The following is a 56,609-nucleotide window of genomic DNA, read 5'->3' as shown; positions in this document are numbered from 1 at the left end:
CAGCAGGTAAAGATCAGGCGCAGGCGATCATCTTCCACGTCTTCAACGTCCCATTCGGACTTTTCCAGCTCTTCCAGTTGCGCCAGCAACAATGGCCGTGAAGCCTTGAACCGTGCGCGACGACGCAACACGTCGATCGCCTTGAAGCGCCCGGTGGATACCAGCCACGCTCGCGGATTGTCCGGCACGCCGTCGCGTTGCCAACGCTCGACCGCGACGAAGAACGCCTCGTGCAAGGCTTCTTCGGCGAGGTCGAAATCGCCGATCAGACGGATCAGGGTCGCGAGGATCCGCCGCGAATCTTCGCGGTAGACCTGCGCGACCCGGGCCGCGACCTCAGACATTCAACTGCCGCACGGGACGCACTTCGACGCTGCCGACCCGGGCCGCCGGAATGTTGCCGGCGACCTGAATCGCTTCGTTGAGGTCCCGCGCGTCGATCAGGTAGAAACCGGCCAACTGCTCTTTGGTCTCAGCGAACGGGCCGTCGGTGATCGACAACTTGCCGTTGCGCATGCGCACCGTGGTGGCGGTCTGCACCGATTCCAGCGCTTCGGCGGCAACCATCCGGCCGCTGCCCTGGATCGACTCGGCGTAGGCCCAGCACTCGGCGTCTTCCGGACTGTCGGGCGACGAATGCAGCAGGCGCTCATCGCTGTAGACCAAGCATAAATACTTCATGGCGTTCTCCTGAATCGGACGGATCAACTATGGCTGAAGATCAGGGTTTCGCATCGAACAGCGTCGAGCCAGTCATCGGATCGAACGGTGCCGACCAGTGTTCATGGGCAATTTTCCACGCACCGCCGACCAGCCGGTAGCAGGCGGTGGCGCGCATCCAGCAGCTCTGGGTTTCACCCTTGTCATTGGTGCCACCGCAGTTGGCGACCCAGTGGGCGAAGGCGATGTTGTCCCCGGTCTCGATGGCGATTTCGTGGAACTCGAAAATGTGCGGGCCGGGGCACATTTCCATGCAGGCGATCCAGTGGGCACGGTAGGCCTCCTTGCCCTTGAATTGCAGGGCCTTGATCGCATCGAACGAGAGGATGTCGTCGGCGTACAGGGTCATGACCTTGTCCACGTCCTTGGTCATGACGGCCTGACGGTAGGTGTCGATGATGGCTTGAATCTGCGCTTGCGTACTCATGGGTTTTCTCCCTGTTTTTTGTTGTGAAGACACCCTTTGTCGTTCGGCGACTGGCGGGATCGACAGCTGAAACAAAAAAATTCCAGAGAACGCAAAATCGCTAGAATCCGGGACTCATCTTTGTAGGAAAAAGGAAATTCCCGTGTCAGCCCGACTCGTGCCTTACGAAAGCCTGAACGCCACCCAACGCCAGCAGGTCGAGGCCATTGAAATCCACGCCGAGCAGATCAAATATTCCGGCGACATCCACGGCGCCCTGCACACGCTGCTGTCGAAACCCGGCCCCGGCGTGAAAGGCTTTGCCCTGCTCGCCGAGGAAGTACCGGTGGCATTTCTGCTGCTCAAGCGCCCGCCGGTGTTGCCGGAATGGGCCGATGAGCACAGCGCAACCCTGCATGCCTTGCAGGTCGATCACCGTGCCCAAGGCAAGGGCTACGGCAAGGCTTGCCTGCTGGCGCTACCGGACGTTGCGCGCCAGGCCTGGCCGGAGATCAAAGGGCTGGAACTGTCGGTGGACGCCGACAACGACGCCGCGATTGCGCTGTACGCCAAGTACGGTTTCGTCGACAGCGGCGAAGCGTACAAGGGTCGCATCGGTTACGAGCGGCGGATGGGGTTGTTCTTCTAATCGTCGGGGGAGCAACGATGATCGAGCACAAGGCACGGGTGCGCGACATGCTCTACCGACCCACCCATTGATCGTTCCCGCGCTGCGTGAGAACGATCAGGTCAGGGGCTGTGCCTCAGAGGGTCAGGATCATCTCGTGCCACGCCATCCCGCCGTGGTCGGACTCGGACGGTTTGATGTAGGCAAAGCCGAACCCGGCGTACAGCGGGATGTGCCGTTCCTTGCACATCAGGTGAATCGTCGCCTTGCCCTGGGCGCGCATGCGCTCGATGAATTCGCCCAGCAGGCGCTTGGCCAGACCCAGGCCCTGATAGTCCGGGTGCACCACCACCGACATGATCACCACGTTCGGCCCGGCCGGGTCGTGGCCGATCAGTTCCTTGAACGCCTCGTCGGACATCTGCACCTCGAACGCCGCACCGGAGTTGATGAACCCGGCCACTTGCCCGTCGACTTCGGCGACGATGAAACCGTCCGGCCAGGTGGCGATGCGCGTGGCGATCTTCTCGCGGGTCGCGGCTTCGTCACCCTCGTAAGCGAGGGTTTCGATGGCATAGCAGCGGTCCAGGTCGGCGGCGGTGACGTGGCGGATGACAGTGTTCATGGCGGCTCGAAATCAGTGGAAACAAGGTCGCCAAGGATAAAGGAATAAGGTGTTCATATCGATCCGCACAGAGGGCGTAAAGCCTGCGTATAAGCGCTTTTCTTCGGATTCGGGACGGTCTATTTCTGACGTCTGTCTCTGATCACCCGAGGGGGGAACTGTTTATGAGCAGCGTTGAGATCGGTTTGTTGATGGTGTTGGGCATCAGCTTCTTCGGCTTCATTACCCTGGGCATCGACCTGTTGCGGGCACGACGGATCAAGGGCAAGTAAGGCTCGACCGGCAGCGCGAAGCGGGTTCGCGCTGCCGCTCAGCTGTCAGGTTTTCTTTTCCACCGGGACGCAGATTTCCAGCTTGCCGGTATTGTGCTTCGGGTTGAAATCGGCGCTGTAGCGCTCCAGCTCCGGGGCGTTGAGCCCCTTGTAATCAGACGCCGGCAGCCAGGTGTTGTAGATGTAATCAATGGTCTGCGGCAGAAGATCCAGCGAACCCTTGTGTTCGAACACCGCGTACTGGCGCGGCAGGATTTCGATCCACGGATATTTTTCCTGCGGGAACTCGTCGAGCTTGCTGATCTCGACGCCGGCCATGTAGTCAAACCCGCCGTTACCGTCGAAATTGCTGCAAACACCGTAGGTTACTTCGCCCTTCTGCCCCGGAATATTGCCGATGTGCGGGATCAGTTTTTCCCACAGCGCAGGGATGTCCTGGACGGTCTCTTTGGTAAAGCGATCGCGAAAACCTGCAATCAGCAGGAAGTGTCCATGTTCGAAGCGAGGTTCAGCCACTTCGACGCGTTTTTGCTCATCCATGACGCGACTCCTTGAACGAAAAAAGTGGGTTCGGCTGGGAGTATAGAAGCCAAACCCGATTCGCACATTTACAGCGTATGCAGGGCCTCGGCGGCGCCGGAGCCGACGAATTCGTTATAGCCGGATACGATCACGTAGACCGCGAAATAGCAGAAGATCGCTGCAGATGCCATGTAGGAATAGCGCAGCAGCTTGTCGCCCAGCAGTTTGCCGCCGTGGCTCGCGGCGAAGCACAGGCCCGCTGACCACAGCAACCCGGCACACAGAAAACCGCCAAGGAACAGCGCCGAACTCAAAGGGCCACCGCCACCGGAACGGGCGATCAAGGTACCGCCCACTGCCGCGAACCAGAGGATGGCGCTTGGCGACGACATGGCGAGAAAAATCCCGCGGAAGAATTCCTTGCGATGGGAGTTATGGCCGACTTCGGCCGTCGCCGCCAATTGCGCCTCGTGATGGATCGCCGAATAGATCATCTTCGCCGCGAAGTAGATCAGCAGCGCCGAACCGCCGATCCACAGCACCCAGCGCACGGTTTCGTATTGCAGCAGAACGGTCATCCCGGCCAGCGCCAGGACGGCGTAGATCAGGTCGCCGACGCAGGTACCGAGACCCAGCGCGAAGCCCTGAAAATAGCCGCGCTGCATGGCCAACGTGATCATCGCGATGTTGGCCACGCCGATGTCCAGGCACAGCGAAAGGCTCAGCAAGAAGCCGCTGGTGAATTCCATTAACCGTTTTCCTTGGGAAAAAATTGTTGTCGTGCACGCTGGACAGTCTGCCATCGCTGCCCTTATCTTCCGCCACAGGTCACCGCAGTGACCAGCGTCGCTCGGACGGTTCCGGGCGCTTACGTTATCCGAGGCAACAATGGCTGAACAAGGTTCGCCGCGCCGCTTTGCGCGCATTGATCGACTCCCCCCTTACGTTTTCAACATCACCGCCGAGCTGAAGATGGCCGCCCGACGTCGTGGCGAAGACATCATCGACTTGAGCATGGGCAACCCCGACGGCGCCACGCCGCCGCACATCGTTGAAAAACTGGTGCAGGTTGCACAACGCGAAGACACCCACGGCTACTCCACGTCCAAGGGCATTCCGCGCCTGCGTCGGGCGATTTCCAACTGGTACAAGGAACGCTACGAGGTCGATATCGACCCGGAAAGCGAAGCCATCGTCACCATCGGTTCCAAGGAAGGCCTGGCTCACCTGATGCTGGCGACCCTGGATCAGGGCGACACCGTGCTGGTGCCGAACCCGAGTTACCCGATTCACATTTACGGTGCCGTGATTGCCGGCGCCCAGGTGCGGTCGGTGCCGCTGGTGCCAGGTGTGGATTTCTTCGACGAGCTGGAACGGGCGATTCGCGGCTCGATCCCGAAACCGAAGATGATGATTCTGGGCTTCCCGTCCAACCCGACCGCGCAGTGCGTGGAGCTGGATTTCTTCGAACGCGTGATCGCCCTCGCCAAACAGTACGACGTGCTGGTGGTGCACGACCTGGCCTATGCCGACATCGTATACGACGGCTGGAAAGCCCCGTCGATCATGCAGGTGCCGGGCGCCAAGGACATCGCGGTGGAGTTTTTCACCCTGTCCAAGAGCTACAACATGGCGGGCTGGCGGATCGGTTTCATGGTCGGCAACCCGGAACTGGTCAGCGCCCTGGCGCGAATCAAGAGCTACCACGACTACGGCACGTTCACCCCGCTGCAGGTGGCCGCGATTGCTGCGCTGGAAGGCGATCAGCAATGCGTGCGCGACATCGCCGAGCAGTATCGTCAGCGCCGTAACGTGCTGGTCAAAGGCCTGCATGAACTGGGCTGGATGGTCGAAAACCCGAAAGCCTCGATGTACGTCTGGGCGAAGATTCCCGACGCCTACGCGCACCTCGGCTCGCTGGAGTTCGCCAAGAAGCTGCTGGCCGAGGCCAAGGTCTGCGTCTCGCCGGGTGTCGGCTTTGGTGAGTACGGCGACGATCACGTGCGCTTCGCGCTGATCGAGAACCAGGACAGGATTCGTCAGGCGGTACGCGGGATTCGCGGGATGTTCCGGGCGGATGGCCTGGGCACCAAGTAACTCGCGAATTGCACCCACAAAAAAACCGCATCGCTGCGGTTTTTTTGTGCCTGCGATTCGCCGTTAGACGAACAGCGACAGCAACAGAATGAAGCCCAGACCCACCACCGACAGGATGGTTTCCATCGCCGTCCAGGTCTTGAAGGTCTCGGCCACGGTCATGTTGAAGTACTGCTTCACCAGCCAGAAACCGGCGTCGTTGACGTGGGACAGGATCAGCGACCCGGCACCGGTGGCCAGCACCAGCAGCTCACGGTTCACGCCCGGAATCATCCCCACCACCGGCACCACGATGCCCGCGCCAGTAATGGTCGCGACGGTCGCCGAACCGGTGGCGATGCGGATCACCGCCGCCACCAGCCATGCCAACAGGATCGGCGAGATCTGTGCGCTGACCGCCATGTGGCCGATCACGTCGCCCACGCCGCTGGTCACCAGCATCTGCTTGAAGCCGCCGCCGGCACCGATGATCAGGATGATCGCGGCAGTCGGCGCCAGGCTCGCATCCAGCCACTTGAGCATCTGCTGAGAACCGATGCCCTGCTTGGCGCCGAAGGTGTACAGCGACAGCAGCAAGGCCAGCAACAACGCCGAGATCGGGTGACCGATCATGTCCATCCAGGTGCGGAAGAAATGACCGTCCGGAAGCGCCACGTCGGCGAAGGTTTTCAGCAGCATCAGGAACACCGGCAGCAGCACGGTGACCAGGGTGATGCCGAAGCTTGGCAGCTTGGCCGAATCGGTTTCACGGGCCAGTTGATCGACCAGTTCCTGATTCGGATGACCCGGGATGTGCTTGGCGATGAACGTACCGAAGATCGGGCCGGCAATGATGGCGGTCGGCAGCGCAACGATCAGACCGTAGAGAATGGTCTTGCCGATGTCGGCACCGAACACGCCGATGGCCAGCAGCGGGCCCGGGTGCGGTGGCACCAGACCATGCACGGCGGACAGGCCGGCGAGCAGCGGGATACCGATCTTGATGATCGACACGCCAGTGCGGCGAGCAACGATGAACACCAGCGGAATCAGCAGCACGAAGCCGATTTCGAAGAACAGCGGAATGCCCACCAGGAACGCGGCGAACATCATCGCCCACTGCACTTTGTCCTTGCCGAAGGCGCGGATCAGGGTCTGGGCGATCTGATCGGCACCGCCGGATTCGGCCATCATTTTGCCGAGCATGGTGCCCAGCGCGAGGATGATGCCGACGAAACCGAGCACGCCACCGAAGCCGTCCTGGAACGCCTTGATGATGGTGCCGATCGGCATGCCGGACGTCAGGCCGAGGAACGCGGCGGCGATGGTCAGCGCAATAAAGGGATGGATCTTGAACTTGGTGATCAGGACGATAAGCCCGATCACCGTGACTACTGCATCAAGCAGCAGGTAGGCGTCATGGGACATGCCAAACATTGGGGGGTGTCTCCTGGTTTGTTGTTGTTATTAAAGCGGGTTAATCAGAAGCCGAAAGGACAGCGCTATCTTCACAATCACACTCATACCGCCTGTTTCAGGCCATGGGCCTGCCACCAGACATGGGCTTGCGACGCGAGTTCTTCAACGCTGTGGATCGAAGCGTTCAGGGCAAGGGTCAACGGCTCGCCTACCGGCGATTCGAGGGTGGCGAACTGACTTTCGATCAGCGTCGCCGGCATGAAGTGGCCCGGGCGATGGGACACGCGGTCGGCGGCGACTTCAGGCGTCAATTCGAGGAACACAAAGCCCAGACCCGGCAAGGCGCTGCGCAGACGTTCGCGGTAAATGTGCTTGAGGGCCGAGCAGGTCAGCACCGGGCGTTCGCCCAGAGCGTCAACACGACGCAGCTCATCGCACAGGCTGTCGAGCCAGCCGGCACGGTCTTCGTCGTTCAGGGGGATCCCCGCGCTCATCTTTTCGATGTTCGCGGCCGGATGGAAAGTATCGCCTTCAATGGCAGTGGCGCCGCTCAATTGGCACAGAGCCTCGCTGACGCACGTCTTGCCGCAACCGGCAACGCCCATGATGACCAGGGCGGTGATGGGATGATTCATGTAACACCTCAGCGCGCAGACAGCGCTACCTTTGCTAGCTATGACTCTAGTGCACAGGCAGAAGTTGCCGACGCCTTCTTGTCGTTTTTTTGGGTTGCAGCAGGTTTTGTCCCAACGCCAAAAAGCGAGGATCAGGCAGGACCTCGCTCACGCATTTGCAGCTGCATAAGGACAGCGCTACCTTAGTGCCTTGATTTTTGTTTGGCAAGCCGCCCGATGACCACCCCTAAAAACGATAAAAACACCCGCACCACCGGCCGTCCCACCCTCAATGAAGTTGCCCGGCTGGCTGGCGTCAGCCCGATTACCGCTTCTCGCGCCCTGCGCGGGGTCAGCACCGTCGCCACCGAACTGGTGGAAAAAGTCCAGAAAGCCGCGCTGGAACTCAACTACGTGGTCAACCCCGCCGCCCGCGCCCTGGCCTCGGCCCAGAGCCATTCGGTGGTAGTGCTGGTGCCTTCGCTGGCCAACCTGTTGTTCATCGACACCCTGGAAGCCATTCATCGGGTGCTCACGCCCAAAGGCTTCGAAGTGCTGATCGGCAACTTCCACTATTCCCGCGATGAAGAAGAGAACCTGCTGCGCAACTACATGGCCTATCAGCCACGCGGCCTTCTGCTGACCGGCTTCGACCGCACCGAAACCTCGCGGCGGATGATCGAGGCCAGCAATATTCCCTGCGTGTACATGATGGAACTGGACAGCGCCGCCGGGGTGAACTGCGTCGGTTTCTCCCAGCTCAGCGCCGGTGAAACCGCTGCAGAACATTTGCTGTCCCGTGGCCGCAAGCGCCTGGCGTACATCGGCGCGCAGCTTGATCAACGCACCCTGCTGCGCGGTGAAGGCTTTCGCAAGGCGTTGCAGAAGGCCGGCCGCTACGATCCGGATCTGGAAGTGCTGACCCCGCGTTCATCCTCCGTGGGCCTGGGCGGCGAGTTGTTCCTGCAACTGCTGGCGGCGCATCCGGACGTCGATGCGATCTTTTTCGGCAACGACGACCTGGCTCAGGGCGCCCTGCTCGAAGCCCTGCGCAACGACATCAGGATCCCCGAACAAGTGGCGATCCTCGGCTTCAATGACCTGCCGATGTCGGAGCACATGGTGCCGCGCCTGAGCAGCATCAACACCCCGCGCGAGGCCATCGGCCGGCGTGCGGCGGAGCAGATGCTGACGCTGATGGCCGGCAACAGTGTGGCGCGGCCGGTCGAGGACATGGGCTTCGAACTGAAAATCCGCGAGAGCACCTGACTCAACCGCCCAGCAACTCCACAAGAGCCAGCGCACCCTTCTGCAACGGCTGGCTCTTGAGCCACACCGCGTGTACCGGCAGCACCAGGCCGTTTTCGATGTTACGGAAATTCAGCCGTTTCAATCGTCCGCTATCAAGCCAAGGTTGCACCACCGACAGTGGAAAATTGCCCCAGCCCAACCCTGCCTCGACCATCTCCAGCGCCGTCTCCAGATTGTCGGTGCGCCAGTGGGATTCAGCCACCAGCGGCCGGGTTTCGCTGATCGGCAAGTCGCGGCTGCCGACCACAATCTGCCGCACGTGTACCAGATCCTCGAGAAACAGATCCTGCCCCTGCAACAGCGGACTGTCCGCTGCCAGCGTGGCGATCATCCGTTCACTGCCGACAAACTGAAAACGCTCCAGCACGTTCACGCTCAACCCGGCGAACGCCAGGCACACGCTGACCCGACCACTGTGAAGCATCGCCAGCACATCGTCCTGCGGCGCGGTCAACACTTCGATATCGAGCAGCGGATGACGTTCGCTGATCTCCTTGATGGCCGCCAGCAACCGTCGACGATCGATATCCGCCGCCACGCCAATCGACAATTTGCTCTCCAGCCCCAGCGACAACTGCACCGCGTGCACCTGCAATTGCTTGAGCTGATCGGCGATCAATCGCGCATGGGGCACCAGCGAAAGCGCCATGGCCGTGGGTTGCGGTTCGCGATGACTGCGATCAAACAAGGGATAGCCGAGTTCGGCCTCCAGATTGCCGACGGCCATGCTTACTGCCGACGGGACTTTGCCCAACGCCCTGGCAGCGGCGGAAAACGAGCCGCGTTCGATTACGGCGAGAAACAGCTCGATGCTTTCGCTGTTGAAATTCACTTCATGTACCTATCAATAAAAATGAAAGCTTCTGACTTTTTCTGTCATTGCCATTGAAGCTATCTTTCATCGCCTTCGCCAGCCCCGTTGGCCACAAGTCGCAAGAAAGAGGCAAATCCCCATGCAAGGCGTCAAACGCAAACTGGTCTACGTGTCGCTCTATGAAGTGATCGGCATGACCTTCTCGGCCCTCGGCCTGGCCTTGTTGTCCGGCACCTCGCCCGGCAGCACCGGTCCGCTGGCGGTGATCATCACCACTATCGCCGTGACCTGGAACTTCATCTACACCTCGCTGTTCGAGCGCTGGGAAAGTCATCAGGTCTCGCGCACCCGCACGGTCAAACGCCGCATCGCCCACGCCGTCGGCTTTCAACTGACGCTGATCGTATTCCTGATTCCGCTGATCGCCTGGTGGATGAACATCAGCCTGGTGCAGGCATTCCTGCTGGATCTGGCGCTGATCGTCTTCATCCCCTGCTACACCTTCGCCTTCAACTGGCTGTTCGATAAGGTGTTCGGTTTGCCGGCCTCGGCGCAGCCGGATCCGACACTCGCAGCATGAATCGCTGATTGGTAAGCGGATATTGCAAGAAATCGGCAGTTTTCCTGCTTAAGCCGCCGATATAAGCAATCCTTGATTTCCGATAGCAGGCTAAGCTTTTCCATCATAAAAAAATGGATCGGCCCATGACTGCACACGCCCCCGCCGCCGCGCAACGCGACGGCATCGACCCGATACGCGCCGCACAGATTTCCGCCCGCATCGACCGCCTGCCGGCCGTCGCCACGATCTGGCGGCTGGTGGCGCTGCTGTCGATCGGTGGTTTCTTCGAACTCTACGACCTGTTCCAGACCGCCTACATCAGTCCCGGCCTGATCCGCGACGGCATTTTCGCCACCGGCAATCAGGGCGTGTTCGGTTTCTCCGATCAGGCCGCGTTCGCCTCGGCGACGTTCCTCGGCCTGTTTCTCGGTGCCAGCCTGCTCAGCCCCATGGCGGATCGTTTCGGGCGGCGGGCGATTTTCACCTTCGCGCTGGTCTGGTACACCGTGGCCACGGTGCTGATGGGCGTGCAGAGTTCGGCGCTGGGAATCATCTGCATGCGTTTTCTGGTGGGCATTGGCCTCGGCATCGAACTGGTGACCATCGACGCCTACCTCTCGGAACTGGTGCCCAAACGCATGCGCAGTTCAGCATTCGCCTTCGCGTTTTTCGTGCAGTTCCTGTCGGTGCCGGCGGTGGCATTGATGTCGTGGTGGCTGGTGCCGCAGGCGCCGTTCGGAGTGTCCGGCTGGCGCTGGGTGGTGTTGGCGAGTGCAGTGTTTGCGCTGTTCATCTGGTGGTTGCGCAAACGCCTGCCGGAGTCGCCGCGCTGGCTGGCCCAACATGGCCGTTTCGATGAAGCGAACCGGATTCTCGACGGTATCGAGGCACGCTGCGAGAAGGATCATCACCAGCCACTGGACGCGCCGGAAGCAGTGGCGGTGGATGTCGAAGGCAAGGGCCGTTTCGCCGACATCTGGCAACCGCCGTATCGCCGTCGGGCGTTGATGTTGATCGTCTTCCACATCTTCCAGGCCATCGGTTTCTTCGGCTTCGGCAACTGGCTGCCGGCATTGCTTTCCGGCCAGGGCGTCAGTGTCACTCACAGCCTGATGTACGCGTTCATCATCACCCTCGCTTACCCGCTCGGGCCGTTGCTGTTCGTGAAATTCGCCAACCGCTTCGAGAACAAATGGCAGATCGTCGGCTCGGCCTTGGGCGCCATGACTTTCGGCACCTTGTTCGCGTTGCAGACCAGCGCCTTCGGCCTGATCTTCTGCGGCGTGATGATCACCTTCTGCAACGCCTGGCTGAGCTTCAGTTATCACTCCTATCAGAGCGAACTGTTCCCCACCAACATCCGCGCCCGGGCGGTAGGGTTCTGCTATTCGTTCAGCCGGTTGTCGACGGTGTTCAGCAGCCTGTTGATCGGTCTGTTTCTCGATCACTTCGGCACACCAGGCGTGTTGGCGTTCATCGTCGCCAGCATGCTGATCGTGATGCTGACCATCGGTTATTTCGGCCCCCGCACCCGCAACCTTGCGCTGGAAAACATTGCCCATCGCTGACAGACAACGGTCATCCTCTGCCGCCTAACGGCAACGGATGACCGCTTCGCTTGGTTATGTTTGAACCCATGTCACTGAAATCAAAGAACATGTTCGCAAGGCACGGTATTTGCTCCCATCAGACCGACAGCCATTACCCACAGGTCTATCCATCATGTTGGTCAGTGCAAAACAACAGCAAATCATCCATCTGCCCAAGCACCTGAATGATGATGCAACCACCACCGCCGCTGCCGGCCTGCAAGGCGGGTTGCATGGCGCAATGCTGCAAACCCTGCAAGCCCAGACACAGGCGCAAACCGCTGAAGCCACCGCCAAGGTGCAAGAGTCGGCCACCCAACTCGCCACTCAGCAAGTCAGCGAAGCCACGCGCATCAGCGACAACGTCGACGAGGCATTCGCCAAGACCCGCGTCGCCCTGCAAACCTCTGATGCTTCGCCGACCAAGTCCTCAGGTTCATCGGCGCTGGACGAGTTCAAAGACTACATGAGCAAAACGCCGGAACAGCGTCTGCGCGACAGTATCCTGAAAGAAATGGGCCTGACCGAGGACGACATCAAAGCCATGCCGCCGGAGAAACAACTGGCCATCGGCAAAGAGATCGCCGATCGCCTGCAAGACAAGATGAAGCTGGCCGAAGCCGAGAAGCAGAACAAGCAAGACGCCAACTCGGCGAAGATCAGCGACCAGTCGGCCGACAAGTTCCTCGCTTCGCTCTAACGAACGGCGCAATGAAAAAAGGATCCCTGCGGGGATCCTTTTTTTCAGCCGTGAAGCCGTCAGTTCAACTGCAACGTCTCGTTGAACTGACTGATCGCATCCACCACATGCCGCGAGCCCTGCTGAATCTCCCGGATTGCGTCCCCCGCCTCGTTCGCCAGTTCCACCCCAAGCCCGGTGCGGCTCAGGCTCGACTGCATGCTCGACACTGCACTCAATGACAGCTCATGGTTCTTGCGCACCACATCGACAATTTCCAGGGTCGCCTGACTGGTTCGCGCCGCGAGGCTGCGCACTTCGTCCGCCACCACCGCGAAACCGCGCCCGTGTTCACCCGCCCGCGCCGCTTCGATGGCCGCGTTGAGCGCCAGCAGGTTGGTCTGGTCGGCGATCCCGCGAATGGTCTGGACGATGGTGCCGATGATGTCCGATTGCTTGCTCACCGCATCGATGCTCAGCGCCGCTTCGTTGAGGTCGCGGGAAATATCCTGAATGATCTGCACCGTTTGCTGCACGACCTGTGAGCCTTTTTGCGCACAGGCGTCGTTTTGTACCGAGGTGCTGTGGGCCGATTCCGCAGCGGTCTGCAACGTGGTCATCTGATGGGTGATGTCACTGGCAAACTTCACCACTTTGTACAACCGGCCCTTGGCGTCGAACAGCGGATTGTAAGAGGCTTCGAGATAAACGGTCTGTCCGGACTTGTTCTTGCGCTCGAAGCGGTGCGAGTGATATTCGCCGCGATTGAGCGAAGCCCAGAACGCTTTGTACTGCGCGGATTCGGCTTCGGCACGGTGACAGAACAGACTGTGGTGATGGCCGACGATTTCGTTGAGCGAGTACTGCATGGTCTTGAGGAAGTTGTCGTTGGCCGTGATCACATTGCCTTCCGGGGTGAACTCGATCACGGCCATCGAACGACTGATAGCGGCGAGCATGCTTTCCTCTTCTTTTTCCTTGTTCACTCGCGCCGTAATGTCCGAGGCCACTTTGATCACACTGCGGACTTGTTTGTCAGGGCCATACACCGGCATGTAACTGGCTTCCAGCCAGATCTCCCGGCCACTTTTGTTCAAGCGCAGAAAAGTACCGCTAATGGGTTCGCCCCGGGCCAGGTCACGCCACAACTTGGCGTATTCCTCGCTGCGATAGAACTCTTCTTCACAAAAGATCCGGTGATGTTTGCCACGCACCTCTTCGGCGCTGTAGCCCATGGTCTTGCAGAAGTTGTCATTGGCATCCAGAACGATGCCGTCGAGGCTGAACTCGATCATCGCCATCGAACGGCTGATCGCCGCCAACTTCGCATTGGCTTCAGTCAATGCACAGCTGAAACGCTCGATTTCCTGCAGGTCAGCCTTGTGATGTAGGTTGAACATGTCTCTATCACCTTTCGCGCGGTTCTTTGATTTGTTGAAAGTTCAGGTCTTTCAGAATCCACCACTACGTTCCACAGAACAGGCACACGCATTCCTCCACGGGAGGAAGTTGTCAGGTGATAAACGATGATTAATCAAAGAGTCCATGCAGCGACGCTCTAATCAAGACATCCTTCTCTTGATAGCCCGCAGGCGGGCCATTCCTAACGTATAGAAGAACTTCCATTTAAAAACAGCTCCTTGTCGGTCAAGTGTCGGTGCCTTGAATTGCGCACTCTGGCAGCTTTGTTCGTGGCTAACCGGTTGCCGTCGGAGCACATTGAAGGGCATTCGACATAGTTAGTTCTGAATGAGCATAGACAGCACAAGGCCTTGCGCAAGGCCACTAGTCGGCCAGCACTGAGGGAATTCGGACAGGAAACGGACGAGAAACGGTTCAGCGCAAAAAGGTTTTGTCTGGTCGAACGCCATCGCGGGCTTGCCCGCGAGGCGTCGGTGTAGCACTACAGAAATATCGGAAAAGAACTACAGACTCCCGCTCACCTTGTTTGCCACTTCACCCGGCACCCAAGGTTTCCACACTTGCGGTTGATCGCGCAGAAACGCTTCGGCCACCTGACGTGGTTGCTGACGCTTCTCGCTCATCCCGGCCAAGGTCTGGTTCAGCAGATCAATCGGCAAATCGACTTTCTCAAAGAACGTCACCAGTTCCGGGTACTGCGCCTTGAACGGTGCCGACACGCCAATCGCGAGGCTTGCCGGCATCGAGCGGGTGCCTTTCGGGTTGGGGTTGTTGGCATCGGCCAGGGTTTTCCAGGCTTCGGCGTCGAACGGCGGCTCTTCCAGCTTCACCAGTTTGAAACGGCCGAGCAACGGTGTTGGCGACCAGTAGTAGAACAGCACCGGCTTGCCGCGCTTGATCGACGACGCCACCTCGGCATCCAGTGCCGCGCCGGAACCAGTGCGGAAGTTGACGAAGCTGTCGTTCAGCGCATAGGCCTTGAGCTTCTGGCTGTTGACGATTTCCGAGGTCCAGCCGGTCGGGCTGTTGAGGAAGCGACCACGGCTCGGGTCTTCCGGATCCTTGAACACATCCTTGTAGCGCGGCAGGTCGGCCACGGACTTCAGTTCCGGCGCCAGCGGTTTGATCCCGCGCTCCGGGTCGCCCTTGATCACGTATTCCGGCACCCACCAGCCTTCGGTGGCGCCCTTCACGGTGTCACCGAGGCCGAACACCTTGCCCTCGGCGGCAGCCTTGACCCACGCCGGACTGCGCCCGGCCCACTCTTCGCCGATCACTTGAATGTCGTTTTTCGCCAGCGCCGCTTCGAGGCTGACGGTGCTGCCAGGCAGCGTGTCGGTCGGGTAGCCGTAGCCTTTCTCGACGATCAGGCGCAGCACTTCGGTGATGAAACTGCCGCTTTCCCAGGTGATGTCGCCGAAGTGGATCGGCGCTTTTGTTTCCGAGGCGACAACGTGCCCGGCAGTCAAGGTCAGGGCCAGCAGCGAACTGCCGAGCAGGGTTTTGATCGATCTCATGCGGACCTCTTGTTCTGGGAGGAAATCAGGGTTTGGTTGGCGCTGTGGCGATTGCACAGGGCTTGGGAACGGGTCATGTACATGCTTACTGAACGCTGGGAGATGCCCAGTTCGGCAGCGATTTGCGGGTAGGTCAGGCCGTCGATGCGGGCCAGCAGAAAGGTCGAGCGCACCTTGCCCGGCAAGCGCTGGAGAGTCCGGTCCAGTTGCTTGAGGCTCTGCGACAGGTCGGCGAGCTCTTCTGGAGACGGCGCGTGATCGAGGTCGCCTTGTTGCAGTTGTTGCAAATGCCGACGCTCCAGATCGCCCCGTCGCCAGCGCTCGTACAGCAGGCGCTGGGCGATGGTGGTGAGCAAGGCGCGGGGTTCGCGGATGGCGGTCAGGCCCGGGGCTTCGAGCAGTTGCGCGAAGGTTTCGGCGGCGATGTCTTCGGCGCTGGCTGCATCGTTCGATTGCCGACGCAGGCGTGCACACAACCATGGGTAATGGTCGCGAAACAACGTGTTCACATGATTGCGATGGGATGCGTCGGCGCCGGACATGGGGGCTCCTTGGTCAAGGGTCGCTGAATGTCCGGTCGTCCGGTGGCGCGATCCTAGCAAGGTGCCTTATGCGTTAAAAATACTTAAAAAGAATTTTTATATTCCATTAAAGAATTATTCCAGACCGCTAGCGCAAGCGGCCGTAACCCAGTTCTTCGGCCTCACGCTGATAATCCAGCAAGACGAGGTAATCGCTATCGCTGGCAGGCAGGATTTCGGGCAAACCGAGGATACGAGCCACGTCCGGCAAGTCTTGCAGACTGCGGTTCATCGCCCGGCGCAACTGCTCGATCTGCGTGTCCGAAGCGCTGGAGACGGTGATAAAGGGCAAGGTCGGGCTGAATGCACTGCGCGCTACCACCCGCAATCCGCTCACTTCTTCGGCGGCGTGCTGCTTCAGGTAGGCAAACGTCACGCTGTCGATGGCCGCCAGATCGGCGCGATCTTCGCGCAACCAGCGCAGGCTCTCGCGGTGACCGCCACTGAGGCCAACCGAAGCGAAAAAACGCCCGTCCCGCTGCAACGGTGCCAGGCGCTGACGCAACAGGTTCATGCCGCTGTTGGAGTCTTCGCTGTTGATCACCCCGCGACTGTCGAAGAACTCCGCCAGACTGCGGCGCGGATCATCGGCGCGGGCAAGGATCAGGCTGCAATGATTGCCGGCCGTGGCGTCCGGCAATTCGTAGCGCGGACGGCCGACAAGCCTGACCTGGCCACGCAACGCGGTCATCAGCGGATAACCGCAGGTCTGGGTCAGCAACAATTGCGGCGACCGCCAGAGTTCGGGCAGCGACAAGCCTTCGGCCTTGAGTCGCGAGCGGCCCAAGTGATCGAGAATCCGCGCCAGCCACTGCTCGTTCGCCGCGCGGATCGGCTCGGGGGCGATGTACATCAACAGCTCTGCGTAACCTGACGTCATGGTGGCCTCAAATAAACGGATGCTGCGGGCTGTCGATCGGTTTGAAGCCGTTCCGGCGCCACAGTTGCCCATAACCTTGCACCAGAAATCCGCCACTGCGTTCGACCCATTGCTCCCGCCGCATGCGGTAGGCCTTGGGTAAGTCGTACCACGAAAGCTTCGGCAAATCGTGATGCACCAGATGGAAATTCAGGTTCAGGAACAGCCAGCGCCAAGGCCATCCGGCTTCGTTGAGCACCGTGCGCTGTTCCGGTTGTGTGTGCGGCCGGTGTTCATAGTAAGAGCGAACCATCGCAATCGACAGCGCCGGCACGCTGATCAAAAACAAGTAATGCCAGACCGGCAATGCGCTGTAGCGGGCGATGAAAAACAGCATCAGAACGGTCAGAGTTCCGTGGGTCAGCCACATCAGCCAGGCCTGGCGTTCGCCTTTTTTCAGACGTTGCAACTCTTCACCGGCCAGCGCCAGCAACGCCAACGGTGCGCCGAGGATGAATCGGCCGAGCACGGTCTTGTTCATCCAGTGCAGGCTGCGTTCGAACAACGAACTGCCCTGCCAGCGGTCGGCGCTCAGGTAGCGGCTTTCAGGGTCGAGACCGGGAATCGTCAGGTCTTCATCACGATGGTGCTGCAGATGGCTGTCGCGATAGAGCGTGTACGGATACCACACCGCGAATGGCGCATAACCGAGGACTTTGTTGATGAGGTTCCAGCGCGTCGGATGCCCATGAAGCAGTTCGTGCTGCACCGACAGCCACAGCACCAGCAACGGAATCAGCAGCAACGTGCTCCACCAGACGCCCAACCGTTCGCTGCCCAGCACAATCGCGGACCAGCCGCCGTACACGCCGATCAGCAACAGCCAGGTCGGCCAGTCGGTACGGGCGGTGAAGCGCTGGCGCAGGGTTTCGATTTGCTGACGATGCTGATCGTCAAAGTAATGGGCCATGGCGTTGCTCGGAAAAGGAGTCCATTCCTTCTGTGCAACGACAACGGAGATTCTTGCAGTTTATTTTCAAAGAGGCAGCGGGAGCCCGGATCCGGGCTCCCGAACGGCGTGATCAATGGCCAAAAATGTCGACTTTCTTCGCCCTTTTCTCATGGCGTTTCTCGATCGCGGTCTTGGCCGGTTTCTTCTTCGCAGCTTTCTTCGCATCCATACCTTTGGACATGACGCGTACTCCTCTGAAGGGGATGTGAGATCAGGTATACACCTATCCCGGCGAGTACGTTGTTTTATAATCCGCGACTTTTGCACCGGCAGTCCGATTCATGACCGACACCCGTTACAGCCAGCTCGACGACCTGTCCTGGCCTTTGATGAACAAGTTCTACCGCCAGCATCAATCGTCGATGAAAGCGGTGCGCGAGGCGCAATTGTGGGTGGCGCGGCGCGAGGAAATCGTGGCTGCGCTGTGCCTGCGGCCGGTATTCGGCGGGCATTGGCTGACCGGGTTGTTCGTTGATCCGGCCTGTCGCGAACAAGGCATTGCCGCGCAGTTGATCAGCGAAGCGGTGAAGGACGTCGAGGCGCCGGTGTGGCTGTTCTGCCACCCTGACCTGCGCGGGTTCTATGAGCGGTGCGGCTTCACCTTCGACCCCGCCTTGCCCCAGGCGATGGCCGAGCGCCTGAGCCGTTATGCGCGGAGCAAGCCTATGATTGCCATGGAACTGGCGCCGCGCACTGGCTGATCAATCGTCAGCGTTGGGATCGAGATCCGGAAACATCACTTCGGTAAAGCCGAACTTGCTGAAATCGGTGATGCGCGACGGGTACAGCCGCCCGATCAGGTGATCGCATTCATGCTGTACCACCCGCGCGTGGAACCCCGAGGCCACGCGCACAATCGGCTCGCCCTTGGGGTCGACGCCTTCGTAACGGATCTGCTGGTAACGATCCACCGCGCCACGCAGGCCGGGCACCGACAGGCAGCCTTCGAAACCCTCCTCCATCAGCGGACTGAGCGGCGTGATCAGCGGATTGATCAGGATCGTCTGCGGCACGGCTTCGGCGTCCGGGTAACGCTCGCTGTGCTCGAAGCCGAAGATCACCAGTTGCAGGTCGACGCCGATCTGCGGCGCAGCCAGACCGACACCGCCGACGCTTTCCATGGTCTGGAACATGTCGTCGATCAGTTGCCACAACTCCGGGCTGTCGAGCATCTCGGCGGGTACTGGTGGGGCAATGCGCAGCAGGCGCTCGTCGCCCATCTTCAGGATTTCACGGATCATGGTCAGGCTTCGTCAGTGTTCGGCTTGAGCGATTGATCGCGCCCCAGGCCGGAAACGTGTTGTTTGGGATGTTCATCGAGTTCGCCGGGGACTTTCTCGCCCGGGTCCTTGCCCTCGCTGGACATGTGTTCGATCACCGCATTCATCTCCGCGCCCAGCAACAGCACGGCGGCGGAAATGTAGAAATACAGCAACAGCACGATGATCGCACCGATGCTGCCATACATGGCGTTGTAGTTGGCGAACGTCTTGACGTAGAACGCGAACCCCAGGGACGCGACGATCCACACCACCACCGCCAGCACCGAGCCCGGGGTGATGAAACGGAACTCCTGTTTGACGTCGGGCATCACGTAGTAGATCAACGCGACGGCCACCATCATCAGGATCACGATCACCGGCCAGCGGGCGATGGTCCACACCGTGACGATGAAATCTTCCAGCCCGACCTGCGCGGCGATCCAACCCATCACCTGCGGGCCGAGCACCATCAGCGCTGCGGCCACCAGCAACATGCCGGCGATGCCGACGGTGTAGAAAATCGACAGCGGGAAACGCTTCCAGATCGGCCGGCCTTCGACCACGTCGTAGGCGGCGTTCATCGCGCTCATCATCAGGCGCACACCGGCGGACGCGGTGTACAGGGCGATGACGATACCCACGGAAAGCAGGCCGCCCTTGGATTGCTGCAACTGGTCGATCACCGGGTTGACCTGCTCCAGCGCCTGGGGCGGCAACACCAGCTCCGATTGCAGGCGCAGCCAGGAGAAGAAGTCCGGCAGGTGCAGGAAACCGATCAGGGCAATCAGGAACAGAATGAACGGGAACAGCGAGAACAGCATCTGGTAGGCCAGTGCCGAGGCATAGGTCGACATTTCGTCATCCATGAACTCGGTGACGGTGCGCACAATGACCCGGTGCAGGGGCAGGCCTTTCATGTCGGGGAAAATCATTCGCGTCTCCTTTCGCCGCAAAACAGGTTGAAGTCGTGGCGACTCAGGGGCCGTTTTTCTCTCATCAAAGTAGCTCACTTGGCGACTTTGAAACACTGTGATCCATGACCGCATGTGAACGGGATACAAAAACGGCCATCCTTGGATGGCCGCTTCGTTGTTTCGTTCAAGGCTCGATCAAGCCTTGTCGACGCCTTTCTTGACCGCGTCCTTGGCTTTGCCCACCGCTTGCTGGGCCTCGCCTTTCTTCTCTTGCAGTTTGCCTTCGGCCTGCAGCCTGGTGTTGTCGGTGGCTTTACCGACGCCTTGCTTGATGTTGCCGACCGCTTCGTTGGCCATGCCTTTTACTTTATCGCCTGTGCTACTCATGGTGTTTCTCCTTGGTGCATTAACGAGGAAAGTCAGTACGTAAAGATTGACTGGCCCGGTTTGCGCCAAGTTTCATTTATTTTCAGGGCTTCATTTCGTCGCGGCATGCAGGTTGGGCTTTATGTTTGCGAGCGTAGCCCCGAGAATGCCCACCATAAGGGCGCCAGGCGCCACAGAACCGATCCCGCAGGAATGTTATGAAACTCGATAAAAAGCAGGCCATCGCCCGTCGCAACCAGGAACTGGGCGGTGCCGTGCTCGGCACCAACAACTGCCACTTCGCCGAACTGAACCGCAACCGCAACATCTGGTGGTTCGATCTGCCGGTGTCGCGCCTGGCCATCGGTCAGTACGAGTGGATTCACCTGTTGATGCACACCCCGGCCACCGACGAACTGCTGCACCTGAAAGTGCCGACCGTGTTTCTGCGCGAGAAGCTCGAAGGCCTGGTGATCCGCAACGAAGGCAAGCGCAAGGCAGCCCTGAGCCTGGAACTGAGCGCCGACAAGGACTCGTACCTGCAGGACATGCGCCCGGCCGGCACCAACGTTAACTTCGCGCCGTTCCGCCAGTAAGCGATTCCTGCACCAACAAAAAGCCCCGCATCTGCGGGGCTTTTTTTTACGCGGCGTTCTTCGCCTTGATCTTCTTCAGCTCTTCGTCGCGCAACTCGCGGCGCAGGATCTTGCCGACGTTGGTAGTGGGCAGCGCATCACGGAACTCCACCGAGCGCGGCACCTTGTAGCCGGTGACGTTGGCGCGCATGTGCTCCATCACCGTTTCCTTGGTCAACGTAACGCCCGGCTTGGCGACGATGAAGATCTTGATCGCCTCGCCCGACTTCTCGTCCGGAATGCCGATGGCCGCGCACTGCAACACGCCCGGCAGGGTCGCCAGCACGTCTTCCAGTTCGTTCGGATACACGTTGAAACCCGAGACCAGGATCATGTCTTTCTTGCGATCGACGATGCGCATGTAGCCGTCCGGCTGGATCACCGCGATGTCGCCGGTTTTCAGCCAGCCTTCGCTGTCGAGCATCTCGTCGGTCGCTTCCTGACGCTGCCAGTAGCCTTTCATCACTTGCGGGCCCTTGACGCACAGCTCGCCGATTTCGCCCAGCGGCTGCTCGACACCGGCGTCGTCGACGACTTTGCACAGGGTCGACGGCACCGGAATGCCAATGGTGCCGATCTGGATGTTCTGGATCGGATTGACCGTGGCCACCGGACTGGTTTCGGTCATGCCGTAGCCTTCGCAGATCGGGCAACCGGTGACCGCTTTCCAGCGCTCGGCGGCGGCCAGTTGCAACGCCATGCCACCGGACAGGGTGACTTTCAGCGCCGAGAAATCCAGCTTGCGGAAAGCTTCGTTGTTGCACAGGGCCACAAACAGCGTATTGAGGCCGACGAAACCGCTGAACTTCCACTTCGACAGTTCCTTGACCATCGCCGGCAGGTCGCGCGGGTTGCTGATCAGGATATTGTGGTTGCCGATCAGCATCATCGCCATGCAATGAAAGGTGAACGCATAGATGTGGTACAGCGGCAGCGGCGTGATCAGGATCTCGCAGCCTTCATTGAGGTTGGAGCCCATCAGCGCCTTGCACTGCAGCATGTTGGCGACGAGGTTGCGGTGGGTCAGCATCGCGCCCTTGGCCACACCGGTGGTGCCGCCAGTGTACTGCAGCACCGCGACATCGCCGCTGTCCGGGTTGGCTTCGGCCACAGGTTGACCCTGGCCCTTGCTCAGCACGTCGTTGAACTTGACGGCTTTGGGCAGGTGATAGGCCGGAACCATTTTCTTCACGTACTTGATGACGCTGTTGATCAGCAGGCGCTTGAGCGGCGGCAGCAGGTCGGCGACTTCGGTGACGATGACGTGTTTGACGCCGGTTTTCGGCACCACGGCTTCGGCCAGGTGCGCCATGTTCGCCAGGCACACCAGCGCTTTGGCACCGGAGTCATTGAACTGGTGTTCCATTTCCCGCGCGGTGTACAGCGGGTTGGTGTTGACCACGATCAGCCCGGCACGGATGGCACCGAAGACGGCGACCGGGTACTGCAACACGTTGGGCAGTTGCACGGCGATTCGATCACCGGGCTGCAAATCGGTATGCTGTTGCAGATAAGCGGCAAACGCACCGGACAATTCGTACAGTTCACCGTAGGTGATGGTCTTGCCCAGGTTGCTGAACGCCGGTTTGTCGGCGAAGCGTTGGCAGGATTGCTTCAACACTGCCTGAATATTCGGGTACTCGTCTGGATTGATGTCGGCAGCAATTCCAGCGGGGTACTTATCCTTCCAAAAGTCTTCGATCATGGAAGCCCACTCCTCAGCAACGCGAATTCAGCACCGCATTTGATGCGATTATTATTGGTGTTTGTTTATTGGTGAGTCTGGCTTTTTACAAGGCCGAGAAGTCACAAAGCGCGCCGAGAGTAGCAGCTTTGCCAAGGGTCGACTAGAGCCAAAAGCGGCCCCTACAGTCATTTTAATGACTCAAGAACCACTGGCAGTCATTTTAGAGCAAAAATCCTATAACTCTCTGAAAGCCCCGGAATTCAGGGACAAAAAGCAAAAGATCGCCGCCTTCAGCGGCTTCAAGGAAGCCACCAGAGGCTGCGATCTTCAGGCCTCAACGCGAATGCGTCAGGCGCAGTCATTCAGCGATCAGGCGATATCGCGCAACTCACGCCGCAGAATTTTCCCGACAGGCGTCATCGGCAACGACTCACGCAGCACGATGTGTTTCGGCACCTTGTACGCGGTGAAATTCTCTTTGCAATAGGCCTTCAGCTCTTCCAGGCTGACCCCGGTTTCCCGCGCCACCACGAACAGCTTCACCGCTTCCCCGGAGCGTTCGTCCGGTACGCCGATCACTGCGCAGTTGGCGACTTTCGGGTGAGCCATCACCACGTCTTCGATCTCGTTCGGGTACACGTTGAAACCGGAGACGATGATCATGTCTTTCTTGCGGTCGACGATGCGCACGAACCCGTCCGGGTCGATCACCGCGATGTCGCCGGACTTGAACCAGCCCTCCGCGTCCAGCACCTCGGCGGTGGCCTCGGGTTTCTGCCAGTAGCCCTTCATGATTTGCGGGCCCTTGATGCACAGTTCGCCGCGCTCTCCCAAAGGCTGCTCGACGCCGTCGTCATTGATGACTTTCAACCGGGTGCCCGGCACCGGCAGGCCGACCGTGCCGATCCGCGACAGCTCACCGTACGGGTTGGTGCAGGCCACCGGCGAGGTTTCGGTCAGGCCGTAGCCTTCGGTGATGCGGCAACCGGTGAGCTGCTCCCAGCGCTCGGCGGTAGCCTTGACCAGCGCGGTGCCGCCGGAGTTGGTGAGTTTGAGCGTGGAGAAATCCAGGGTCTTGAAGTCCGGATGATCCATCAGAGCGACGAACAGGGTGTTGAGCCCCAGCAGTGCCGAGAACTTCCAGTTCTTCAGCTCCTTGATAAAGCCGCCGATGTCCCGTGGATTGGTGATCAATACGTTGTGATTGCCCGACACCATCATGCACATGCAATTCGCGGTGAAGGCATAGATGTGGTACAGCGGCAACGGCGCGATCATCACTTCCTGACCTTCGCGCAACAACGGCTGACCGTCGCTGCCAAACTGGGCGAGACAGGCGCGAACCTGCTGCATGTTCGCCACCAGATTGCCGTGGGTCAGCATCGCGCCCTTGGCCAGACCGGTGGTGCCGCCGGTGTATTGCAGCACGGCGATGTCGTCCAGGCCGACCTTCAGCGGCTTGATGCCCAGGCCCCGGCCCATGCGCAAGGCGCTCTTGAAGGAAATCGCCTGGGGCAGCGAATACGCCGGGACCATTTTCTTCACTTTGCTGACCACGGTGTTGACCAGCCAGCCCTTGGCGGTGGGCATCAGGTCGCCCATCTTCGCTTCGATCAGATATTGAATGTCGGTGTCCGGCAGCACTTCCTGGACTTTCTGGCCGAACATGTTCAGGTACACCAGCGCCCGGGCGCCGGAGTCCTTGAACTGATGACGCATCTCGCGCGCGGTGTACAGCGGGTTGGTGTTGACCACGATCAGCCCGGCGCGCAACGCGCCGAACACGGCAATCGGATAATGCAGGACGTTGGGCATCTGCACCGCGATGCGATCCCCCGGCACCAGATCGGTGTGGGTTTGCAGATAACCGGCGAACGCGGCGCTCTGGCGCTCGAGTTCGGCGTAGGTCAGGGTCACGCCCATATTGCTGAACGCCGGGCGATCAGCGAATTTCTTGCAGGAACGCTCGAACACCTCGATCACCGATTTGAATTCATTCGCATCGATGTCCAGGGGTACGCCCGCCGGGCGTTTGTCATTCCAGAAATCAGGTTGCATTGTTCTTGTCCTCTTTACCTGAGCCGATCCGGGGCCGCGTCGCTGTCATTTTTCTCTTGTCCTTGAAAAAGCCGAAAGCAAAAAGCGGGGCTTCACGGACACTAGCAGCTATGGTCATTCAGGCAAATATGGGCAACGTCCTCATTGATCGTGTGAATCTTCCTGCCGTGGCGTGAGCTGATCGGACGCGCTATACAATGCAATCTCTGCAATTCCCTGCAACAAAAGCATGCCGCAAAAGGAATCGCCATGATCCACGACACTTTCTGGCTGGACGCGAGTGACCGCAGCCGCCTCTTCGTCAATCAGTGGCTGCCGAACGCGCCGCTGAAGGCGGTGATTCTGCTGGCCCACGGCATGGCCGAGCACAGCGCTCGGTATGCGCGACTGGCCGAATCGTTCTGCGCCGAAGGCTACGGTGTGTACGCGCCCGATCAGCGCGGCCATGGCAAAACCGCCGATCATGGGACGCTCGGGCATTTCGCCGACGACGATGGCTGGTGCAAGGTGGTCGGTGATCTGGCGAGCCTCAACCAGCACATCGGCCAGCGCCATCCCGGCGTGCCGATCGTGCTGCTCGGGCACAGCATGGGCAGCTACATCGCGCAGGCTTATCTGGTGCATCACAGCGCCAGCCTGCACGGCGCGATTCTCAGCGGCTCGAATTTCCAGCCGGTTGCGCTGTACCGCGCGGCGCGGCAGATCGCCCGGATCGAAAAACTGCGCCAGGGCGCCAAGGGTCGCAGCGCGCTGATCGAATGGCTGTCGTTCGGCTCGTTCAACAATAAATTCAAACCGGCGCGCACCGCGTTTGACTGGCTGAGTCGAGATCCGGCCGAAGTCGACAAGTACGCCACCGATCCGCTGTGCGGCTTTCGCTGCACCAACCAGCTATGGATCGACCTGCTCGGCGGGTTGCAGCAAATCAGCAAAGCGTCCAATCTCGCCCAGATCGACCCGGGCCTGCCGCTGCTGGTGATTGGTGGCGAATGTGATCCGGTGAGCGAAGGCAAGCGTCTGACTGATCTGGCCAATGCCTTGCGCTTGGCCGGCAGCCAGAACCTGCAACTCAAAATCTACCCGCAGGCCCGGCACGAATTGTTCAATGAGACCAACCGCGACGAAGTGACTGCCGATGTGCTGGCCTGGATCGACCAGGCGCTGAGCCATCCCCGTCCGCACCGCAGCGAATAATTTTTTGTGGATTCATTTAATCCGTCACAGGAACCGATACCGATGACCCAGGTTACCAACATCCCTTACGAAGCCCTCGAAGTCGGCCAGACCGCCAGCTACAGCAAGACCGTCGAGGAGCGCGACATTCAGCTGTTCGCTGCGATGTCCGGCGATCACAACCCGGTGCACCTGGACGCCGAGTTCGCCGCCGCCAGCATGTTCAAGGAGCGTATTGCCCACGGCATGTTCAGCGGTGCGCTGATCAGTGCGGCCGTGGCGTGCGAGCTGCCTGGGCCGGGCACCATTTATATCGGTCAGCAAATGAGCTTCCAGAAACCGGTGAAGATCGGCGACACCCTGACCGTGCGCCTGGAAATCCTCGAGAAACTGCCGAAATTCCGTGTGCGCATTGCCACTCGCGTATTCAACCAGCGCGATGAATTGGTGGTGGACGGTGAAGCCGAGATTCTGGCTCCACGTAAACAACAGACCGTTACCCTGCCGACCTTGCCGGCCATCAGCATCGGCTGATTGTCCTCGACATAAAAAACGCCAGACTAGCTGGCGTTTTTTATTGGCCTCGAACGCTTACGAGCGTGCGCGAGCCTGGTTACGCAGCGCTTTCACCTGATCATGATTGCGTTGCACGCCGTGGTACTGGCGCTCGACCAGATCACGGATGCCGACCAGGTTGTGCTTGTTGATCTTCTCGATCGCTTCGCGATAGGCCTTCAGGGCGTGGTCTTCACCGCGCTCGGCTTCGTTGAGCACCGCCTCTTCATCCTTGCCGGTGAACATCGCTTTGACGTCGACCCAACGACGGTGCAGGTCACCGCTCACGCTGGTCGAGGTTTCCGGATCGCCACCCATCGAACGCACGGCGGCTTGCAGCTCGGCCGCAGCCGTTGCGCAATCGGCGGAGCGTTTCACGAACAGAGCCTTCAGTTCAGGGTGCTTGATGTCTTCAGCGCAGGTCTTGAACCCTTCCTGACCGTCCTTGCTGGTTTCGATCAGGTCGTTGAGGACGGAGATGGCTTCTTTATTCATGTCAGTCATTTTTCAATTCCTTGCGTGGGTGAAAGATGCAAGGAGTGTTGCAGTGGTCGTGCCAGCTTTTTATTTTGAATTTAGTTGTTTAATTTCAATAAGTTAGAGATACAAAAGAAATCTGTATGCATGTTATTTGCATGATCTGTCATTTGGCCTGCATGCAGAATGCCTGTATTTTCCAGACTGTTACGAACTCAGACGATCCCCGCGATGAACCCCGAAAAACTCGAACTGCTGATCACCCGCGAAATGCCCTTCGGCAAATACAAGGGACGGATCATTGCCGACCTTCCCGGCCCGTACCTGAACTGGTTCGCCCGGGAAGGTTTCCCCCATGGCGAACTCGGCGGCTTGCTGGCGCTGATGCAGGAGATCGATCACAACGGCCTGTCGGAGCTGCTTGAACCGCTGCGCGCCAAACATGGCAAACCCGCCCCGCGCCACTGAGGCGCTTTACTGATCCGAGTCGACCATGCCCGATAACACCCGCCGCGCCCGAGACGAAGCCTTCTGGCAAACCTTCGCCGACCGTTACGACCGCCACCCCGGCCCCGTAAACCTGGAAAACGGCTACTTCGGGCGCATGTCGCGCACCGTGGTCGAGGACTATCAGCGCCACATAGAGCTGATCAACAACAGCAACTCGGTGTACGTGCGCCAACGCTTCGAACAGCACGACAGCCTCGACATCCGCGCGCAACTGGCCGAGATGATCGGTGTGCGCGCGCAAAGCATCGCCTTCACCCAGAACGCCACCGCCGGCCTGCAATCGCTGATCCGCAACTACAACCGTCTCGAGCCTGGCGATCAGGTGCTGATCTGCGATCTGGAATACGACACGGTCAAGGGCGCCATGCGCTGGCTGGGCCGTCATCGCGGGGTCGAGGTCATCGAGATCAAGCACACGCACCCGGCCAGCTTCGACAGCCTGCTGGCGACTTACCGCGAAGCCTTCATTCGCTATCCGAAGCTCAAGCTGATGGCGCTGACCCACATCACCCATCGCACCGGGCTGGTGATGCCGGTGCAAGCGATCGCCTCGCTTGCCAAGGAGCATGGCGTCGATATCATCCTCGATGGCGCCCACGCTCTCGGCCAGATCGAGTTCGATCTGGAAGCGCTGGGCATCGCCTTTGCCGGGTACAACCTGCACAAGTGGATCGGTTCGCCGCTGACCCTGGGCTTTCTGTATATCGCCCCGCAACGCCTGGCCGACATCGACCCGGACATGGGCGAGATGCATTTTCCGCTCAACGACATTCGCTCGCGCACGCCTTACAGCACGCCGAACATTCCGGCGTTGATGACCCTGCCGCTGGTGTTCGAGGAACACCGTGCGCTCGGTGGCGCAGCGGCCAAGGGTGCAAGGGTGAACTACCTGCGCAACCTGTGGGTCAGCGCCGTGCGCAACCTGCCGGGCATCGAGGTCACCACCCCGGACGATCCGCGTCTGTATTGCGGCATCACCTCGATGCGCTTTACCCGGCATGCCGACCAGCAGACGATGGTCGAACGCCTGCTCAACGACTACAACCTGTTCACCGTGGTACGCAACGGCGCAGCCTGCGGGCCGTGCATCCGCATCACGCCGTCGTTGACCACTACGGCAGCGGAGATTCAGTCGCTGGTTCTGGCGCTGAATGAACTGCGTTAAACCGTGTATTTGTCGAAGTCTTCGGGCTTGATCTGCGACGACACCGCGAAGGTGTCGATGCCGATCGTCAGGTGGCCGAAGTAGCCGTCCTCGTGGGATTCACGGCCGATCGGCCAGACCGTCAGCGTCGAGGCCTCCCCGCACATCCGGGTGTAGTAGTGGTCCTGGCAGTTGTTCAGCGGTGAGGACGCCCGCCCACGATAAGCCTTGGCGTTGAGCACACCGCGAGAAACCACTTCCGGAAAGTACAGCTGCCCGACCCAGGCCACATTGCGCTCATCGAGGTATTCGTTGCCGGCGACGATGCGCACCGCCACGTGAATGTGCAGGGCACGCCCGGCATAAAACCCCGGATAGATCGTGGTGAAACGCACCCTGCCCTTGTGATCGCTGAACTGGCCGCCACGCAGGTAGGTGTCGTCGTCGGTTCTCGGGATTGAACCGATGTCTTCAACGTCGACTTCCAGATCCGGGTTGACCCGACTCCAACCGGAATACGCACCGCGCGCATTGCGATGCCAGATATCCACCAGCGCACCGCTGACCGGTTCGGCGGTCATGGCATCGACGATAGTCAGACGCAGCAGCAGCGGCAGGCCCTCGGCGCCTTCGCTGATGTTGCGGCGCAGCAGTTTGGGATTGCGAAAATACGGCCCGGCGACTTGCTCGGGGGCCAGTTGATAAACCGGTGGGGCTGAAGGATGGTTATCCATGAGGCGTTCTCTCTTCCATAAGATGAACGCAGGTTAACGCCACATGCCAAGCCAGGTGCGGTAACTGTGTATCGCGAGATAACCAAGGTTTTGGCGGGCAAAAAAAAACGGTGCACCGACCAAGCGCACCGTTAAAGCCGTAGAACACACAACGAAGTGTCAGGTGAAGCGATCAGTCCAGCAGCGCCAGCGCCTCGGCGGTGCATTCCTGAATGCGCGCCCAGTCGCCGTTCTTGATCCACTCCGGATCAAGCATCCAGCTACCGCCCACGCACATGACGTTTTTCAGCGCCATGTAGCTCTTGATGTTGGCCGGGCCGACGCCGCCGGTCGGGCAGAATTTCACTTCGCCGAACGGGCCGCCGAGAGCCTTGATAGCTGCCACGCCGCCGCTGACTTCAGCCGGGAACAGCTTGAAGCGGCGATAACCCAGGCCATAGCCTTCCATGATGCCGGAGGCGTTGCTGATGCCCGGCAGCAGCGGGATCGGGCTTTCGACGCTGGCTTCCAGCAGGTCACGGGTGATGCCCGGGGTGACGATGAATTGCGAACCGGCCGCTTCGGCCGCAGCCAGCATGTTGCGGTCGAGTACGGTTCCGGCACCGGTCACCAGCTCCGGACGCTGTTCGCGCAGGATCTGAATTGCTTTTAGGCCGAACTGTGAACGCAGGGTCACTTCCAGCGCGGTCAGACCACCGGCGGCCAGGGCGTCGGCCAGCGGCAGCACGTCCTGTTCACGGGCGATGGTGATCACCGGCAGGATCCGCGCCTTGGCGCAGAGGCTGTCGATCAGGGCAACTTTGTCCGCCATGGAAACGGTCGGGGATGGGGTTGTCATAGCGGCTGTTCCTTGGCTCATGGGCACCAGTAAATCTCTAACGTAGGTTGCAGAAACGCGCGAACCGGCATGGCGGCGACGTCGTTGGATGCCAGTGCGGCATTCAGGGTGGTCAGTTTCGACTGACCGGAAATCGACAGAATCTTGTGCTTCGCCGAAGCCAGCAGCGCCCGGCTCATGGTCAGGCGTTGACGCGGTACGCTCGGCGCCAGCATCGGCCAGCACCGACGAGTGCCATCGACTTGCAGGGCTTCAGCCAGGTTCGGACTGTCCGGGAACAACGAGGCGGTGTGGCCGTCATCGCCCATGCCCAGCACCAGCACGTCGATGGGCGGCAACTCGGCGAGCAACCGATCGGCCTGTTCCGCAGCCTGCTCGACGTTGGCCGCCGCGCTGTAAAGGCTGAGGAACTGCGCCTTGGCTGCCGGGCCCTTGAGCAGATACTGCTTGAGCAGACCAGCGTTGCTGTCGGCGTGTTCAACCGGCACCCAGCGTTCGTCGGCCAAGGTCACGACGACCTTCGACCAGTCCAGTTCCTGCTTGGCCAGGTGCTGGAAGAACGCCACCGGGCTACGGCCGCCGGACACCACCAACACAGCGTTGCCGCGCGCCGCCAGTGCATCGCTCAACTGCTGGGCGACATTCAGCGCCAGACCTTCGGCGAGCAACACTGGGCTCTTGAATTCGTGGGCATTTACGCCCGCGGGCAGTTTCACATCAGATATCGCCATACCACGACCTCCCGTCCCGCGTGATCAATGCAATGGAGCTCATCGGCCCCCACGACCCGGCCGCATACGGCTTAGGCGCGTCACCGGATTTTTTCCACCCGGCGATCAACTGGTCACACCATTTCCACGCGGCTTCGATTTCATCTTTACGGACAAACAGGTTCTGATTGCCGTTCATCACTTCCAGCAGCAACCGCTCGTAGGCGTCGGGGATCCGCGCGCTGCGCCAAGTGTCGGAGAAATTCAGCTGCAACGGGCCGCTGCGCAGCTGCATGCCCTTGTCCAGGCCTTGATCCTTGGTCATCACCCGCAGGGAAATCCCTTCGTCCGGTTGCAGGCGGATGATCAGTTTGTTGCTGATCTGCAGGCGCTGCTCCGGGGCGAAGATGTAGTGCGATGGTTCCTTGAAGTGGATGACGATCTGCGACAGCTTCTGCGGCATGCGCTTGCCGGTGCGCAGGTAAAACGGCACGCCAGCCCAGCGCCAGTTACGGATGTCGGCACGCAGGGCGACGAAGGTTTCGGTGTCGCTCTGGGTGTTGGAATTCGGTTCTTCCAGATAGCCCGGTACGGATTTGCCTTCGCTGTGGCCGGCAATATATTGGCCGCGCACCACTTGAGTGGTCAGGCCTTCCGGACTGATCGGCGCCAGGGCCTTGAGCACTTTCACTTTTTCGTCACGGATGCTGTCGGCGGACAGGTCGGCCGGCGGGTCCATGGCGATCAGGCAAAGCAGTTGCAGCAAGTGGTTCTGGATCATGTCGCGCAGCTGGCCGGCCTTGTCGAAATAGCCCCAGCGGCCTTCGATACCGACCTTCTCGGCCACGGTGATTTCCACGTGGGAGATGTAATGCTGGTTCCACTGGGTTTCGAACAGGCTGTTGGCGAAACGCAGGGCGATCAGGTTCTGGACGGTCTCTTTGCCCAAGTAGTGGTCGATGCGGTAGGTGCGGTTCTCCGGAAAGAACTGCGCCACGGCGTCGTTGACCTTGCGCGAGGATTCAAGGTCGGAGCCGATCGGTTTTTCCAGCACCACGCGGGTGTTTTCGGCCAGACCGACGTTCGCCAGATTCTCGCAGATCGCGCCGTACACCGCCGCCGGAGTGGCGAAGTAGGCAATCATGCGTTGTGTGTTGCCGGCCAGTTCGGCCAGCGCCACGTAATCTTCAGCCTTGAGGAAGTCGACGTGCAGGTAGGTCAGGCGCGCCAGAAAGCGCTCGGCCACGGCCTCGTCCAGTTCCTTGCCCACATAGCGGCGCAGTTCGGCGGCAATGAATGCCATGTGCTGCTGCTCGGTGCCTTCTTCACGGGCCAGCGCGATAATACGCGTGTCCTCGTGCAGCAGGCCGGCGCCATCCAGGTGGTATAGGGCAGGAAACAGCTTGCGCAGGGCCAGATCGCCCAGGGCGCCGAACAAGGCGAAGGTGCACGGTTCAACCGTAATCGAAGGCATGATGTTTGTTCTTTTATCAAGTTAAGCTACAAATACCTTTTTTCAAGGCATCACTCAAGGGAAAATGTAGTAATAACCACAACATTTTCGCAAAATACAGATTCCGAGTGGTGGTCGGTCGGAGCCATCAGTAGGATAGGCCACCGTCACGGGCCACATCAAAGGCCCAATTTGCATAGCCGCGCGCTTATCGGCGCCGGTGAATCTAGGAAATCCATATGGACCGCGTGCGAAATTTACTGGAACAGATCCAGAGTCGCCTTGAAGAGCTGAACAAGGCCGAACGCAAAGTCGCCGAAGTGATCCTGCTTAACCCACAGCAGGCCACCCGCTTCAGCATCGCCGCCCTCGCCCAGGCCGCTTCGGTCAGTGAACCGACGGTCAACCGTTTCTGCCGTTCATTCGGCGTCAGCGGCTACCCCGAACTCAAGCTGCAACTAGCCCAGAGCCTGGCCAGCGGCGCAGCGTATGTCAGCCGTGCAGTGGAAGCTGACGACAATCCCGAAGCCTACACACAGAAAATTTTCGGCAGCGCCATCGCCTCCCTGGACAGCGCTTGCCAGGCACTGGACCCGAATCTGATCAGCCGCGCCGTCGACCTGTTGATCCAGGCCCGGCAGATTCACTTCTTCGGCCTCGGCGCCTCGGCCCCGGTGGCTTTGGACGCACAGCACAAGTTCTTCCGTTTCAACCTGGCCGTCACCGCCCACGCCGATGTGCTGATGCAACGAATGATTGCTTCGGTGGCGCACACCGGCGAGTTGTTCGTGATCATTTCCTACACCGGTCGCACCCGCGAGCTGGTGGAAGTGGCGCGCATCGCCCGGGAAAACGGCGCTTCGGTACTCGGCCTGACCGCCGAGAACTCGCCACTGGCCAAGGCCAGCACCCTGAGCTTGAATATTCCGTTGCCGGAAGACACCGACATCTACATGCCAATGACTTCACGGATCATTCAGTTGACGGTGCTGGATGTGTTGGCGACTGGCATGACGCTGCGTCGCGGGGTGGATTTCCAGCCGCATCTGCGCAAGATCAAAGAAAGCTTGAATGCTAGCCGGTATCCGGTGGGTGACGAGTTCAACTAGTTCGTGCTGATCGCTCCCACGCTTGCGCGTGGGAGCGATGACTAAGCAGCAGCCCAAGCCTGCAAACTCAAATGCGCCTTTTCCCCCGGCGCCAGATGCAAGCTGTCGGTCCCCCCCGCCGCTGCTTCAACGCAGACAAATTCCGAGATCTCATCCCAGCTCACGCCCAGCAGCGGCCGCGCCCCCGGATGCCAGACCACCGTGTCCGCACTCTCGCCGGTATCGATGCACAGTTCGCGCTGCCAGGCGTGATCCTTGAGCTGTAATTCACCGTCGTGCTGGAACACGCGCTGACAGCCGCCATCGACCCGCAACTCGCCTTCCTGCTGACAGACTTCACGGTTCAGCTGGTCGTAACCCTGCGCCCCTTCGAGCCCAGACAGCGCTATCTCACTTACATCGCCAATACGCCAGTAAGCGTGCAAAGCCTGGCTCAACTGGCACGGCATGTCGTCCTGATGCTCGGTGCTCAGGCGCAATTCCATGCGTTCACCCAGGTGCGCGTGCAGGTCCACCTGCCAATCGCACAGCTGCAATTGCCAGTGCAGGCGCACGCCGTCATCGGCGGTACTGCTGTCGAGCAGTTTCCAGTCCAGCAATCGCGCCCAGCCATGGGACGGCCATGCGTTTTCACTCGGATGGCGGCCATACCACGGCCAGCAAACCGGTACACCGCCACGGATCGCGCCGACATGCGGCCACTTCGCCGCGCACCACAACCACGGCTTTTGTCCGCGCGGCTGAAAGTGCAGCAATTGCGCACCCTGACGACTGAACACCGCCTGACACAGCGGATGGTCGATCACCAGCACATCGCGCATCTGATAGCGCTCCCAGGCGAACACCGGTCGTTCGCGCAAGGATTTGAAGAAGCGTTGCAGCGGATGCTCATGCATGGGCCACGGTTCCAGATTCAACTTTCATGGGCTGCGACACCCCCTTCCAAAAAAAAGCGGACAGCCTGGGCTGTCCGCAAATATGCGCACATAGAGAGGAGCTTATCGCAGACGCGTTAGAACGTAGACTGAATTTTCAAGCCAGCGACCAATGCGTTGTCCACTTGATCCACGCCACCCGGGTGAGTGATGTATTGCAGGTTCGGACGCACGGTCAGCCAGTTGGTAACGTGGAAGCCGTAGTTGATCTCGTAGTTGTATTCGGTCTCGCGAATCGGCGAAAACACCGGATTGTCGTAGTCCGAAACACCGTTGGAAGCATTCAGCAGCTCGGCGTTTTTCTTCACGTCGTCGTTGACATGGATACGCGCCGCGCCGATACCGACGTCATCCTTCGGACGGGCGTCGAACGGGCCTTTGTAGACAAACATCACCGACTGGTAGTTGTCGATGAAGTTGGTGTCCTTGTCATGGAACGTGGCGTTGGCCGCGATGTTCAGACCACGGGAAGCGTCGCCGTTGTGGCTGGTGAGTTGCTGTTGCGCAACGAACCAGTAGCCGTGCTTGCTGCTGTGGGTGCGGTAGGCATTGCCGGTGGTTGCTGCGTCGTTGCCGTTGATGTCTTCGCGGACGTCTGCGGCATCAGCCGTGCTCTTGTAGTAACCGACGCGGTATTCGCCCGGCAGGCTGTTGACCTTCGGCGACCAGACCAGTTCGACCGGCAGCACAGTACCGGCGGTGCCGCTGCCGCTGAGCTTGAAGCCGTTGCCGTGTTCCAGCTGCGACGGGTTCTGGTTGTACGCGCCGATCTGCGCGTAGAGCTCGTCGTTGATGTTGTACTTCACGCGGATTGCGGCCTGGCTGACGGGCCAGTTGTACCAGATGTTGGTCGCCCAGTTACCGACCTGCGAGCCGCAGAACGCCAGGTTCTGGAAGTCGCACGGGAAGGTGTTGAAGTCTTCGCCCTCACCGAAGTAACCAGCCTTGACGTCGAGCTTGTTGTCAAAGAACTGGTGCTGAATCCACAGCTGGGTCAGACGCACCATGTGGCCACGACCGTAGACTTCCTGCGAGGAAGACAGGGTGCCGGCACGCGGGTCGCCAACGCGGTCGTTGGAGATGTTCTGACCGTTACGGTTGGTCAGCTGGATCTTGGCCTGAGTGTTGTCCCAGCCCCAGAGTTTTTGCAGGTCCAGAGCCACGCCCAGACCGAACTGGTCGCTGTAGCGGCCGGTCTTGTCGTCGTTGTAGCCGCCGTGCAGGTTGGCGCCCATTTCCCCAACGTAGTCAGCCTTGATATCGATGCCTTGCTCGATCAGCTTGGTCCGCTCACCACCCCAGTCGCCCGTCATCCATTTGGAATCGGAGCTGAATGCATCGGCGGCCATGGCATTGCCGGCCAGGACCAATGCGGCCGCGGCTGACACTTGGCAGATCAACCGGGCATTGACGTGTTTCTTTTTCATCCCTACATCCTCGTCTTTATTGTTATTAACTGTTTTTTTCCAACGCGGTTTACATCCCCTGCGCAAATGAGCCTGTTGCAGGCTCACTCCCGCATTGATTTCTTACCGACCCTTGAACTGAGCAACATTGGCGCTGTGCGCTTCGGTCTTCGGCAGACCGGCAACCCCCAGGCGCTCGCCGCTCTTGGCATCGAACAGCAGCACTTTCGACGGATCGAATTGCAGGGTCAGGGTCTCGCCCACCTGCGGCGCCACGTCCGGCGCCAGTCGGCAGCAGACCTTGGTGTCGTTGAGGTTGACGAACACGAGGGTGTCCGGACCGGTCGGCTCGGTGACCTGCACTTCAGCCTTGATACTCGGCAGGCCGTTGCCCTCGCCGTTGGCCAGAGCGATCTGCTCCGGGCGCAGGCCGAGGATCACTTCGCGGTCTTCGAGACCGGCGTCCTGCATCGCCATCGGCAACTCGCAACGGGCCTGGCCGCTGTCCAGCAGCGCCACCAGACGACCGTCCTTGCGTTGCAGACGCAGCGGAATGAAGTTCATCGGCGGCGAACCGATGAAGCTCGCCACGAACAGGTTGGCCGGGTCGTTGTAGATCTCTTTCGGCGTACCGAACTGCTGGATGATGCCGTCCTTCATCACCGCCACTTTGTCGCCCAGAGTCATCGCTTCGATCTGGTCGTGGGTCACGTAGACCGTGGTGGTTTTCAGGCGCTGGTGCATCAGTTTCATTTCGGTGCGCATCTCGACGCGCAGCTTGGCGTCGAGGTTGGACAGCGGTTCGTCGAACAGATAGATCTTTGGTCGACGTGCCAGTGCACGGCCCATCGCCACGCGCTGTTGCTGACCACCGGAGAGCTGGCCCGGCTTGCGGTTGAGCAGGTGCTCGATCTGCAGCAGCTTGGCCACGCGGGCGACTTCTTCGTCGATGGCCGACTGGCTCATCTTGCGGATCTTCAGACCGAACTCGATGTTCTCGCGCACACTCATGGTCGGGTACAGCGCGTAGGACTGGAACACCATGGCGATGTCGCGATCTTTCGGGCTCATGCCGCTGACGTCCTGATCACCGATCATGATCGCGCCGCCGGTGATGGTTTCCAGGCCGGCGATGCAGTTCATCAGTGTCGACTTGCCGCAGCCCGAAGGCCCGACAAGGATCAGGAACTCACCGTCCTTGATCGACAGTTCGATGTTCTTCAGGGTGTCCGGCAGGCCGGCACCGTAGGTCTTGTTTACATTGCGAAGTTCGAGCGTAGCCATGATTACCCCTTGACTGCGCCGGCCGTCAGCCCGCGCACGAAATACTTGCCTGCGACCACATAGACCAGCAGGGTCGGCAGCCCGGCGATCATCGCCGCCGCCATGTCCACGTTGTATTCCTTGGCCCCGGTACTGGTGTTGACCAGGTTGTTCAGCGCCACCGTGATCGGTTGCGAATCACCGCTGGAGAACACCACGCCGAACAGGAAGTCGTTCCAGATCTGGGTGAACTGCCAGATCAGGCAGACCATGATGATCGGGGTGGACATCGGCAGGATGATCTGGCGGAAGATCGTGAAGAACCCCGCGCCATCGAGACGTGCCGCCTTGATCAGCGCATCCGGAATGCTCACGTAGTAGTTACGGAAAAACAGTGTGGTGAACGCCAGACCGTAGACCACGTGAATGAACACAAGGCCGGTGGTGGTGCTCGCCAGGCCCATTTTGCCGAGGGTGAACGACGCCGGCAGCAGCACGGTCTGGAACGGTAGGAAGCAGCCGAACAACAGCAGACCGAAGAACAGCTGCGAACCCCTGAAGCGCCAGAACGACAGCACATAACCGTTCAACGCACCGATGGCGGTGGAGATGATTACGGCCGGAACGGTGATCTTGATCGAGTTCCAGAAGTAGCCGTCAACGGTCGCCCAGGCTTTCACCCAGCCGATGCCGCTGACCACGGTCGGCCAGCTCAGAAGGTTGCCGGTGGAGATGTCTTCCGGGGTCTTGAAACTGGTCAACAGCATGACCACCAGCGGTACCAGATACAGCAGGACCGCGAGGATCAGCACCGCGTAGATCGCGATGCGACTCAGGCTGATAGAAGGTTTGGCAGCGAGACTAGTCATGACGCTTGGTCCTCAGCTCGGAGTACAGGTAAGGCACGATGATCGCGAGGATCGCACCGAGCATAAGAATCGCACTGGCCGAGCCCATGCCCATCTGCCCACGGCTGAACGTGAACGAGTACATGAACATCGCCGGCAGGTCGGAGGAATAACCCGGGCCGCCGGCCGTCATGGCCGCCACCAGGTCGAAACTCTTGATCGCGATGTGCGCCAGGATCATCACTGCACTGAAGAACACCGGACGCAGGCTAGGCAGCACCACTTTCCAGTAGATGCGCGGCATGCTCGCGCCGTCGATCTGGGCGGCACGGATGATCGATTGATCGACGCCACGCAGACCGGCGAGGAACATCGCCATGATGAAGCCCGAAGCTTGCCAGACCGCTGCGATCACCAGGCAATACACCACGCGATCCGGGTCGATCAGCCAGTCGAGACGGAAGCCTTCCCAGCCCCAGTCCCGCAGCAATTTGTCCAGGCCCATGCCCGGGTTGAGCAGCCATTTCCATGCGGTACCGGTGACGATCATCGAGAGCGCCATCGGGTACAGGTAAATGGTGCGGATGAAGCCTTCACGACGGATTTTCTGGTCGAGGAAAATCGCCAGTGTCACGCCGATTACCAGGGTGATGCCGATGAACATGCCGCCGAACACGGCCAGGTTCTTGCTCGCCACCCACCAGCGGTCGTTGTCGAACAGCCGCGCGTATTGCGCCAGGCCTGCCCACTTGTAGTTCGGCAGGAAGGTCGACGTGGTGAACGACAGGACAAACGTCCAGAGGATATAGCCATAGAAGCCCACCAGAACAATGAACATGCTCGGCGCCAGCACCAGTTTCGGTAGCCAGCGCTGCAATGCGTCGAACGGCGAGGCCTTGCTGAACACAGCAACAGAACTCATGGGAAGATCCAGTAAAGAAAATGAAGGACCGCTGCAAGCTCCCAGCCCCAAGCCGATGCGCGACTTGAAGCTGGCAACTGCTCTACGCCGGTGTTACTTGGCAGCCTTGATGGCGGTGCCGAGTTTCTTCGCAGCGTCGGCCGGGTCGGCTTTCGGGTCGTTGATGTAGTTGGTCACGACATCGAAGAACGCACCCTGTACGGCCAGCGTGGTCGCCATGTTGTGCGCCATGCTCGGCTGCAGGCCGCCGGTCTTGGCGTCTGCCAGGAAGTCCTTCGCAGCGGTCTGGGCGCAGGAGTCGAAACCGTACTTGCCCATGTCGGCGAGCATGTCGTTGCGCACCGGGATCGAGCCCTTGTTGATGCTGAAGACTTTCTGGAAGTTTTCACCCAGCACGACTTTGGCGATGTCCTGCTGACCGGCCGCGGTGCCCGCGTCCTTCTGCTTGAACACGGCCAGCGAGTCGATGTTGTAGGTGAACGCCTTGTCGGTGCCCGGGAAGGCTACGCACTCGTAATCCTTGCCGGCAACTTTCTTGGCGGCGGTCCATTCGGACTTGGCCCAGTCACCCATGATCTGCATGCCGGCCTTGCCGTTGATGACCTTGGCCGCTTCGAGGTTCCAGTCCTGGCCTTTACCGTCGACGTCCATGTAGGTCGCGACTTTCTTCAGCTCGGTCAGGGCCTTGACCATTTCCGGACCAGTCAGGGCAGCGTTGTCCAGGTCGACCAGGGCTTTCTTGTAACCATCAACGCCCATCACCGACAGCACGACCGCTTCGAAAACGGTGCTGTCCTGCCAAGGCTGACCGCCGTGGGCCAGCGGGATGAAGCCCGCAGCCTTCAGCTTGTCGCCGGCGGCGTAGAACTCTTCGAGGGTGGTCGGGGCTTTGGCGATACCGGCTTTCTTGAAGACTTCCGGATTGATCCACAGCCAGTTCACCCGGTGAATGTTCACCGGCACGGCCACGTAATCACCTTCGAACTTCACGGTGTCGGAGACTTTCTTGTCGAGCAGGCTGTCCCACTTCTCGGACTTGGAAACGTCCTTCAGGACGTCAGTGTCGAGCAGACCGGTCGACGCCCATTCCTGGATGTCCGGGCCTTTGATCTGGGCCACACCCGGCGGGTTGCCGGCGACGGCGCGGCTTTTCAGCACAGTCATGGCAGTCGCACCGCCACCACCGGCGACAGCGCCGTCTTTCCAGGTGAAACCGTCTTTTTCCACTTGTGCCTTGAGCACATCGACGGCGGCTTTTTCGCCACCGGACGTCCACCAATGCACGACTTCCACCGAACCTTTGGATTCGGCAGCGGAAACACTCAGGGGCAGCACAGCGAGCGGGAACAGGGAGGCGACAGAAATGACAGTAGCGAGGCGAGAAATCGCATTCATCTGAGATGTACCTTTCTTGTTGTTATGCATGCAAGTCTGGTGCTTGCGCTGCACTCGAGTTTAAACAGAGCGTTTCCCCTCGCAGGTAACGAAGGGATGCGCAAATGTCACTGCATGGTTACACAGGAACGGGGCGGGACAACTGTGCCAGCGCAGTCGCCATGCTCGGTGCCTGCGGCAGGCGCGGGATCAGCACCGCCTGCCAGGCGTGATACAGATCCGGTTTGCCCGCCCAGATATCGGCACTTGGACGGTTCTGCGGATCGAGTTCGTGATGCCAGCTGCCGTCGCAGCGATCGATGAAATTCGCTTCGCAGAATTCCCAGAATAGCCGGTACCAGGTTTCGTACTGCGCATCGCCGGTGCGTTTGAGCAAGGCACTGGCGGCGGCGCTGGCTTCGGCATGGGTCCAGTGCAGGCGGTGGCGCACCACGGCTTTGTTGTCCCAGTCGAGGGTATAGACGATGCCCGGAGCGCCATCGACGTCCCAGCCATAACGGCAGTTGCTCTCGAACAGCTTTTGCGCATCAGTGGCCAGCCAGCCGGGTGTGAGCATGCCGGCCTGGACCCGCGCCGCTTCGAGGTGCAGGAGCAGGCGCGCCCACTCGAAACCGTGGCCCGGCGTGGTGCCGTAGGGGCGGAAGCCGTCAGCGGGATTGTCATGGTTGTATTCGCGCAGTGGCTGCCAGTGGCGGTCGAAATGCTCGATCACCAGATAGTCATTGGCGGCGGCGTGACCGTGAATCACCCGTTCAACGATGCGCTGCGCACGCACCAGCCAGCGCGGATCTTCGTTGACATCGGCCAGCGCGAGGAACGCTTCGGTGGCGTGCATGTTGCTGTTGGCGCCGCGATAGGCTTCTTCTTCGCTCCAGTCGCGGTTGAAGAATTCGCGCATGGCGCCCTCTTCTTCGCTCCAGAAATAGGTGTCGATTATATCGATGGCGTCATCCAGCAACGCCTGGGCGCCGGGACGTTGGGCGACCACAGCGGAGCTGGCAGCGAGGGCCACGAAAGCATGTAGATAAGCGTTCTTGCCGGTGTTGCCGTCACGGTGTTCGGCAACCGCAAACCAGCCGCCATGCAGTGCATCGCGCAACGGGCCGCGCAACGCCTGGACGCCGTGATCGACCAGTTCGGCAAACCCCGGCAGGCCCTGAATATGGGCCATGGCGAAGCTATGGGTCATGCGCGCGGTGTTCATGGTTTCGGCTTGCGCGCCAACCTGGAGCTGGCCGCGCTCATCAAGATTGCCGAAGCCTTCGGGCAATCGTGAAGCCTTGGCAAATGCCAGCAGGCGCAGGCCTTCGTCGGCGAGCCATTGCTGGTGGGCAGGGGCATTCAGCCAACTGCTGAAGCCCGGATTGAAGTGATCCATGGAAGGCCTTTTTTGTTGTTATGACTGCGGGCAGTCTAAACAACGGGCCGAGGTGGGCTTGTAACGAAGGGGGCGGGTTTTGTCACCGATCGGTGACATTCAGATCAATCCGCCGAACGCGGCAATTGCAGGGTCACACGCAATCCGCCTTCGCGAAGATTCTGCAACGTCACTTCCCCCCCATGGCTATGGGCAATGTTGCGGGCGATCCCCAATCCAAGCCCATAACCCTGCTGCTGCCCCGCCAAACGGAAGTGCGGTTCAAACACCTGCTCCAGCCGCTGCTCGGGCACACCTGGCCCTTCGTCGTCGACATGCAGCACGAACGCACTCTCATCGTCATCGATATGCAGATGAGCTTTCTGCCCGTACTTCAGTGCATTGTCGATCAGGTTGCCGATACAGCGCTTGAGCGCCAATGGCTTGCCCGGATACGCCGCTAACGCCCGTCCCTGCTGGGTTACACGGCCATTGCCGTTGGGCGCCAGATACGGCTCCACCAGGCAGTCGAGCACATGATTGAGATCCACCGGCTCAATGTTTTCGTGGATGTCGGTGTCTTTGACGCATTGCAGCGCACCCTTGACCAGCAGCTCCAGCTCATCCAGGTCACGGCCAAACTTGGTTTGCAGTTGTTCGTCTTCGAGCAGTTCGACCCGCAGACGCAGGCGGGTGATCGGGGTACGCAGATCATGGGAAATCGCGCTGAACAACTGGCTGCGCTCGGTGAGGTAACGGCTGATGCGCTCGCGCATGGTGTTGAAGGCACGGCCCACTTCCACCACTTCGCTGCCGCCGCCCTCGGCCACCGGCTCGACGTCGGCGCCGAGCGACAAGTCCCGAGCCGCCCGCGCCAGGCGCTTGAGCGGCCGGCTCTGCCAGTGCACCAACAGACCGATGAACAGCAACAGAAATCCGCTGGTGAACACAATGAACCAAACCTGCTGGGTCGGCAGGCCCTGCTCTTCAAGACTGGTGTAGGGCTCGGGCAACAGCGAGGCGATGTACAGCCATTCACCGGGCGCCAACTGGATCTGGGTCACCAGCACCGGCGGATTCACCGGTTCCAGCGTCAACGCGTAATGCGCCCAGGAGCGTGGCAACTCATCGAGTTTCAACCCCGCATTGAAGATCCGCAGGTCATCGGGGCTGACGAAGGTCACCAGAATGTCGGTGTCCTGACCCAACGACTGACGCAGCACTTCATCCACCGCTTGCAACACGGCAGCCTTGCGCGGCGTAACCGGCAACACTTCCATGCCCAGCGGTTTGTCGTTCAGCGTCACCACAAATCGGGTGCCGCCCATGCTGCGCAACTGATCGAGCACCAACGGCCGATAGGCCACCGGCAACGAGCGGAAATAGCTGACGCTGGCGGTCATCGAATGGGCCAGGCTGCGGGCGCTGGTGACCAGGCCTTCGAGCTGCGTCGCACGCAATTGGGACACCCAGATCACGCTGGACAGCGTCTGGGCGAACAACACCGCGAGCAACGTCAGCAGCAGCATCCGCCCAAGCAGTGAACGCGGCATCGGCAATTTGCGTGCGGTGTTGCGCAGGAACTCAGTGACCATTGCCGGCAACCACGTTGGCTGCCAGTTGGTAGCCGCTGCCACGCACGGTGCGGATCAGCCGTGGCGGCTTTTCGGTGTCGCGCAGACGCTGGCGCAGACGGCTGACGGCCATGTCGACGATGCGGTCGAGGGGCATCAGGTCGCGGCCACGGGTGGCGTTGCCGATGGTGTCGCGGTCGAGGATTTCCTGAGGGTGATCGAGGAACAGTTTCAGCAGGGCGAAGTCGGCGCCGGACAGAATCACTTCCTCGCCGTCGGTGTGAAACAGTCGATGGCTGACCATGTCCAGCCGCCATTCATCGAACGCCAGCACTTCACTGCCGCCGCGTTCCTGACCGAACTGGGCGCGACGCAGCAGGGCCTTGATCCGGGCTTGCAGTTCGCGGGGGCTGAAAGGTTTGCCGAGGTAATCGTCGGCGCCGAGTTCCAGACCAATGACCCGGTCGGCTTCGTCGGAACTGGCGGTGAGCATGATGATCGGCACCTGGGCCTGACGCGGATGCTGGCGCACCCAGCGGCACAGGCTGAAGCCGTCTTCATCGGGCAGCATCACATCGAGGATCACCAGATCGCTCGGCGCCTCGTTCAGCGCCTGACGAAAACCGGCGCCATCCGCCGTGGCCCGTACCTGAAAACCCGCGCGGGTCAGGTAGGTCTCCAGCAACTCGCGTATCTCCTGGTCGTCATCGACCAACAAAATCGACTTGTTGACTGAGCTCACTTCGAAGGCATCCTTGTTGTTGGAATTGGGCGGATTATGCCTGATGTGTTGATTGTTCCCACGCTCGGCGTGGGAATGATCATTTACCGGATTGTTCGAGCGCCACTCCTGCACCGACGAGCCCCGAGTACGGCGCCGTCACCAGCCACACCGGAATCCCCTTGAAGTAATCGCTCATGCAGCCCTTGTCGGCGAAGCTGCGGGCGAAACCGCTTTCGAGGAAGAAATCGGCGAAACGCGGAATCACGCCGCCCACGATGTACACCCCGCCACGGCCGCCAACGGTCAGCACGTTGTTGCCGGCCACGCGACCGAGCCAGCAGCAGAATTGCTCCAGCACTTCCAGGGCAATCGGGTCGCCCGCAAGCCCCGCCGCAGTGATGGCTTCCGGCGTGTCGAGTTTCGGTTCATGCCCGTCCACCGCGCAGATCGCCCGGTACACCCGCGGCAAGCCGCCGCCGCTCAACGCGGTTTCCGCACTGACGTGGCCGATTTCGTTGTAGATGTGCTGCCAGAGCTGGGTTTCGCGCGGGCTGCTCAGCGGCAGATCAACGTGACCGCCCTCTCCCGGCAACGCGGCGAACCGCCCTTCACCGAGATCAAGCAACGTGCCGACGCCCAGGCCGGTGCCCGGGCCGATGACCACTGCAGGGCGCAATGGCTCCGGCTCGCCTTCGCAGACCACGCGGAATTCGCCGGGCTGCAAACGGGTCATGCCCAGTGCCATGGCCGAGAAGTCATTGACCAGCAGCAATTGCTCGACCTGCAGCGTCTGGCAGAACGCCTTGCGGCTCAGACGCCAGTGGTTGTTGGTGAACTTGAAATCATCGCCGCTCACCGGACCTGCCACCGACAGGCACACCGAACCGATGGCGCCAGGCGCCAGGCCGAGCCCGCTCAGATAGAGGCTGATCGCCTCTTCCGGGCTGGCATGGTCGGCGGTGGCCAGCACCTGCACCGATTCGAGCTGCTGATCTTTCCACAACGCGAACCGCGCGTTGGTACCTCCGATGTCACCGACCAAAGCCAGTTTCAATTAAGCGTCTCCAGGGCAGAAGTGAAGGCGCTGGCGCCCTGCTCTGCCGAGCTGAAGGCCAAACGCATGAAGCCAAACAGTTCGCGACCGCTGCCGATGTTGTTGCCCAACAGGCCTTTGGCGGGTTCGCGCGCTGCGAATTCGGCGGCGTCCACCTTGAGTTCCAAAATGCCTTTGACGCCATCGACGCGGATGATATCGCCCTCTTGCACGCGCGCCAAAGCGCCGCCCACATAAGCTTCCGGACTGACGTGGATCGCCGCCGGGATTTTCCCCGACGCGCCGGACATCCGCCCGTCAGTCACCAGCGCAACCTTGAAGCCGCGATCCTGCAGCACGCCAAGGAACGGCGTCATCTTGTGCAGCTCCGGCATGCCGTTGGAACGCGGGCCCTGGAAGCGCATCACCGCGACGAAATCCTTCTCCAGAAGACCGGCCTTGAAGGCGTCGGCCAGATCCTGTTGATCCTGGAACACCATGGCCGGTGCTTCGACGATCTGGTTTTCCAGCGCGACGGCGGACACTTTCATCACGCCACGACCGAGGTTGCCTTCCATCACCCGCAAGCCGCCCTCTGCCGAGAACGCACGGGCCACCGGACGCAGGATGTTTTCGTCGAGGCTTTCGGTCGGGCCTTCGCGCCACACCAGTTTGCCGTTATCGAGGAACGGCTCCTTGGTGTACTGGCTCAAACCATGGCCGAGCACGGTGTTGACGTCTTCGTGCAACAAACCGGCTTCGAGCAGTTCGCGGATCAGGAACGACATGCCGCCGGCGGCCTGGAAGTGGTTGATGTCAGCCTTGCCGTTCGGGTAGACGTGGCTCAGGGTCGGTACGACTTCGGAGAGGTCGGCCATGTCCTGCCAGGTCAGTTGAATGCCCGCCGCCATGGCGATGGCCGGCATGTGCAGGGTGTGGTTGGTCGAGCCGCCGGTGGCGTGCAGCGCGACGATCGAGTTGACCAGCGCCTTCTCGTCGACGATTTCGCCGATCGGCAGGAAGTTGCCGTTCTGTTTGGTCAGGCGGGTGACCTGATGCGCGGCTTCGCGGGTCAGGGCTTCACGCAGCGGCGTGTTCGGGTTGACGAAAGAGGCGCCCGGCAAGTGAAGGCCCATGACTTCCATCAGCAACTGGTTGGTGTTGGCGGTGCCGTAGAACGTGCAGGTGCCCGGGCTGTGGTAGGACTTCATTTCCGATTCCAGCAGCTCTTCGCGGGTCGCCTTGCCTTCGGCGTACTTCTGCCGCACGTCGGCTTTTTCCTTGTTGGAAATCCCCGAGACCATCGGCCCGCCCGGAACGAAAATCGTCGGCAGGTGACCGAAACGCAGCGAGCCCATCATCAGGCCCGGCACGATCTTGTCGCAGATGCCGAGCATCAACGCGCCGTCGAACATGTTGTGGGACAGCGCCACCGCCGTCGACATGGCGATCACTTCGCGGCTCGGCAGGCTCAGTTCCATGCCCGGCTCGCCTTGGGTCACGCCGTCGCACATCGCAGGTGTGCCGCCGGCGAACTGACCAACCGAGCCGATTTCGCGCAGGGCGTTCTTGATCTGTTCCGGGAAGACTTCGTACGGCTGGTGCGCCGAGAGCATGTCGTTATACGACGAAACAATGGCGATGTTCGCCGAGTTCATCATCCGCAGGCTGTGCTTGTCTTCGCTGCCACACCCGGCCACACCGTGGGCGAAGTTGGCGCATTGCAGCTTGCCGCGCATCGGCCCGTCAGTTGCAGCGCCGCGAATCAGCGCAAGGTAAGCCTGACGCGTGGCGCGGCTGCGGGCGATAAGCCGTTCGGTGACCTCAAGAACGCGGGGATGCATGTTTAGAACTCCAGGCTAACGGATGTGGCGACCTGATTGTCTATGCTGATCAAAAGCCCGTTCGCGTGGGATGACGAGCGGTTTTCTTGATCATTCGGACCAGTTGATTCAGGTCACTCGTTGTAGATAAAACAAAATATTGCCACTAAAAAGGCTTGTTTTCTATTTTTATGCGAATAATCTTGTAATTCCAACAACAAAACGACGGCGGCGCTGTTCAATGACTCTTCGAATCGCAATCAATGGTTTTGGCCGCATCGGCCGTAATGTCCTGCGCGCACTGTATACCCAAGGCTATCGACAGGATTTGCAGATCGTCGCCATCAACGATCTGGGCGACAGCGCGATCAATGCGCATCTGCTCAAGTACGACACCGTTCATGGCACATTCGACGCCGAAGTTGTTCATGACAACGAGAGCCTTACCGTCAACGGCGACCGCATTTCGGTCAGCGCCATCCGCAACCCGGCCGACCTGCCATGGGCCGCGGAAAAGATTGATGTGGTGTTCGAATGCACCGGTCTGTTCACCGACCGGGCCAAAGCCGCCGCGCATATTACCGCCGGCGCACGCAAAGTGATTATCTCGGCCCCGGCCAAAGGCGCCGATGCCACCGTCGTTTATGGTGTGAACCACGACATTCTGCGCCAGTCGCACCAGATCATTTCCAACGCGTCGTGCACCACTAACTGCCTGGCGCCGGTGGCCCAGGTGCTGCACCGCGAACTGGGCATCGAAAGCGGTCTGATGACCACGATTCACGCCTACACCAACGACCAGAACCTGACCGACGTCTATCACACCGACCCGTACCGCGCCCGCTCCGCCACGCAGAATATGATCCCGAGCAAGACCGGCGCCGCCGAAGCCGTGGGCCTGGTGCTGCCGGAACTGGCGGGCAAGTTGACCGGCATGGCCGTGCGCGTGCCGGTGATCAATGTGTCGCTGGTTGACCTGACCGTGCAGTTGAAGCGCGAAGCCTCGGCCGATGAAGTCAACGCGCTGATGAAAGCCGCGAGCCAGCACTCGAAAATCCTCGGTTACAACACCCTGCCGCTGGTATCGAGCGACTTCAACCACAACCCGCTGTCGTCGATTTTCGACGCCAACCACACCAAATCCAGCGGCAAACTGTTGAAGGTGCTGGCCTGGTACGACAACGAGTGGGGCTTCTCCAACCGCATGCTCGATAACTGCCTGGCGCTGTGCAACGCGGAATAAAACCGCTGCCGCCGATTTGTCAGCGGGTAATAGCTTTACCAACCTTTGACAAATCAACACTTGACCACTTGGGCGGATGATAAGCATTATCATTCGCTCGAAATGGATCAGGTCCTCCCGTGAGTCAGTCGCAGTTCAATCACGTTTTCCTCGCCCAGCGCACTTCATTGCTGCGAACGCTGGAACGCATGGTCAACAACCACAGCACCGCCGAAGACCTGCTGCAGGAAACCTACCTGCGCGTCACGCGGGCGCTGGGCGAACGGGCCATCGATCACCTCGAACCCTTTGTCTTCCAGACCGCACGCAACCTGGCGCTGGACCACTTGCGTGCGCGCAAGATCCACTCACGCACCATGGTCGACGACGTGCCGCAGGACGTGGTGCACAGCGTCGCCGCCCCCGCCAGCAGCGCCGAAGACGCCGCCCACGCCGAACAATTGCTGGAGCGCTTGAACGTGAGCCTCGGTGAACTCAGCCCCCGTCAGCAGCAGATCTTCATCCTCAGCCGCCTGCACGGGCACAGCTATCAGGACATCGCCGACGATCTGAGCGTTTCTCTCAGCACGGTGCAGAAAGAACTCAAATTGATCATGACCATTTGCATCGGTGTCGCCGAACGCTTGAATGGGGACTGATGCTGTAGGTTTTTTCTCTAAGTGCCAGGATCGACTGCACTGATCATCGGGCTTTGTTACCCTTGCTCGACTTTTACGCTTCACTAAAAAAACAGCCGTGCACAGACACTGCCGAGGAAACACCGTGACGGACACCCACCGCCCTCCTTCGCCCGACACGGCGCAGGACGCTGCCAACGCAATGGATCAGGCTCTGGACTGGCTCATCGTGCTCGACAGCCCGGACGATGAACAGACCCGGCAATTTCACGCCTGGTTGGCGGCCGATCCGTTGAACGCCCAGGCGTTTGCCAAGGCCCAGGCGATCTGGGACGGCCCGCAGATCGCTCAGTGCGCGCAGGACCTCGCGGCCAGACCGAAGAAAGTCACCGTCCTCACACGCCTGCGTCCGCACTGGAAACCGCTGGCCACCGCCGCGGTGCTGATTCTCGGACTGTTCAGCTTCAGCAACCTGCCGATGCGTCTGCAGGCCGATCACCTGACGGTGGTCGGCGAGCGTCAGCGCCTGCAGCTTGAGGACGGTTCGAAAGTCCTGCTCAACACCAATTCGGCCTTCTCCAGCACGATCAACGATCGTCAGCGGGTGGCGCGCCTGTATCAGGGCGAAGCGTTTTTCGAGATCCCGGCCAGCCGCAGCCAGCCGCTGGAAATCGACGCCGGGCCGGTGAAGGCCAGCGTGCGCGACACCGCGTTCGCCGTGCGTTACCTGGACGGTGTGGCGCAGGTGCGCGTGCAGCGTGGCGATGTCGATCTGCGTGCCACCCGTGACGATGCCCGTGTGCGGCTGTCCGCCGGGGAAAGCATCCGCATCGGCCCCAATGGTTTCGACCGCCCGGCCAAGGTCGATGCCGCCACCGATCTGGCGTGGGTGCAGGGTCGTCTGATCTTCGAGAACTGTCCTCTGAGCCAGGTGCTGGCGGAACTGCGCCGCTACTACCCGGGCTTCATCATCAACACCAACGAACACCTGGCCGACGTCGCCGTCACCGGCAATTACCGCCTCGACCAACCGCTGGACGTAGTGCGTTCGCTCGCTCACATCACCTCGGCCAAGCTTCAGGAATTCCCGGCGCTGGTCATTCTTAACTAAATGAGAATTATTTTTACTCGATAGCCGAAGCTCGTTCGTCTCGTTATAGCCAATGCAATTAATTCGCATCTCGCGATACCAATCAGCACCTATAAAGATTCGTGCGACACGGAGCGCTATCGATGTCCTCACGCCTTACCCGCCAGACTTCTTCTCCTTCCCGCGTGCTGTCGCTGCTGACCGCCGCCATCCTGATGGCCGGCACTGCGCCACTGATGGCCGCCACCGAGCAACCGGCACGCAACATGGGCAATTACTCGTTCGCCATCAGCCAGCAACCACTGGTGTCGGCGCTCAACGCGTTCACCGCCGTCACCGGCTGGCAGGTCGGCTTGCCGGCGGAACTGGGTAAAGGCGTGTCGTCGCCGGGCGTGCGCGGTTCGCTGCCACCGGAAAAAGCCCTGGAGCGCCTGTTGGTGGGGACCAACCTGAGCTTCCGAAAAATCAGCAACAACAACGTCGTGCTGGAAAAGCGCAACAACGGCGGCGCACTCAACCTCGATCAGGTGACTATCAGCGCCACCCGTCAGGAACAGTCGGTGAGCAGCGTGCCGGCTACCGTCACCGTGCAGACCCGTCAGGACCTGGACCGCAACAACGTCAACACCATCAAGGATCTGGTGCGCTACGAGCCGGGCGTCTCCGTCGGCGGCGCCGGTCAGCGCGGCGGTATCAGCGGCTACAACATTCGCGGTATCGACGGTGACCGCATCCTGACCCAGGTCGACGGTGTCGAAGTGCCAGACGGCTTCTTCAACGGCCCGTACGCCAAGACCCAGCGCAACTACGTTGACCCGGAAATCGTCAAACGCGTTGAAATCCTTCGCGGTCCGGCCTCAGTGCTGTACGGCAGCAACGCCATCGGCGGCGCGGTCAGCTACTACACCCTCGACCCGGATGACATCATCAAGCCCGGCAAAGACGTCGGCGCCCGCCTGAAGACCGGCTACAGCTCCGCCGACGACAGCTGGCTGAAATCCGCCACCGTTGCCGGACGCGCCGAGCAGTTCGACGGCCTGCTGCACTACAGCCAGCGCGACGGGCATGAAACCGACTCCTACGGCAGCAACAACGGCACCGGTCTTGAGCGCACTGCCGCCAACCCGGAGGACGTGAAAGCCTCCAACGTGCTGGCCAAGATCGGCTGGAACTACAACGAAGGTTCGCGTCTGGGCCTGACCTACGAAAAATACAAGGATGATCGCGACACCGATCAGAAAAGTGCTTACGGCGGCCCGTACTTCAATGGCGCCCCGACCATTCCAAACAGCGTACTGCCCGGCGGCATGTACCAGTGGCGTACCGGCAACGACACCGTCACCCGCGAGCGTTTCGGCCTGGAACACAGCTTCGAGTTGAACAGCCTGCTGGCCGACAACGTGAAGTGGAGCCTCAACCACCAGACCGCCAAGACCGACCAGAGCACCGAAGAGTTCTATTACCCGATGACCCGTAAAGTGCTGCGTACCCGCGACACGATCTACGAGGAAAAACAATGGGTGTTCGATGCGCAACTGGACAAGGCATTCGCCATCGGTGACACCGATCACGTCCTGACTTACGGCACTACGATCAAACAGCAGAAAGTCACCGGTTCACGCAGCGGCGACGGCAAGTGCCTGGCAGTCGGTCGCGGCTGCACTGCCATCGGCGCCACCAGTGCAGCCGACGTGCTGAAGAAGTCCAGCGACTTCCCGGACCCGACCATCAATACCTACAGCCTGTTCGCCCAGGATCAGATCAGCTGGAACAAATGGACCTTCCTGCCGGGCCTGCGCTACGACTACACCCAGCTCAAGCCGCACATCACCCAGGAATTCCTCAACACCGTGGCCGCTGATGGCAAAGGCACGGTCAGCGACGAAAACAAGACCTGGCATAAAGTCTCGCCGAAATTCGGCCTGACCTACGCCCTGACCGACAACTACACCTGGTACGGTCAGTACGCCGAAGGCTTCCGCACCCCGACTGCGAAAGCGCTGTACGGCCGCTTCGAGAACAGCACCACCGGCTACAACGTGGCGCCGAACCCGGATCTGGAACCGGAAAAGAGCAAAAGCTATGAAACCGGTCTGCGCGGCAACTTCGAGCAAGGCTCGTTCGACGTGGCGGTGTTCTATAACAAGTATCGCGACTTCATCAACGAAGACGCCGTTACCCCGGGCTATAACGAGCTGACGTTCCAGACCAACAACATCAAGCACGCCACCATCAAGGGTGCCGAGGTCAAAGGTCGCCTCAACCTCGATTCGTTCGGCGCACCGCAAGGCCTGTACACCCAGGGTTCGATTGCCTACGCCTACGGTCGCAACAACGACACCGGCGAACCGCTCAACAGCGTCAACCCGCTGACCGGCGTGTTCGGCCTCGGTTACGACCAGGACAACTACGGCGGCCTGCTGAGCTGGACCGTGGTCAAGAAGAAGGATCGCGTAGACGACAGCAACTTCAAGTCGCCGGACGGCGTCAGCAGCCAGTTCAAGTCGCCGGGCTTCGGCATTCTCGACCTGACCGGGTATTACAAAGTCACCGACGACGTCACCGTCAGTGGCGGCGTCTACAACCTGACCGACAAGAAGTACTGGCTGTGGGATGACGTGCGCGGCTACGACAGCGTCGGCGAAGCCGCCGTGCTGAGCCCGGCCAACCTCGACCGCCTGACCCAGCCGGGTCGCAACTTCGCGATCAACCTGGTCTGGGATATCTGATCCGGATGACCTCACGGCGCGTGCATTGCCGCGCCGTGAGGTTTTTTTACTGTCCGGCGCTTGCCCGTTCGTCTCGTTATCAAGCGCCTCTTCTTTTCAAGGACATCTCATGAGCACCCCGGAAAAAGCCCTGCGTTCGCAACGTTTGAACCAGATCACCCACGAGCCGCACAGCAAGCTCGATGCGCTGGTCAAGGCCCACGCGCCGTTCGAGACCCGCGCCAATTTCGCCCGTTTCGTGGTCGCGCAGTACCTGTTCCAGTCGGAACTGGTCTCGCTGTACAACGATGCCGAACTGACCGCCATCGTCCCGGATCTGCCGGCCCGCTGCCGCGCAGAAGCCGCCAAGGCCGACCTTGCGGATCTGGACACCGAAGTGCCTGCGCCAGTGGCCGGCGCGGTGAAAAACCCGAACAAGGCCCGCGCCCTGGGCTGGATCTTCGTGTCCGAAGGCTCCAAGCTCGGCGCTGCGTTTCTGATCAAACGCGCCGTTGCCCTGGACCTGAGCGAAACCTTCGGCGCCCGTCACCTGGGCGAGCCTGAAGGCGGTCGCGCCGAAGGCTGGAAAAGTTTCGTGCGCACCCTGGACTCGCTGCAATTCAGTGCCGAAGAAGAAGCCGAAGTGGAGCAAGGCGCGATCGACGCGTTCAACCGCTTCACCGTGCTGCTGGAACAGGCTTACGCAACAGAAGCCGAACCGGCCTGATCCCAAGCCCGACACAAAACCCTGGGGGAGCTGGCAAACCAGCTTCCACATGGGAATGGCGCCAGCCTGTAGAATCCCCGTTTCGCCTCACGCACCTCGAGCCCATGCCCCAACCCGCCTCTTCCAGACTCGCCCGCCTGCTATTCGGCCTGCTGGCCTATGTCAGCCTCGGTATCGGCCTGATCGCCATTGTCGTACCCGGCCTGCCGACCACCGAGTTCATCCTGCTCGCCGCCTGGGCCGCGACCCGCAGTTCGCCGCGCCTGAGTGCCTGGCTGGAAAACCATCGACTGTTCGGCCCGATCCTGAACAACTGGCGCAACGGCAAGATCATCGCCCGCAAGGCCAAGGTCAGCGCCACCGTCAGCATGCTGCTGTGCGCGACCCTGATGCTGGTGATGCTCGATCACGGCTGGCCGGTCTATCTGGCGATTGCCGGCATGACGATGGGCAACCTGTGGATCTGGTCACGACCGGAAGCGTTGCCGAAGATTTCCTGATTTTTCCATTCTTTTCAGGGCATTTGCCCGCGCAAACGTTTACCGGCGACCGTTCGTCGGCTTGCGCCTCATGCACCCTCGCCCCGCGCCGATGACCATTGAATGGCGCTGAATGGATTTGGCGAACCGGGCAATTCCGTGTCCCGTAGCCAACAGTTCATTCATTCGCGAGAACACCCCATGTTCGACTCCCTGTCCATTCGCCTGAAAATCGTCCTGCTGTCCGGGCTCTGCCTGCTCGGCGTGGTTGCGCTGATTGTCGGCATCAACATTTACCAGACCAACCAGAACGACAAACTGGTCAGCGAGTCGAGCAGCAAGATGCTCACCGCCAGCGTGCAGAACCTGCTGCAGGCCAAGGCGGCCGAACAGGCGGTGCAGGTGCAGAAAACCTTCGGCGAGAGCCTGCTGGTGATCACCGCACTGGCCGACCAGATCAAGGACATGCGCGTCATGGCCGCCAAGCGTTCGCTGGACGCCGGGGCCTTGCGTGAAGAGTTGAACCTGAGCCTGAAAACCGCGTTCGAGCGCAACAGCAAGGTGCTGGGCATCTGGCTGGCCTTCGAACCCAACGGCCTGGACGGCAAGGACAGTGAGTTCATCAACGATGCCGCGCGCCAGTCCAACGAAGCCGGGCGCTTCGCCACTTACTGGAGCCGCGCCGCCGGTTCTGCGCTGAACACGATCATGGTCGAAGAAGACATGACCAAGACCACCCTCAGCGTCAGCGGTACGCCTTACAACAGCTGGTACACCTGCCCTCGCGACAACAAGCGCACCTGCCTGCTCGACCCTTACGCCGACACCGTGGGCGGCAAGGAAATGCTCATGACCACCATTGCCGTGCCGCTGCTGGTGGATGGCAAGGCTATCGGCGTGGTCGGCGTCGACATCGCCCTTGATGCACTGCAAGCGGCGGCCGTGGGTTCCCAGCGCGAACTGTTCAACGGTGCCGGGCACATGCTGATCGTCTCCGGCAGCGGCGTGCTCGGTGCCTACAGCACCGACGCGACCAAGGTCGGCAAAGGCATCGCCGAAACCCTTGGCGCCGAAGGCAAGGACATCCTGCAATTGCTGAGCGCCGGCACACCGAAGATTCTCGAGCAGGGCGACCTGATCCGCGCCGTATACCCGGTCGATCCGATTGGCAATTCCCGGGCCTGGGGCGTGGTCATCGATCTGCCGAAACAAGTGCTGCTGGCCGACTCGGTCAAGCTGCAAGCGGTGCTCGACGACGCTCAGCAAACCGGCGTGATGACCGCGTTGGCGGTGGCCGTGATCGCCGGCCTGATCGGCCTGGTGCTGATCTGGCTCACCGCCTCCGGTGTGACCCGTCCGATCAACAGCGTCGCCGAAATGCTGAAGAACATCGCCAGTGGTGAAGGCGATCTGACTCAGCGCCTGAACTACACCAAGAAAGATGAACTGGGCGAACTGGTGAACTGGTTCAACCGCTTCCTTGACAAGCTGCAACCGACCATCGCCCAGATCAAACAGAGCATCTCCGAGGCCCGTGGCACCGCCGATCAATCATCGGAAATCGCCCGCCAGACCAGCGAAGGCATGCAGGTGCAGTTCCGCGAGATCGATCAGGTGGCCACCGCCTCCAACGAAATGAGCGCCACCGCCCACGACGTGGCCAACAGCGCTTCGAATGCTGCCAACGCCGCGAAAGGCGCCGACCAGTCGGCCAAGGACGGGATGTCGATCATCGAGCGCAGCACCCGCGACATCAATCAACTGGCCGATGAAGTCAGCAAAGCGGTGACTGAGGTTGAAGAACTGGCGGTCAACAGCGAACAGATCGGTTCGGTGCTGGAAGTGATCCGCAGCATTGCCGAACAGACCAACCTGCTGGCGCTGAACGCCGCGATCGAAGCGGCCCGTGCCGGTGAAAGCGGTCGCGGTTTCGCGGTGGTTGCCGACGAAGTCCGCAACCTGGCCAAGCGCACTCAGGATTCTGTGGAAGAAATCCGCGTGGTGATCGAACGCATCCAGACCGGAACCCGTGGCGTGGTCGCGACCATGCATTCGAGCCAGACCCAGGCCCACAACAACGCCGGGCAGATCCGCCAGGCCGTGGACGCCCTCGGCAAGATCAGCGATGCGGTGACCGTGATCAGCGACATGAACCTGCAGATCGCCAGCGCCGCCGAACAGCAAAGCGCCGTGGCCGAAGAGGTCAACCGCAACGTCTCGGCGATCCGCACTGTCACCGAAACCCTGACCGAACAGGCCACCGAATCGGCGGCGATCAGCAGCCAGTTGAATGCCCTGGCCAGTCAACAGATGAAATTGATGGATCAGTTCCGCGTCTGATTTGATCTATGATCAGGCCCTCTGCCGGAGGGCCTTCGATGACTGATCTGCTCACGTCCATTCAAGCCGCGCTTGGCTTGCCCAGCACACCGATTCCGTTTACCGGCGAGGGCGCCCTGCCCTCGGCGTTTGCCGTCACCGACCTGGCCTGCGCGAGCATTGCTGCGGCCGGGCAAGCGGTCGGCGAATTGCTCCGGCAGCAGACCGGCCAGCTACCCGACATGGCAGTCGACCGCCGCCTCGCCTCGTTCTGGTTCGCCACTTCGCTGCGACCGATCGGCTGGGAGGTGCCGCCGCTGTGGGATCCGGTGGCCGGCGACTACGCGACCAAGGATGGCTGGATTCGCCTGCACACCAACGCCCCGCATCACCGCGCCGCTGCCGAAAGCGTGCTGGGTGCCTGTGCCGACCGCGCGGCGATGGCGGCGAAAGTCGTGCAATGGGCCAGTACCGATCTGGAACAAGCGGTAGTCGAGGCCAATGGCTGCGCCGCCGAAATGCGCAGTTGGGCGCAGTGGCAGAAACACCCGCAAGGACTGGCGGTGAATGCCGAGCCCTTAGTGCATTTCGGTGATGGAGAAGAAAGTCATAAAACCTGGAAAGGCTCGGTGGAACAACCGCTGGCGGGGCTCAAGGTGCTCGATTTGACTCGCGTCCTCGCCGGCCCGACTGCGAGCCGCTTTCTCGCGGGGCTGGGTGCCAATGTCCTGCGCATCGACCCTCCGACCTGGAACGAGCCCGGCGTGGTGCCGGAAGTAACCCTCGGTAAACGCTGTGCGCGGCTGGATCTGCATCAAGCGGCAGATCGTGCGGTGTTCGAAAGTCTGCTCAAAGACGCTGACATTCTGCTGCACGGCTATCGCGCCGATGCG

General features: G+C 60.5%; 55 protein-coding genes and 3 pseudogenes (2 of these 58 running past the window's edge). 22 read left to right on the top strand and 36 right to left on the bottom strand.

Annotated elements, in window-relative coordinates:
• The 3 genes in view from CAF87_RS01305 to CAF87_RS01295 are tightly spaced (at most 40 nt apart) and all read right to left on the bottom strand, a layout consistent with a single transcriptional unit that may run on beyond the window.
• Window positions 1–344, bottom strand: the 5' end (the start) of a protein-coding gene (locus CAF87_RS01305; RefSeq protein WP_085730324.1) for an RNA polymerase sigma factor. It extends 901 nt beyond the left edge of the window; 344 of the gene's 1,245 nt are visible here — the first part of the coding sequence; its start codon is at window positions 342–344; its stop codon lies off the left edge, out of view.
• Window positions 337–681: a YciI family protein gene (locus CAF87_RS01300; RefSeq protein ID WP_007951101.1), complete on the bottom strand. Its 345-nt coding sequence runs from the start codon at window positions 679–681 to the stop codon at window positions 337–339. The genes CAF87_RS01305 and CAF87_RS01300 overlap by 8 nt, the downstream gene beginning before the upstream one ends.
• Before the next feature lie 40 nt (window positions 682–721).
• The gene (locus tag CAF87_RS01295; RefSeq protein WP_085730323.1) at window positions 722–1,147 is read right to left on the bottom strand and encodes a nuclear transport factor 2 family protein; all 426 of its coding nucleotides are present in this window, start codon (window positions 1,145–1,147) and stop codon (window positions 722–724) included.
• A 142-nt stretch (window positions 1,148–1,289) separates the two neighbouring features.
• Here CAF87_RS01295 and CAF87_RS01290 point away from each other — a divergent pair, with 142 nt between their 5' ends.
• Window positions 1,290–1,775, top strand: a complete 486-nt coding sequence (locus CAF87_RS01290) for an N-acetyltransferase (protein WP_085730322.1) — start codon at window positions 1,290–1,292, stop codon at window positions 1,773–1,775.
• A 115-nt stretch (window positions 1,776–1,890) separates the two neighbouring features.
• On the opposite strand, the gene CAF87_RS01285 is transcribed toward CAF87_RS01290, so the two are convergent.
• The 3 genes from CAF87_RS01285 to CAF87_RS01275 form a co-directional block, all read right to left on the bottom strand.
• Window positions 1,891–2,379: a GNAT family N-acetyltransferase gene (locus CAF87_RS01285; RefSeq protein ID WP_085730321.1), complete on the bottom strand. Its 489-nt coding sequence runs from the start codon at window positions 2,377–2,379 to the stop codon at window positions 1,891–1,893.
• 317 nt (window positions 2,380–2,696) lie between these two features.
• Window positions 2,697–3,191 (bottom strand): GyrI-like domain-containing protein, encoded by a 495-nt coding sequence (locus CAF87_RS01280; protein ID WP_085730320.1) that lies wholly within the window; start codon window positions 3,189–3,191, stop codon window positions 2,697–2,699.
• A 68-nt stretch (window positions 3,192–3,259) separates the two neighbouring features.
• A complete protein-coding gene (locus tag CAF87_RS01275) occupies window positions 3,260–3,922 on the bottom strand; it encodes a LysE family translocator (RefSeq protein WP_085730319.1) in 663 nt (220 codons plus the stop codon).
• A 139-nt stretch (window positions 3,923–4,061) separates the two neighbouring features.
• Between CAF87_RS01275 and alaC the strand changes: the two genes are divergently transcribed.
• Entirely contained in the window at window positions 4,062–5,270 is a 1,209-nt protein-coding gene (gene alaC / locus CAF87_RS01270; RefSeq protein ID WP_085730318.1) for an alanine transaminase, read from the top strand.
• Between the two features lie 63 nt (window positions 5,271–5,333).
• On the opposite strand, the gene CAF87_RS01265 is transcribed toward alaC, so the two are convergent.
• A complete protein-coding gene (locus CAF87_RS01265) occupies window positions 5,334–6,686 on the bottom strand; it encodes a GntP family permease (RefSeq protein WP_085730317.1) in 1,353 nt (450 codons plus the stop codon).
• 83 nt (window positions 6,687–6,769) lie between these two features.
• Entirely contained in the window at window positions 6,770–7,303 is a 534-nt protein-coding gene (locus CAF87_RS01260; RefSeq protein ID WP_085730316.1) for a gluconokinase, read from the bottom strand.
• 216 nt (window positions 7,304–7,519) lie between these two features.
• On the opposite strand from CAF87_RS01260, the gene CAF87_RS01255 reads away from it, so the two are divergent.
• Window positions 7,520–8,551: a LacI family DNA-binding transcriptional regulator gene (locus CAF87_RS01255; protein ID WP_085730315.1), complete on the top strand. Its 1,032-nt coding sequence runs from the start codon at window positions 7,520–7,522 to the stop codon at window positions 8,549–8,551.
• A gap of 1 nt (window position 8,552) precedes the next feature.
• Here the strand turns inward: CAF87_RS01255 and CAF87_RS01250 are convergent, their stop codons facing one another.
• The gene (locus tag CAF87_RS01250; RefSeq protein WP_085730314.1) at window positions 8,553–9,425 is read right to left on the bottom strand and encodes a LysR family transcriptional regulator; all 873 of its coding nucleotides are present in this window, start codon (window positions 9,423–9,425) and stop codon (window positions 8,553–8,555) included.
• Window positions 9,426–9,546: 121 nt separating this feature from the next.
• Between CAF87_RS01250 and CAF87_RS01245 the strand changes: the two genes are divergently transcribed.
• The 3 genes from CAF87_RS01245 to CAF87_RS01235 all read left to right on the top strand — a co-directional run bounded on the left by CAF87_RS01245 (window position 9,547) and on the right by CAF87_RS01235 (window position 12,258).
• Window positions 9,547–9,987 (top strand): PACE efflux transporter, encoded by a 441-nt coding sequence (locus tag CAF87_RS01245; protein WP_085730313.1) that lies wholly within the window; start codon window positions 9,547–9,549, stop codon window positions 9,985–9,987.
• Window positions 9,988–10,112: 125 nt separating this feature from the next.
• Window positions 10,113–11,537, top strand: a complete 1,425-nt coding sequence (locus CAF87_RS01240) for an MFS transporter (protein WP_085730312.1) — start codon at window positions 10,113–10,115, stop codon at window positions 11,535–11,537.
• A gap of 154 nt (window positions 11,538–11,691) precedes the next feature.
• Entirely contained in the window at window positions 11,692–12,258 is a 567-nt protein-coding gene (locus tag CAF87_RS01235; RefSeq protein ID WP_085730311.1) for a hypothetical protein, read from the top strand.
• Between the two features lie 59 nt (window positions 12,259–12,317).
• Here the strand turns inward: CAF87_RS01235 and CAF87_RS29640 are convergent.
• The 6 genes and pseudogenes from CAF87_RS29640 to CAF87_RS01205 all read right to left on the bottom strand — a co-directional run.
• Window positions 12,318–12,746 (bottom strand): annotated as a pseudogene (locus tag CAF87_RS29640) (methyl-accepting chemotaxis protein); the annotation flags it as partial.
• 120 nt (window positions 12,747–12,866) lie between these two features.
• Window positions 12,867–13,637: pseudogene (locus CAF87_RS29635) on the bottom strand (PAS domain-containing protein); the annotation flags it as partial.
• Window positions 13,638–14,162: 525 nt separating this feature from the next.
• Window positions 14,163–15,176 carry an ABC transporter substrate-binding protein gene (locus CAF87_RS01220; protein WP_085730309.1) on the bottom strand — a complete coding sequence of 338 codons (1,014 nt, stop codon included), beginning with the start codon at window positions 15,174–15,176 and terminating at the stop codon, window positions 14,163–14,165.
• Window positions 15,173–15,718 (bottom strand): sigma-70 family RNA polymerase sigma factor, encoded by a 546-nt coding sequence (locus tag CAF87_RS01215; protein ID WP_085730308.1) that lies wholly within the window; start codon window positions 15,716–15,718, stop codon window positions 15,173–15,175. The genes CAF87_RS01220 and CAF87_RS01215 overlap by 4 nt, the downstream gene beginning before the upstream one ends.
• A 127-nt stretch (window positions 15,719–15,845) precedes the next feature.
• Window positions 15,846–16,637 (bottom strand): phosphate/phosphite/phosphonate ABC transporter substrate-binding protein, encoded by a 792-nt coding sequence (locus CAF87_RS01210; RefSeq protein ID WP_085730307.1) that lies wholly within the window; start codon window positions 16,635–16,637, stop codon window positions 15,846–15,848.
• Window positions 16,638–16,644: 7 nt separating this feature from the next.
• Window positions 16,645–17,586: a fatty acid desaturase gene (locus CAF87_RS01205; RefSeq protein ID WP_085730306.1), complete on the bottom strand. Its 942-nt coding sequence runs from the start codon at window positions 17,584–17,586 to the stop codon at window positions 16,645–16,647.
• Between the two features lie 323 nt (window positions 17,587–17,909).
• Here CAF87_RS01205 and CAF87_RS01200 point away from each other — a divergent pair, with 323 nt between their 5' ends.
• Window positions 17,910–18,329: a GNAT family N-acetyltransferase gene (locus CAF87_RS01200; protein WP_085730305.1), complete on the top strand. Its 420-nt coding sequence runs from the start codon at window positions 17,910–17,912 to the stop codon at window positions 18,327–18,329.
• Here the strand turns inward: CAF87_RS01200 and def are convergent, their stop codons facing one another.
• The 3 genes from def to CAF87_RS01185 form a co-directional block, all read right to left on the bottom strand.
• Complete coding sequence (def, locus tag CAF87_RS01195) at window positions 18,330–18,869, bottom strand: peptide deformylase (RefSeq protein WP_007951144.1); 540 nt, start codon at window positions 18,867–18,869, stop codon at window positions 18,330–18,332.
• A 2-nt stretch (window positions 18,870–18,871) separates the two neighbouring features.
• Entirely contained in the window at window positions 18,872–19,822 is a 951-nt protein-coding gene (locus CAF87_RS01190; protein ID WP_085730304.1) for a YihY/virulence factor BrkB family protein, read from the bottom strand.
• A gap of 177 nt (window positions 19,823–19,999) precedes the next feature.
• Window positions 20,000–20,191, bottom strand: coding sequence for a CsbD family protein (locus tag CAF87_RS01185; RefSeq protein ID WP_085730303.1), 192 nt, complete (start codon window positions 20,189–20,191; stop codon window positions 20,000–20,002).
• A 197-nt stretch (window positions 20,192–20,388) separates the two neighbouring features.
• Here CAF87_RS01185 and CAF87_RS01180 point away from each other — a divergent pair, with 197 nt between their 5' ends.
• Complete coding sequence (locus tag CAF87_RS01180; protein WP_007951149.1) at window positions 20,389–20,766, top strand: hypothetical protein; 378 nt, start codon at window positions 20,389–20,391, stop codon at window positions 20,764–20,766.
• Window positions 20,767–20,812: 46 nt separating this feature from the next.
• Here CAF87_RS01180 and fadD1 read toward each other — a convergent pair whose 3' ends face one another.
• Together fadD1 and fadD2 are read right to left on the bottom strand one after the other, a co-directional pair.
• Window positions 20,813–22,510, bottom strand: a complete 1,698-nt coding sequence (gene fadD1 / locus CAF87_RS01175; RefSeq protein WP_085730302.1) for a long-chain-fatty-acid--CoA ligase FadD1 — start codon at window positions 22,508–22,510, stop codon at window positions 20,813–20,815.
• Window positions 22,511–22,861: 351 nt separating this feature from the next.
• Window positions 22,862–24,550 carry a long-chain-fatty-acid--CoA ligase FadD2 gene (gene fadD2 / locus CAF87_RS01170; RefSeq protein ID WP_085730301.1) on the bottom strand — a complete coding sequence of 563 codons (1,689 nt, stop codon included), beginning with the start codon at window positions 24,548–24,550 and terminating at the stop codon, window positions 22,862–22,864.
• A 249-nt stretch (window positions 24,551–24,799) separates the two neighbouring features.
• Here fadD2 and CAF87_RS01165 point away from each other — a divergent pair, with 249 nt between their 5' ends.
• Window positions 24,800–25,744 carry an alpha/beta hydrolase gene (locus CAF87_RS01165; RefSeq protein ID WP_085730300.1) on the top strand — a complete coding sequence of 315 codons (945 nt, stop codon included), beginning with the start codon at window positions 24,800–24,802 and terminating at the stop codon, window positions 25,742–25,744.
• A 42-nt stretch (window positions 25,745–25,786) separates the two neighbouring features.
• Entirely contained in the window at window positions 25,787–26,257 is a 471-nt protein-coding gene (locus CAF87_RS01160) for a MaoC family dehydratase (RefSeq protein WP_003227420.1), read from the top strand.
• Between the two features lie 57 nt (window positions 26,258–26,314).
• On the opposite strand, the gene CAF87_RS01155 is transcribed toward CAF87_RS01160, so the two are convergent.
• Window positions 26,315–26,782 (bottom strand): PA2169 family four-helix-bundle protein, encoded by a 468-nt coding sequence (locus CAF87_RS01155; RefSeq protein ID WP_085730299.1) that lies wholly within the window; start codon window positions 26,780–26,782, stop codon window positions 26,315–26,317.
• A 204-nt stretch (window positions 26,783–26,986) separates the two neighbouring features.
• Here CAF87_RS01155 and CAF87_RS01150 point away from each other — a divergent pair, with 204 nt between their 5' ends.
• Window positions 26,987–27,223 (top strand): DUF3820 family protein, encoded by a 237-nt coding sequence (locus tag CAF87_RS01150; protein ID WP_003213031.1) that lies wholly within the window; start codon window positions 26,987–26,989, stop codon window positions 27,221–27,223.
• Between the two features lie 25 nt (window positions 27,224–27,248).
• Window positions 27,249–28,430, top strand: coding sequence for an aminotransferase class V-fold PLP-dependent enzyme (locus CAF87_RS01145; RefSeq protein ID WP_085730298.1), 1,182 nt, complete (start codon window positions 27,249–27,251; stop codon window positions 28,428–28,430).
• Here CAF87_RS01145 and CAF87_RS01140 read toward each other — a convergent pair.
• From CAF87_RS01140 to zwf, 4 genes are all read right to left on the bottom strand, one after another.
• On the bottom strand, window positions 28,427–29,143 hold the full coding sequence (locus tag CAF87_RS01140; RefSeq protein WP_085730297.1) for an intradiol ring-cleavage dioxygenase: 717 nt from the start codon (window positions 29,141–29,143) through the stop codon (window positions 28,427–28,429). The two genes, CAF87_RS01145 and CAF87_RS01140, sit on opposite strands and share 4 nt — an antisense overlap.
• A gap of 172 nt (window positions 29,144–29,315) precedes the next feature.
• On the bottom strand, window positions 29,316–29,981 hold the full coding sequence (locus CAF87_RS01135) for a bifunctional 4-hydroxy-2-oxoglutarate aldolase/2-dehydro-3-deoxy-phosphogluconate aldolase (RefSeq protein WP_011335602.1): 666 nt from the start codon (window positions 29,979–29,981) through the stop codon (window positions 29,316–29,318).
• 17 nt (window positions 29,982–29,998) lie between these two features.
• The gene (gene pgl / locus CAF87_RS01130; RefSeq protein WP_085730296.1) at window positions 29,999–30,712 is read right to left on the bottom strand and encodes a 6-phosphogluconolactonase; all 714 of its coding nucleotides are present in this window, start codon (window positions 30,710–30,712) and stop codon (window positions 29,999–30,001) included.
• Window positions 30,699–32,165: a glucose-6-phosphate dehydrogenase gene (gene zwf / locus CAF87_RS01125; RefSeq protein ID WP_085730295.1), complete on the bottom strand. Its 1,467-nt coding sequence runs from the start codon at window positions 32,163–32,165 to the stop codon at window positions 30,699–30,701. The genes pgl and zwf overlap by 14 nt, the downstream gene beginning before the upstream one ends.
• A gap of 227 nt (window positions 32,166–32,392) precedes the next feature.
• On the opposite strand from zwf, the gene CAF87_RS01120 reads away from it, so the two are divergent.
• A complete protein-coding gene (locus CAF87_RS01120; protein ID WP_169842436.1) occupies window positions 32,393–33,253 on the top strand; it encodes a MurR/RpiR family transcriptional regulator in 861 nt (286 codons plus the stop codon).
• A 41-nt stretch (window positions 33,254–33,294) separates the two neighbouring features.
• Here the strand turns inward: CAF87_RS01120 and CAF87_RS01115 are convergent, their stop codons facing one another.
• From CAF87_RS01115 to edd, 11 genes are all read right to left on the bottom strand, one after another.
• A complete protein-coding gene (locus tag CAF87_RS01115) occupies window positions 33,295–34,149 on the bottom strand; it encodes a D-hexose-6-phosphate mutarotase (protein WP_085730294.1) in 855 nt (284 codons plus the stop codon).
• Between the two features lie 116 nt (window positions 34,150–34,265).
• Entirely contained in the window at window positions 34,266–35,615 is a 1,350-nt protein-coding gene (locus tag CAF87_RS01110) for a carbohydrate porin (protein WP_085730293.1), read from the bottom strand.
• Window positions 35,616–35,717: 102 nt separating this feature from the next.
• Window positions 35,718–36,878, bottom strand: coding sequence for an ABC transporter ATP-binding protein (locus CAF87_RS01105; RefSeq protein ID WP_085709655.1), 1,161 nt, complete (start codon window positions 36,876–36,878; stop codon window positions 35,718–35,720).
• 2 nt (window positions 36,879–36,880) lie between these two features.
• Window positions 36,881–37,726 carry a carbohydrate ABC transporter permease gene (locus CAF87_RS01100; protein ID WP_085730292.1) on the bottom strand — a complete coding sequence of 282 codons (846 nt, stop codon included), beginning with the start codon at window positions 37,724–37,726 and terminating at the stop codon, window positions 36,881–36,883.
• A complete protein-coding gene (locus tag CAF87_RS01095; protein ID WP_085697145.1) occupies window positions 37,719–38,627 on the bottom strand; it encodes a carbohydrate ABC transporter permease in 909 nt (302 codons plus the stop codon). Before CAF87_RS01095 ends, CAF87_RS01100 begins: the two co-directional genes overlap by 8 nt.
• 93 nt (window positions 38,628–38,720) lie before the next feature.
• The gene (locus CAF87_RS01090) at window positions 38,721–40,022 is read right to left on the bottom strand and encodes an ABC transporter substrate-binding protein (RefSeq protein ID WP_085730291.1); all 1,302 of its coding nucleotides are present in this window, start codon (window positions 40,020–40,022) and stop codon (window positions 38,721–38,723) included.
• 118 nt (window positions 40,023–40,140) lie between these two features.
• On the bottom strand, window positions 40,141–41,400 hold the full coding sequence (locus CAF87_RS01085) for an AGE family epimerase/isomerase (protein WP_085730290.1): 1,260 nt from the start codon (window positions 41,398–41,400) through the stop codon (window positions 40,141–40,143).
• A 104-nt stretch (window positions 41,401–41,504) separates the two neighbouring features.
• On the bottom strand, window positions 41,505–42,932 hold the full coding sequence (locus tag CAF87_RS01080) for an ATP-binding protein (RefSeq protein ID WP_170929627.1): 1,428 nt from the start codon (window positions 42,930–42,932) through the stop codon (window positions 41,505–41,507).
• A 31-nt stretch (window positions 42,933–42,963) separates the two neighbouring features.
• The gene (locus tag CAF87_RS01075) at window positions 42,964–43,695 is read right to left on the bottom strand and encodes a response regulator (protein WP_085697149.1); all 732 of its coding nucleotides are present in this window, start codon (window positions 43,693–43,695) and stop codon (window positions 42,964–42,966) included.
• Window positions 43,696–43,774: 79 nt separating this feature from the next.
• Complete coding sequence (locus CAF87_RS01070; protein WP_085730288.1) at window positions 43,775–44,731, bottom strand: glucokinase; 957 nt, start codon at window positions 44,729–44,731, stop codon at window positions 43,775–43,777.
• Entirely contained in the window at window positions 44,728–46,554 is a 1,827-nt protein-coding gene (gene edd / locus CAF87_RS01065) for a phosphogluconate dehydratase (RefSeq protein ID WP_085730287.1), read from the bottom strand. Before edd ends, CAF87_RS01070 begins: the two co-directional genes overlap by 4 nt.
• Window positions 46,555–46,774: 220 nt before the next feature.
• Here edd and gap point away from each other — a divergent pair, with 220 nt between their 5' ends.
• The 9 genes and pseudogenes from gap to CAF87_RS01025 form a co-directional block, all read left to right on the top strand.
• Entirely contained in the window at window positions 46,775–47,776 is a 1,002-nt protein-coding gene (gap, locus tag CAF87_RS01060; RefSeq protein WP_085730286.1) for a type I glyceraldehyde-3-phosphate dehydrogenase, read from the top strand.
• A gap of 119 nt (window positions 47,777–47,895) precedes the next feature.
• The gene (locus tag CAF87_RS01055) at window positions 47,896–48,414 is read left to right on the top strand and encodes an RNA polymerase sigma factor (RefSeq protein ID WP_085730285.1); all 519 of its coding nucleotides are present in this window, start codon (window positions 47,896–47,898) and stop codon (window positions 48,412–48,414) included.
• A 124-nt stretch (window positions 48,415–48,538) separates the two neighbouring features.
• Window positions 48,539–49,504 (top strand): FecR domain-containing protein, encoded by a 966-nt coding sequence (locus CAF87_RS01050; protein WP_085730284.1) that lies wholly within the window; start codon window positions 48,539–48,541, stop codon window positions 49,502–49,504.
• A 122-nt stretch (window positions 49,505–49,626) separates the two neighbouring features.
• Window positions 49,627–52,212 (top strand): TonB-dependent receptor, encoded by a 2,586-nt coding sequence (locus CAF87_RS01045; protein ID WP_085730283.1) that lies wholly within the window; start codon window positions 49,627–49,629, stop codon window positions 52,210–52,212.
• 109 nt (window positions 52,213–52,321) lie between these two features.
• Window positions 52,322–52,918 carry a biliverdin-producing heme oxygenase gene (locus CAF87_RS01040; RefSeq protein ID WP_085730282.1) on the top strand — a complete coding sequence of 199 codons (597 nt, stop codon included), beginning with the start codon at window positions 52,322–52,324 and terminating at the stop codon, window positions 52,916–52,918.
• A 104-nt stretch (window positions 52,919–53,022) separates the two neighbouring features.
• Window positions 53,023–53,418, top strand: coding sequence for a YbaN family protein (locus CAF87_RS01035; protein WP_085730281.1), 396 nt, complete (start codon window positions 53,023–53,025; stop codon window positions 53,416–53,418).
• A gap of 102 nt (window positions 53,419–53,520) precedes the next feature.
• A pseudogene (locus CAF87_RS29630) lies at window positions 53,521–54,879 on the top strand (HAMP domain-containing protein); the annotation flags it as partial.
• A gap of 102 nt (window positions 54,880–54,981) precedes the next feature.
• Window positions 54,982–55,737: a methyl-accepting chemotaxis protein gene (locus CAF87_RS29625; RefSeq protein ID WP_371320921.1), complete on the top strand. Its 756-nt coding sequence runs from the start codon at window positions 54,982–54,984 to the stop codon at window positions 55,735–55,737.
• A gap of 38 nt (window positions 55,738–55,775) precedes the next feature.
• Window positions 55,776–56,609, top strand: partial view of a CoA transferase gene (locus CAF87_RS01025; protein ID WP_085730280.1) — the 5' portion only. Its footprint extends 513 nt past the window's final position; 834 of the gene's 1,347 nt are visible here — the first part of the coding sequence; the start codon lies at window positions 55,776–55,778; its stop codon lies beyond the right edge, outside the window.

The organism is Pseudomonas sp. R38(2017) (assembly GCF_002112395.1).
Classification (GTDB): Bacteria; Pseudomonadota; Gammaproteobacteria; order Pseudomonadales; family Pseudomonadaceae; genus Aquipseudomonas.
This window is presented reverse-complemented; position numbering and strand designations above follow the sequence as displayed.

Coding starts and splice junctions, on each gene's coding strand:
- CAF87_RS01210 (WP_085730307.1), bottom strand. CDS start 16,637: ATGACGTCAGGTTACGCAGAGCTGTTGATGTACATCGCCCCCGAGCCG.
- CAF87_RS01165 (WP_085730300.1), top strand. CDS start 24,800: ATGATCCACGACACTTTCTGGCTGGACGCGAGTGACCGCAGCCGCCTC.
- CAF87_RS01300 (WP_007951101.1), bottom strand. CDS start 681: ATGAAGTATTTATGCTTGGTCTACAGCGATGAGCGCCTGCTGCATTCG.
- CAF87_RS01275 (WP_085730319.1), bottom strand. CDS start 3,922: ATGGAATTCACCAGCGGCTTCTTGCTGAGCCTTTCGCTGTGCCTGGAC.
- CAF87_RS01035 (WP_085730281.1), top strand. CDS start 53,023: ATGCCCCAACCCGCCTCTTCCAGACTCGCCCGCCTGCTATTCGGCCTG.
- CAF87_RS01265 (WP_085730317.1), bottom strand. CDS start 6,686: ATGTTTGGCATGTCCCATGACGCCTACCTGCTGCTTGATGCAGTAGTC.
- CAF87_RS01145 (WP_085730298.1), top strand. CDS start 27,249: ATGCCCGATAACACCCGCCGCGCCCGAGACGAAGCCTTCTGGCAAACC.
- fadD2 (WP_085730301.1), bottom strand. CDS start 24,550: ATGCAACCTGATTTCTGGAATGACAAACGCCCGGCGGGCGTACCCCTG.
- CAF87_RS01280 (WP_085730320.1), bottom strand. CDS start 3,191: ATGGATGAGCAAAAACGCGTCGAAGTGGCTGAACCTCGCTTCGAACAT.
- CAF87_RS01180 (WP_007951149.1), top strand. CDS start 20,389: ATGAAACTCGATAAAAAGCAGGCCATCGCCCGTCGCAACCAGGAACTG.
- CAF87_RS01190 (WP_085730304.1), bottom strand. CDS start 19,822: ATGATTTTCCCCGACATGAAAGGCCTGCCCCTGCACCGGGTCATTGTG.
- CAF87_RS01205 (WP_085730306.1), bottom strand. CDS start 17,586: ATGGCCCATTACTTTGACGATCAGCATCGTCAGCAAATCGAAACCCTG.
- CAF87_RS01040 (WP_085730282.1), top strand. CDS start 52,322: ATGAGCACCCCGGAAAAAGCCCTGCGTTCGCAACGTTTGAACCAGATC.
- CAF87_RS01220 (WP_085730309.1), bottom strand. CDS start 15,176: ATGAGATCGATCAAAACCCTGCTCGGCAGTTCGCTGCTGGCCCTGACC.
- zwf (WP_085730295.1), bottom strand. CDS start 32,165: ATGCCTTCGATTACGGTTGAACCGTGCACCTTCGCCTTGTTCGGCGCC.
- CAF87_RS01215 (WP_085730308.1), bottom strand. CDS start 15,718: ATGTCCGGCGCCGACGCATCCCATCGCAATCATGTGAACACGTTGTTT.
- CAF87_RS01100 (WP_085730292.1), bottom strand. CDS start 37,726: ATGACTAGTCTCGCTGCCAAACCTTCTATCAGCCTGAGTCGCATCGCG.
- edd (WP_085730287.1), bottom strand. CDS start 46,554: ATGCATCCCCGCGTTCTTGAGGTCACCGAACGGCTTATCGCCCGCAGC.
- CAF87_RS01185 (WP_085730303.1), bottom strand. CDS start 20,191: ATGAGTAGCACAGGCGATAAAGTAAAAGGCATGGCCAACGAAGCGGTC.
- def (WP_007951144.1), bottom strand. CDS start 18,869: ATGATCCGTGAAATCCTGAAGATGGGCGACGAGCGCCTGCTGCGCATT.
- CAF87_RS01085 (WP_085730290.1), bottom strand. CDS start 41,400: ATGGATCACTTCAATCCGGGCTTCAGCAGTTGGCTGAATGCCCCTGCC.
- CAF87_RS01200 (WP_085730305.1), top strand. CDS start 17,910: ATGACCGACACCCGTTACAGCCAGCTCGACGACCTGTCCTGGCCTTTG.
- CAF87_RS01115 (WP_085730294.1), bottom strand. CDS start 34,149: ATGCATGAGCATCCGCTGCAACGCTTCTTCAAATCCTTGCGCGAACGA.
- CAF87_RS01295 (WP_085730323.1), bottom strand. CDS start 1,147: ATGAGTACGCAAGCGCAGATTCAAGCCATCATCGACACCTACCGTCAG.
- CAF87_RS01255 (WP_085730315.1), top strand. CDS start 7,520: ATGACCACCCCTAAAAACGATAAAAACACCCGCACCACCGGCCGTCCC.
- CAF87_RS01095 (WP_085697145.1), bottom strand. CDS start 38,627: ATGAGTTCTGTTGCTGTGTTCAGCAAGGCCTCGCCGTTCGACGCATTG.
- CAF87_RS01140 (WP_085730297.1), bottom strand. CDS start 29,143: ATGGATAACCATCCTTCAGCCCCACCGGTTTATCAACTGGCCCCCGAG.
- alaC (WP_085730318.1), top strand. CDS start 4,062: ATGGCTGAACAAGGTTCGCCGCGCCGCTTTGCGCGCATTGATCGACTC.
- CAF87_RS01260 (WP_085730316.1), bottom strand. CDS start 7,303: ATGAATCATCCCATCACCGCCCTGGTCATCATGGGCGTTGCCGGTTGC.
- CAF87_RS01150 (WP_003213031.1), top strand. CDS start 26,987: ATGAACCCCGAAAAACTCGAACTGCTGATCACCCGCGAAATGCCCTTC.
- gap (WP_085730286.1), top strand. CDS start 46,775: ATGACTCTTCGAATCGCAATCAATGGTTTTGGCCGCATCGGCCGTAAT.
- CAF87_RS01135 (WP_011335602.1), bottom strand. CDS start 29,981: ATGACAACCCCATCCCCGACCGTTTCCATGGCGGACAAAGTTGCCCTG.
- CAF87_RS01155 (WP_085730299.1), bottom strand. CDS start 26,782: ATGACTGACATGAATAAAGAAGCCATCTCCGTCCTCAACGACCTGATC.
- CAF87_RS01235 (WP_085730311.1), top strand. CDS start 11,692: ATGTTGGTCAGTGCAAAACAACAGCAAATCATCCATCTGCCCAAGCAC.
- CAF87_RS01045 (WP_085730283.1), top strand. CDS start 49,627: ATGTCCTCACGCCTTACCCGCCAGACTTCTTCTCCTTCCCGCGTGCTG.
- pgl (WP_085730296.1), bottom strand. CDS start 30,712: ATGGCGATATCTGATGTGAAACTGCCCGCGGGCGTAAATGCCCACGAA.
- CAF87_RS01090 (WP_085730291.1), bottom strand. CDS start 40,022: ATGAATGCGATTTCTCGCCTCGCTACTGTCATTTCTGTCGCCTCCCTG.
- CAF87_RS29625 (WP_371320921.1), top strand. CDS start 54,982: ATGCAGGTGCAGTTCCGCGAGATCGATCAGGTGGCCACCGCCTCCAAC.
- CAF87_RS01105 (WP_085709655.1), bottom strand. CDS start 36,878: ATGGCTACGCTCGAACTTCGCAATGTAAACAAGACCTACGGTGCCGGC.
- CAF87_RS01245 (WP_085730313.1), top strand. CDS start 9,547: ATGCAAGGCGTCAAACGCAAACTGGTCTACGTGTCGCTCTATGAAGTG.
- fadD1 (WP_085730302.1), bottom strand. CDS start 22,510: ATGATCGAAGACTTTTGGAAGGATAAGTACCCCGCTGGAATTGCTGCC.
- CAF87_RS01240 (WP_085730312.1), top strand. CDS start 10,113: ATGACTGCACACGCCCCCGCCGCCGCGCAACGCGACGGCATCGACCCG.
- CAF87_RS01080 (WP_170929627.1), bottom strand. CDS start 42,932: ATGCCGCGTTCACTGCTTGGGCGGATGCTGCTGCTGACGTTGCTCGCG.
- CAF87_RS01160 (WP_003227420.1), top strand. CDS start 25,787: ATGACCCAGGTTACCAACATCCCTTACGAAGCCCTCGAAGTCGGCCAG.
- CAF87_RS01285 (WP_085730321.1), bottom strand. CDS start 2,379: ATGAACACTGTCATCCGCCACGTCACCGCCGCCGACCTGGACCGCTGC.
- CAF87_RS01110 (WP_085730293.1), bottom strand. CDS start 35,615: ATGAAAAAGAAACACGTCAATGCCCGGTTGATCTGCCAAGTGTCAGCC.